The sequence below is a fragment of the Streptomyces sp. bgisy159 genome (assembly GCF_965341775.1).
Lineage (GTDB): Bacteria > Actinomycetota > Actinomycetes > Streptomycetales > Streptomycetaceae > Streptomyces.
In genome coordinates this window covers 57,672-114,246 of the sequence record NZ_CBDQZH010000010.1, presented here as the reverse complement: position 1 = coordinate 114,246, position 56,575 = coordinate 57,672, and the positions used below count along the sequence as shown (strand labels likewise).

The following is a 56,575-nucleotide window of genomic DNA, read 5'->3' as shown; positions in this document are numbered from 1 at the left end:
TCCACGCCGAACCAGCCGAGCACGGTGTTGGCGAGGCCGAAGCGGACCCCGTTGAAGAGGGACATCTTCCAGATCAGCGAGGCCGCGACGTAGCTGCACGCCGTCGGCAGGAAGAACACCGACCGGAAGAACGCCCGCATGAACCGCAGCCGGTTCACCAGCAGTGCCAGTCCCAGCGACAGCGCCCAGGTGGTGGGCACGATGATCGCGGCGAAGACGGTGAAGGTGACCAGCGAGCCCATGAAGTCCTCGTTGCCCAGCATCTGCCGGTAGTTGTCGAAACCGACGAACTCGCTGGGCGTGACGGTGAACCGGGCCTCGAAGAAGCTCAGCCAGAGGCTCCAGCCGATGGGCACGTAGACGAAGATCAGCAGGCCGGCGAGGAACGGGCCGGTGAAGAGCCAGAAGTTGAAGGTGCTGCTGCCCCGCAGCCCCCGCCGCGGCCGGGCCCGGGGGGCCTGGGCCGGGGCGGGGAGCGCCGGGTCGAGCTTGGTGGTGGTCGACATCGCGTCAGTCCGTCCGGTGCCCTATCCGAAGAGCTTCTTCAGCTCGGCGTCGACCTTCGCGTCGCACTTGTCGAGTTCGGCCTCCGGGTCACCGCCCTTGCGGACGCAGTTGGCGAAGACGTCCTCGGTCGCGGTGATCATCGCCTGGGTCCAGCCGATCCGGTCGAAGTGGCCGAACTCGTTGAAGAGCCGCACGCCCTCGGCCGGCAGGCCCGACTTCAGCTTCTCGGCGCTCTGCGCGATGGAGGTGCGTGGCGGGATGTGGAAGCCGTAGGACAGGGCCCAGTCCTCCTGGTACTGCTTCTGGTCGATCCACAGCCACTTCACGTACTCCTTGGCCGCGTCGACGTTCTTGCTCTTGGCGTTGACGAACATCGACCAGCCGCCGTTGTAGACGGCCGGCTTGCCCGCGTCGGAGACCTTCGGGAACGGCATGATGCCGAGGTCGTCGCCGAGCGCCTGCTGGAACTGCGGCATCGCCCACATGCCGCACCACTGGATGGCGCACAGGCCCTGGTTGAGCGCGGAGGGGTCCCAGAAGTCGGCCGGGGCGTCCAGCAGCAGGTTGCCGCTGGTGAAGATCTTGCGCAGTGTCTTCAGGCCCTGGACGACACCGTCCGTGTGGTAGGCGATCTCGTTCTTGTCGTTCAGGGTGTCGGCGCCGGCCGCGTAGATCAGCGGCTGGATGACGGCGTGCAGGTCGTTGCCCAGGAACAGGCCCTTGACCTTGCTGGTGGTGAGCTTGTCGGCGGCCTCCATCAGCTCCTCCAGGGTCTGTGGGGGCTGTATGCCGGCCTTCTCCAGCATCGACTTGCGGTAGAAGAAGAACTGCGGGTCGTCGATCATGCGGACGCCGTAGATCTTGCCGTCCACCGTGTGCGAGGCGATGTCCGCCTGGTTGAAGTCGTCCTTGACCGGCGTGACGAGGTCGGTCAGGTCCGCCACCTGCCCGCTCTTGATGAGCTGGATCTGCGGGTGGAACTCGAACAGGTCCGGCGCCTGGTCGGTCAGCAGGGACGCGAACAGCTTGCTCTCGAAGTTGGAACCGGTGATCCACTGCGTCGTCACGTCGGCGCCCTGGTAGGCCTTGGCGTACTTCTTGATCGCCTGCTCGGTGCCGGCCTCTCCGTAGGCGTGGAAGTACTGGGTCAGGCCCGTGCCCGAACCCGACCCGCCGCGGCCGTTGTTGCCGCCGCAGGCGGCCAGCGTGCCGGCGGCTGCCATGCCCGCGGCGGCCCGGAACAGTGATCGGCGGGACCAGTTGCTGTTGCTCATTGCCGACATGCTGACGTCCTTGTCTCGATTACGGCTGCGGCTCCACGGCTTGACCGCCGGGTGGCTCGAACGGGGCTTGCGGTGCGGGACGTTAACCTTCGGCTAAGGCTTCGGCAAGGGGTTGGACGAAGGCGGGTCGAAACGTTGCGTCCGGTTCGGGATGACGAACACCCGCGAGGCCGGGCGGGGAGAGGGCCGCCGGGTCAGGGAGGGGCCGGCGGCCCCCGGCTCAGGAGGCCGTCACTCGCGTGACCAGGCCTGATTGTCCCCACCCGTGCAGCTGTAGACGATCACCCGGGCTCCGTCGGCGGTGGACCGCCCGCTGACGTCGAGACACTTGCCCGACGCCTCGCTGACGATCTGCCCGTTGCCGTTGAGCAGCCATCGCTGCCCGGCGGCCCCGGTGAACGAGGCGGTCGCCGTCAACCCGCCGCTCCCGGCCGTCAGATAGCCCTGCGAGCCCTTCAGGGCACCTCGCGCGTCGTACGACCAGGACTGGGCCGCGTCGCCCGTACAGCCCGCCAGGGCGGCCCCGGAGGCGTCAGCGGTGAGGCACTTGCCGGACTGCGCGCCGACCAGCGCGCCGGTCAACGCCGTCGGAGCGCTGTGCCGTTTCTGGTCCAGGACGAACGTGGTGACCGAGCGGGCCGCGAGCGTCGTCGACAGAGTGCCCCGCGCGAGCGACGGTTCGGCCACCCGCGCCCAGTTCTCCTCGGCGGACGTCCGCACCGCCCGGACCGCGGCCCGGGGCGTCTTGCTGTTGAAGTGCAGGTTCAGCGCCGTGTCGGTCGAGTTGTGGTTGTTGACCACGGCCACCCACTGCCCGCCGCGGTCGTACGCCGAGACCTCGACACCGGCCGGCAGCCCCGTCACGTCGTGGGCGACCGAGCCCGGCCGGACGAACCGGCTGTACTGGCCGAGCGCGTAGTAGCGCTTGGTGAAGTACAGCGTCTGGTTGCCGTTGGCCGCGTAGTCCGGGTCGTAGTAGATCAGGCCGTCGTTCCAGCCCTGGTCGTTGCGCGAGTGGGGGTCGCTGCCGATCATCTCCGACAGCGCCACCCACCACTGGAACGCCGAGTCATGGGCGATCGCGAAGTCCTTGTAGATGATCCGGGACAGGTTCAGCCCGCCGTCGATCGTCGGGTCGTACTCCTGCGCCCAGCCGGTGCCGCCCTTGCCGAAGCAGCAGATCTCCGTGGACCAGGAGGCGATGCCGGCCGCCCTGGCGGTCTCGTGGACCTTCGCCCGGTCGGCGTCACCCGGGTTGTCGTACGTGTGGTGCGCCAGCCGGTCGACGTACTGTGCGGTGCCCGGCTGGTCGATCCACCGCGGGACCTCGTCGTTGAACTTCACCGTGCTGGTCGACTCATCGGCGATGATGCCGGTGCGCTGTCCGCGCCGTTCCTGCTCGGCGCCCAACGCCCTGACGATGTCGTCGCGTTGCTCGACCGGCACCAGCATGCCCTCCTGACCGCAGCCGTCGAAGCTGTTGGTCGGCTCGTTGAAGGGGCTGATGTGGTCCAGCCGGACGCCCTGCCGGGCGAAGTGGTCGGTGATGTCGGCGACGTACCGGGCGAAGTCCTGTTCGTTCTCCGCCTTCAGGTAGCCCCCGCAGCTCTTGCCGTTGGTCTTCCACGCGGCGGGCGCGCTGTTGACGAAGCCGATCAGGTCCCGCACGCCGTACCGCGCGGCGTAGTACAGGAAGGTCCGGCCGGCCTTGTCCCGGCTCCAGTCGTACGTCCCGTCCTCGGCGAGGAAGTCCTCGGGCGCGCGGGGCGCGTAGGTCACGCCGGTGCCCCCGCCGCCGATGTTGTAGCGGTACGAGCTCAGGTGCAACCCCTGCCTGGAGAAGAGGAGCCGCGCGACCCGGGCCCGGACCTTCGGGTCGAAGCGGGCGAGGTCGTTGACCCACCAGGCGCCGGAGGCCCCGATGTTGTCGATGGTCTGGGCGGCGTGGGGGGAGACCTCCGCCGCGGGCGCGGAGGCGTGCGTGGTGGTCGTGGTCGTCGCGGTGGCGGACGGGGCCGTCATCAGGGTTGCGGTGACGGCCAGTGCGGCGGCCGTCGCGAGCGTGGCTCCGGTGGTGCGCGTCAAGTCTGCGTCCCTTCCCTGTCATGAAGGCGGTGCGGTGCGGCTCCTCGTGGGGGTGGTGCGCTGCGCTGCCCTCTGCCCGACCGCCTGCAGAGCCCCTTCGAGCGCGAACGTCGCCGCGCCCAGGCACACCGGGTCGCTGGGGATCGGGGAGAGGACGATCTCGGTGGCGGCCAGCGGCCGCTTCAGCGCGTGCCGGGCGACGGCCTCGCGCACTTCGGTGAGCAGGGGTTCGCCCAGGGCGGTGGCGACCCAGCTGCTGAGGACGATCACCTCGGGGTTGAACAGGTTGACCAGGTTGGCGATGCCCGCGCCCAGGTAGCGCACGGTGTCGCGGACGACCTTGCGCGCCACCGGGTCGTGCTCGCGCAGAGCGCGCGCCAGCGCGGCGATGGTGGCCGTCTGGTCCTCGGGGCACAGCAGCGCGCTGTCCGGGCTCAGCTCGCGCAGGCTCAGCATGATGCCGGACGCGCCGACGTACGCCTCCACACAGCCGTGCTTGCCGCACCGGCACAGCCGGCCGTCCAGCACGATCGTGGTGTGGCCCCACTCGCCGGCGCTGTTGCTGACGCCCCGGTGCAGCCCGCCGCCGAGGATCAGCCCGGCGCCCACCCCGGTCCCGAGGTTGACCACCACGGCGTCACCGCGACCCCGGGCGGCCCCGAACCACAGCTCGGCCACCGCGCTGGCGCGCAGCGGATTGTCCAGGTACAGCGGATAGGCGAGGTGCTCGGTCAGCAGGTCGAGCAGCGGCACGTCGTGCCAGTCCCAGTTGGGCGCGTACTCCGCGCGTCCCGTCGCCCGGTCCACCTGGCCCGGCACGCTCACGCCGACGCCCAGCACCCGGGCACCCTCGACCCCGGCCTGCGCCACCACCGAGCCGACGGCCGCGGCGACATGGCCGACCACCTGCCCGGGCAGGTTCTCGCCCGGGCTGACGTCCTCCTCGGCGCGGGCCAGGACGTTCAGTGCCAGGTCGAACAGCTCGACATGGACGTACGTCTCCGCGATGTCGACGCCGATGAGCGCGCCGCCCGCCGCGTTGACCGCGACCAGGCCCCGCGGGCGGCCCCCGGCCGAGTCCTCGAACCCGACCTCGGTGATCATCCGCAGGTCGAGCAGCTCCCCGACGAGGGTGGCGACCGTGGCCAGCGAGAGACCGGTGGCGGCCGCCAGCTCCTGCCGGGAGGTGGGTGACCGGGCGATGATCTGGCGCAGCACCTCGTAGCGGTTCGCGGTGCGGATGTCGCGTGATGTGCGCTTCACCGGGCTGCCCCATCCCTTCCCATGCCGAGCCGGGCGGCATCGCTCCGGCGCCGCGCCAGGCTATGGTGTGCGGCAGCTTTCTACAAGGGGTTAGGAAAGGGGCTTTATAAAGTCAGTCACCCAGCAGACCGCCCACGAACGCGTTGGTGAACTTGCCGGCCGGATCCAGCTCACGGACGACCGCCGCGTAATCGTCGCATCGTGCATACAGCCCGCGGACGACCGCGGCCGGCATCTCGAACACCTTCCCCCAGTGCGGCCGCGCCCCGAACGGCGCCAGCACCGCCTCCAGCTCCCGCACGACCGGCAGCACGGCCTCCGTGTCAGCGACCCAGGTGAAGTGCACGGCGACCGAGTCCCGCCCGTGGGCCGGGCTCAGCCACTGCTCGTCGGCGGCGACGGTACGCACCTCGCAGGTCTGCAGCACGGGGGCGACCGTCTCCCGGATCCCGCCGATCGCATCCAGCATGTCGACGGCCGTCGACCGCGCCATCAGGTACTCGCTCTGCAGCTCCCGCCCGTTGCTCGGCGTGAAGTCCGCCCGGAAGTGCGGCAGCCGCTCGTGCCACGGCCCCGCCACCCCGAACTGCTCCGTGCAGTTCCGCGCCGGCATCCCCGGCACCGGGTGCAGCCGCTCCGTGGCGGGCACCGCCCACGGGAAGTCCCGCAGCGGCTGGTCGGTGCGCCGCTTCAGCCACACCTGCCGGAACCCCGGCTCCCGCCAGTCGGTGAACAGGCTCACGCTGTAAGCCGCCCCCGCGACCGCCTCGAAGTCCAGCCCCGCCGCCGGAAGCTCCGTGAACACATGCTGCTCCACCTCGTAGGCGGGCTCCAGATCCAGGGTGAGCGCGGTCACCACGCCCAGCGCGCCCAGCGAGGTCACCGCCGCGCCGAACCGCTCCTCTCCCCGCCCGACCGCCACCACCTCCCCCTCGGCCGTGACGATCTCCACCTCCCGTACGGCGGCCGCGAGCGGAGCGTTGCCGACCCCCGAACCGTGCGTCCCGGTCGCCACCGAGCCGGCCACCGAGATGTGCGGCAGCGACGCCATGTTCGCCAGCGCCAGCCCGTGGGCGTGCACCCGGCGCGCCAGCTCGGCGTACCGCACCCCGCCGCCCACCCGCACCGTACGGGCCGCGCCGTCGACGTCGATCTGCGCCGGCAGCTCGTCCAGCGCCACCAGCACGCCCCCCGGCCCCGGCTCGGCGATCCGGTTGAAGGAGTGCCCGCTGCCCAGCACCCGCACCCGGTCGGCGCCCGCCACCACGGCGCGCAGGGCGGCCTCCGAGCGCGGACGGTGCAGCTCCTTGGCGGCGTAGGTGATGTTGCCGGCCCAGTTGGACACGCTCCCGGCCATGGGTCGCCCCTCCCGTAGACATGTGACGCACGAGTGTTCCCGCGAGGAACGTACCTCGACACCGGGCCCCCCCTCGCCGGTCCCCCGGCCCGGGGGCATACCGTGATGAGTCGTACGCCTGAGCCGGGAGGAGAGTCGGATGGGCAGCCGTACCGCGCTGGTCGAGGATCTGATGGAGCGGTTTCCGCATGTGCCGCGGGAGGCCGTCTTCAAGGAGGACCTGCTGCGCGGCGGGGTGGCCTTCGACGCCTCCGCGCTGAGCGACAACGAGAGCGGCGAGGTCAAGCCGAAGTCGTACTTCATCTTCTCCTTCGACCACGGCACCCTGCCCGAGCTGGGCGAGGCCGCGCTGCGCCGCCCGCCGGAGGAGATCATCCTCACCGGCGGCCCGTACGACCTGCGCCGCACCGTGGTCTCCGTGCGGGTGAACCCGGCCTCCCCCTACCGGGTGGCCGCCGACGACGCGGGACTGCTCGGCCTCTATCTCGACGGGCGGCGCATCGCCGACGTCGGCGTGCCCCCGATGCCCGAGTACTACCGGCACACGCTGTCCAACGGGAAGTCCGTCATGGAGGTCGCCCCCACCATCCAGTGGGGCTACCTCATCTATCTGACCGTCTTCCGGGTCTGCCAGTACTTCGGCGCCAAGGAGGAGTGCCAGTACTGCGACATCAACCACAACTGGCGACAGCACAAGGCCGCCGGCCGGCCCTACACCGGGGTCAAGGACGTCGAGGAGGTGCTGGAGGCGCTGGAGATCATCGACCGCTACGACACCCAGAAGACCTCCACCGCCTACACCCTCACCGGCGGCGCCATCACCAGGACGGTCGCCGGCCGTGACGAGGCCGACTTCTACGGCCACTACGCCAAGGCCATCGAGGAGCGCTTCCCCGGCCGCTGGATCGGCAAGGTCGTCGCCCAGGCCCTGCCGCGCGACGACGTACAGCGGTTCAAGGACTACGGCGTGCAGATCTACCACCCCAACTACGAGGTGTGGGACCGCCGCCTGTTCGAGCTGTACTGCCCCGGCAAGGAGCGCTACGTCGGCCGCGACGAATGGCACCGGCGGATCCTGGACTCGGCCGAGGTCTTCGGCGCGCGCAACGTCATCCCCAACTTCGTCGCGGGCGTCGAGATGGCCGAGCCGTTCGGCTTCACCTCCGTCGACGAGGCCATCGCCTCCACCACGGAGGGCCTGCGCTTCTTCATGTCGCACGGCATCACCCCGCGCTTCACCACCTGGTGCCCCGAGCCCACCACCCCGCTCGGCAAGGCCAACCCGCAGGGTGCGCCGCTGGAGTACCACATCCGGCTGCTGGAGGCCTACCGCGCCACGATGGACGACTTCGGCCTCTCCTCGCCCCCCGGCTACGGCCCGCCCGGTCCCGGTCACGCCGTGTTCTCCGTCAGCTCCTTCATGGACAGCCTGCCCGCCCTGGAGCCCACGCCGACGGTGTGACCCCGGGGAACACCGAGACAAACGGCGTCCGCGTCCGTACCGTGAGCCGGAACCGGAACCCGGTGCGCGTACGGGCGCGGACCCTTCGCCGGCACGGCAACCGCCGTCCCGGCCGTGGATGCTGACATCCGAACAGGCCGCTTGTCAGTTGTGCAGAGAACGTGAAAAGCTCTGCCCCTGCCGCGAGGTTCCCCCCAACTCCATCGCCGACATGGTGAGTTGACCTCGCATTCAAATGCAGGAGACCCATGCCCGACCTGCCGACCCCCAGGGACGACGCCGAGGCCGCGCTGTTCACCGAGTGCTGGGACGCCGTTCTGTCCTACGCGGACCTGTGCACCTCCGGCTCGACCGCGGCCCACCAACTGGCCCGCGAGGCCTTCGCGCTCGGGATACGCGAGGCACGCGCCGCCGAGGACGGGGCCCGGCGCGGTACCGGCCGCCGCTCACCCCGCCTGCCCCGCATCCCCCTGCTGCTGACCGCCGTACGCACCACCGCGGCCGACTGGGAGGCCGCCGGACAGGGCCACAAACTCGACCCCGAGCTGCGGCTGTGGCTCAACTCCCCGCACGCCGCCCGCTACACGGGCCCGCCGCCGACCCGCCCCATCGCCCTGCGCGGCCTGCGCGACATGCAGGAACCCGACGCGGCGCTGCTGTGGCTCGCCGAGGTGGAAGCGCTGCCGCTGCGCGCGGTGGCCCGCCGGCTCGGACTGGACCCGGCCGCCGCGGCCGAGGAACTCAACCAGGTACGCGGCCTGTTCCGGGACCGCTGCCACCGCAACCACCTCGACGCGCCGATGGGCGCCGAGTGCCGCAGCTACATCAGGCTGCTGGACGCCGTCACCCGCTCACCGGCCGCCGAGACGCCCGAGGACCTCTCCCGCCACCTCGCCACCTGCCAGGAGTGCGCGGAGGCCGCCGCCTGCCTGCGGCTGCACGGCGGCGGCCTGCCCGCCGCGCTCGCCCAGGGCGTCATCGGCTGGGGCGGCCTCGCCTACCTGGAACGCCGCCGCCGGGCCGCCGAGGTCCGTCTCGGCGCCGGCCGCACCGACACACCCGACCCCGACGCGGAGGCCGCCCGGGAGGACGCCGGCCGGGCGCGGGTACTGCGCCACGGGCTGCTCGCGGCCGCCGTCCTGGTGTCGCTGCTGGCGCTCGCCGCGTCCCTGATACCGTTCGGCTCCGCCGACGACACCGCCGCCGCCGGCGTCCCCGCCGACACCACCCCCGTGGTCGGCCCCGGCCCCGCCCTGACCGGTCCCGCGACGGACGGGCCCACCGCGCAGGACCCCACGGCCACCCGCACCCCGGGGTGGTCGACCCCCGCCACCACCACGCCGTCCACCGCCGCCGCGCCCGGCCGGCCCGACCCCGAACCCCAGGGCACCTCCTCGCCCACGGCCGCCGGCGGGACCGGCGACACCGTCGCGGACCCGGTCTGCTCGGCCCGCTACCACCTCGTCAACCAGTGGCCCGAGGGGTTCCAGGCCACCGTCACCGTCACCACCGAGGACGCCCTCGACTCCTGGCGGGTCGCCTGGACCTTCCGCGACGGCCAGCGCGTCACGCAGATGTGGGACGCGGGCTTCTTCCAGAACGGCACCCGGGTCACCGCGTCGGCCGCCGACTACAACAGGTCCGTCGCCGCCGGCGGCTCCTTCTCCTTCGGCTTCCTCGCCTCCTGGCAGGACAGCAACTCCGAGCCGTTCGCGTTCAGCCTCAACGGACAGCCCTGCGCGGCGTCCTGAATCAGCGACCGGCCGCGTCGGTCACCGCGAACGTGGTGAGCACCGCGGCGTGGTCCGACGGCCAGTCGTTCCCGCAGACGTCGGGCCAGGGGCGCGGGGTGCCGGTGACGACCGTACGGGCGTCGACGACCCGCAGGCCCCGGCCGTCGTGCAGGACGAAGTCGATACGGTCGTGCGGCTCGGGGCGCCCGCCGCCGTCCATGTGCCGGGGGTGCACCGGCGACCACGTGCGGCCGGGCTCGGCGACCGAGTCCGGGTGGGCCTGCCGGTAGGAGTCCCGCAGCCCCGCCTCCTCGGCCGCCAGGGTCACCGGCCACGCGATGCCGGAGCCGTCCAGATGCGAGGGGCAGTTGAAGTCGCCGACCAGGACGACCGGGACGGACTCCCGGCGCACCTCGGCGATCCGGCGCAGCGTGTCGCGCATCATCGTCAGCCGTTCGCCCTCCCGGGCTAGTACCTCGTCCTCCGGCAGCCCGTCGAAGGCCCGCAGGTAGGGGCCGTACGGCCAGGCGGGCAGGTGGACCGTCCAGACGTCGGCCGCCCGGTCCGGGCCGAGGGCGATCCGGGCGCCCGCCGCACCGTAGAAGCCGACGTCCGGGTCGCCGAAGCGGGCGATGATCGGACGGCGGCTGAGGATGCCGAGGTTCTCGCCGGCCCGGTGATGGTGCCAGCCGAGGGCCTCGGCCAGTTCCTCGGCGGCCGTGCCGCCCGTCTCCTGCAGCCCCACCACGTCGGCGCCGCTCTCCGTGATCGCCTTGAGCTGCTTGGCGCGGTGCTCGTCCACCGGGCTGCCGCCGAGCCACAGGTTCCAGCTCAGCACCCGCAGTTCCGTCGGCAGCAGCGATCTGAGATCCGCCACGGTGACCCCGGCGAGGCTGTCGCGCACGACCCGCCCCGGCGCCGCCCCGATCGGGGCCAGAGACGGCACGGCGAGGACCGCGCAGCCGGCCGCCTCCGCCGAACCGACACCGGTCGGGGAGTCCTCGACGGCCACACACGCGCCCGGATCCGCCCCGAGGGCCCGGCAGGCCGCCAGATAGGGGTCCGGGGCGGGCTTGGTGCGGCCGGTGTCGTCGGCGGTGACGCACACGGCGAAGCGGTCCCGGCCCAAGGTGTCCAGCACGAGGTCGGCGACGGCCCGCGGGGAGGCGGTCACCAGCGCGGTGGGCACACCGTCCCGGACCAGGGCGTCGAGCAGCTCCAGGGCGCCCGGCCGGGGCACGACGCCCTCGCGCACGCGCTCCGCGAACGCCTGGTGCAGCCGTTCGGCGACCGGGTCGGCCGCCGTGCCGCTGGCTGCGCCGAGCCATCGCGCCGTGTGCTCGACCGCACGGCCGAACACCTCCGGCCGCTCCGCCTCGGTCAGTGGCCGGCCGGCCACCTGCTCGACCGCCTCCCACCACAGCCGCTCGGTGTCGACGAGCGTGCCGTCCATGTCGAACAGGACTGCCTGGAGCGGGACGCGGGGCGGGAGGGGCACCTCGCTCCCAAGGCCCGTGTCGCTCTCGGGAGTCACATCATCGGTGGGGGTCACGTCGTTCTCTTTCCTCAACGGGTCACGCGGTCGGCCACCAGCACGGGCCGCTCGGGCAGGGACACCTCGACCGCGGTCCCGGCCCCCAGCCCCGCGGCCTCGTGCGCGGCCAGGTCGGCCTTCACCCCGGTGCCGTCGGCGAGCCGCGCGGTGACCCGGACGACGGCGCCGAGGAACGCGGTGGCCACGACACATGCCGTGCCGTCCGGGTCGGCCCGCACCCGCACGTTCTCCGGTCGCACCAGCACGTCCACCTCGCGTCCGGCCGGTGCCGCGCCGTCGACCGGCAGCCGCTGCCCCAGCACCTCCACCACGCCCCCCGCCTGCCGACCCGGGATCCGGCTCATCGTGCCGACGAACTCCGCGACGAAAGCGGTGGCCGGACGACCGTACAACTCGGCCGGTTCGGCGCACTGTTCGAGCCGCCCGGCACGCATCACCGCGACCCGGTCAGCCGTCGACAGGGCCTCCTCCTGGTCGTGGGTCACGAACAGGGTGGTGATGTCCAACTGCCGCTGGAGCCGGCGGATCTCCTCGCGCAGCGACAGGCGCACCTTGGCGTCCAGCGCCGACAGCGGCTCGTCCAGCAGCAGCACCCGGGGCCGCAGCGCGAGCGCCCGGGCGAGCGCGACGCGCTGCTGCTGCCCGCCGGACAACTGGTGCGGAAACCGCTCACCCTTGTCGCCCAGCCCGACCAGGTCGAGCAGCTCGGCCGCCCGAGCCCGTCGTTCGGTGGTGCGGACCTTGCGCATCCGCAGTCCGAAGGCGACGTTGTCGACCACGCTGAGGTGCGGGAAGAGGCTGTACGACTGGAAGACCATCCCGGCGTCGCGACGGTGGGCCGGGACCCGGGTGACGTCCTGGCCGTCGACCAGCACCGAGCCGGAGTCGGGGTGCTCGAACCCGGCCAGCATCCGCAGGGCGGTGGTCTTGCCGCAGCCGGACGGGCCGAGCAGGGCGAGCAGCTCGCCCGGCCGTACGGTCAGGTCCAGACCGTCCAGCGCGACGGTCGTGCCGAACGCGCGGCGCAGCCCTCGGAATTCGACGGTCGCCGCCTGTTCGGCGGTGGCCTGCTGTTCAACAACGGTGACGGTCATGCTTCATCCCCGGGAGGTGGTACGGGAGCGTCCGCCGACGGCGGCGAGCGCGAGGAGGAGTGCCCAGGTGACGAGCAGGCTGAGCACGGAGACGGCGACGGACATCTGGGCCTGGGAGCCGGAGACGGTGACGATCCACACCGCGAACGGCTGGTAACCGAGCAACTGGGCGACCGTGAACTCGCCCAGCACCAGTGCCAGCGTGAGGAAGGAGGCGTTCAGCAGCGCGCCGCGCAGGTTGGGCAGCACCGCCCGCACCAGCGCGGCCGACCGGTTCGCCCCGCAACTGCGGGCGGCTTCCACCAGGACGCGCACGTCGATCGCGCGCAGCCCGGCGTCCAGCGCCCGATACACGAACGGCAGTGCCATCACGACGTACGCCATGACCAGCACGAACGGGAACTTCGGGTTCTGGATCGCCACGAACGTCCGGAACAGCGGCGTGCGGGAGAGGTGTTCGGGACCCCACCGCAGCACGGTCACCCACCCCGCGACGAACGCGATCGGCGGCACCACCAGGGGCAGCGAGCACACCACCTCCACGACCGGCCGCAGCCGGGGAGCACCGAGCCGCAGCGCGACCATGGCGGGCACCACCAGCACCAGGACCAACGCGATGGTGGCGGCGGCCAGCTCCAGCGACAGCGTCAGGCCGGCGGCGAAACCGTCGGCGCCGAGGATGCGCGTGTAGGCGTCGAAGGTGATGCCCTGACCGGGCACGTCGACCGTGAAGACGGCCGACGCGGCCAGCGGCAGCAGGAAGTACAGGGCGGCCGGGCCGAACACGGCCCAGCGCCACGGGGTCAGGCGAGCCATCGGGCACTCCGGCGTTGCAGGGGCAGGTACACGGCCATGACCAGGCAGGCGACCAGGACCATGTCGAGGCTGAGGGCGAGCGCCATGTTCTCCTGTCCCACCTGGACGTTGCCGGAGATGGCGTCGGCGATCTGCAGCGTGACCAGCGGCACCGAACTGCCCACCATCGCGGCCGCGGTGGCGTAGGCGGCGAAGGCACTGCCGAAGAGCAGCACGAATCCGCCGAGCAGTGTCGGCGCGAGCACCGGCAGGGCGACATGCCTCCAGTACTGCGCGGTGGTCGCCCCGTTGTTGTGGGCCGCCTCCCGCCACTGCGCGCGCAGGCCCTCCAGAGCGGGTGTGACGGTGAGCACCATCAGCGGGATCAGGAAGTAGAGGTAGACGACCACCAGACCCCAGAAGCTGTACAGGTCCCAGCCCTTGTCCGACAGGCCGAGGTGTGTGGTCAGCACCCCCGCGTTGCCGAGCGTGGCGACGAACGCGAACGCCAGCGGCACACCGCCGAAGTTGGCGAGCACCCCGGACGCGGTGAGCACACCCTCGCGCAGCGTCCTGGAACGCGAGGTGACGACCGCCTGCGCCAGCGGCAGCCCGAGCACGACGGCGACGGCGGCGGACACGGCGGACAGTTCCACGCTGCCGAGCAGGGCCGTCAGATAGGCGTCGTGCAGCGAGGCGGTCAGATTGCCCGTGGTGTACGACGTGACACCCGTGGCCTGGTCCTCGACGGTGAAGGCGCCGTCGACCATCGCGGCGGCCGGCACACCGAACGAGAGCGCGGTGAACGCGAGGAGCGGGACGACGGCGAGCCAGCCGGGGGCGCGGCGCCGCCGCTTCGGGGGAGCGGCGGCAGGCGCACCGGCCTTCGGGAGGGTGGCGGTCATCCGGAGACGGCCTTCCCCCAGCCCTGCGCGAGCACGTCCTTGGCCTTCTGCTGCTGGGCCTCGGTCGGGAAGGCGGGCGTTCCGGACACCTTCGGCAGCCTGGCGGCGGCGGCCGCGTCGATGGTGCCGGCCTTCTCCATCGCCGCCATCAGCGCGGGCCGGGCGTACCCCTTCAGCCACAGGTTCTGGCCCTCGGCGCTGTACAGGTACTCCTCCCACAGCCGGGCGGCAGCCGGGTGCGGGGCGTCCTTGTTGATCGCCTGGGAGTAGTACTGGGAGAACCGGCCGTCGCTCGGCACCGCCACGCGCCAGTCCAGCCCCTTGGACCCGAACTCGTCGGCGTATCCGGCGTTCAGGTAGTCCCAGTCGATGCTGATCGGCGTCTCACCCTTCTCGACGGTCGCCGGAGTCGACTCCACCGGCGTGTAGTTGCCGTTCTTCTTCAGCTGTGAGAAGAAGTCCAGGCCCGGCTGGATGTCGTCGAAGGAGCCGCCGTTCGCCAGGGCTGCCGCGAACACGCCCGCGTACGCCGAGCCCGACTTGGTCGGGTTGCCGTTGAGCGCCACCTGGCCCTTGTACCGCGGCTTCAGCAGGTCCTCGAAGGTGGTCGGGCACTCCTTGACGCGCCCCGCGTCGCAGCCGATCGATACGTACCCGCCGTAGTCGTTGTACCAGCGCCCCTGCGCGTCCTTCTGCGCCTCGGGAATGTCGGCGAAGCCGGCCACCCGGTACGGCGCGAGCAGGTTCTGCCGCGCGGCGCTGAGCGCGAAGGAGGAGCCGACGTCGAGGACGTCCGGGGCGCGGCCCTGGCCCTTGCGGGAGGTGACGGCGTTGATCTCGTCCTGGCTGGAGCCGTCCGGGTTCTCCACCTCGACCTTGATGCCGTACTTCTTCTCGAACCCGTCGATCAGGGCGCCGTAGTTCGCCCAGTCGCGGGGGAGGGCCATGGCGTGCAGCGTGCCCTCCTTCTTCGCCGCCGCGACCAGCGCGTCCATGCCGCCGAAGTCGGCGGCGGAGGTCGCGGTGGCGGCGTTCTTGCCGCCGGCGGTGGGGGACGCGTTGTCGGGGGCGGCGCCGCAGGCGCTCAGGGCGAGTGCGGCGACGACGGCGAGGGAGCCGCCCAGGACGGCTGTTCTCGGCAGGGACACGGTCACGGCTTCTCCAGGGGACGCAGGAGGGTCGGGGAGGCTTGTCAGCAGAACTTGTCTGAACAAGTCGGCCTCAGTACGCCGGGTGAGGATGTCCGGTCGGTGAACGACGGCGGAACCCTGACCGCTGATTCTCTGCACAATCACGGAGGTGCGCGCCGCCCCGGCAACTGGTCTACGCTGCTCACGTTGTGCACACCGACCGACTCAGAGGGGAAGCATGGCGGCGCGACACGAGGAGATCGCCGGCGAACTGCGGCGCGCCATCGACCGCGAGGAGTACGCCGTCGGCAGCCGGCTGCCGTCCGAGACCGACCTCGCCGCGCACTACGGAGTGTCCCGGGGCACCGTCCGCCAGGCTGTCGCCGCCCTCACCGCCGAGGGCATCATCGGCTCCCGCCAGGGCGCCCGCCGGGTGGTGCTCGCCAGTCGCCGCAGCCAGAGCTTCGCCGAGTTGCGCAGCTTCGCCCAGTGGGCCCGCGCGATGGGCCGCGAGGCCACCGGGCGGGTGGTCGCCCAGGAGTACCGCCCGGCGACCACCGAGGACGCCGTACGCCTGCAACTGCCCGCCCAAGCAAGGGTGTTGCACGTGCTGAGGGTGCGCGGCCTGGACGGTGAGCCGGTGCTGCTGGAGCGCACCGTGTACGCCGGCTGGATCGCGGACGCCGTGGCCGCCCTCGAACCCGACTGCCCCTCCGTCACCCAACGCCTCTACGACGAGACGGGGTTGGTCTTCGCCTACGGCGAGCACGTCATCGACGCGGTCGCGGCCGGCGCCCAGGACGCCGAACTCCTCGGCGTGCGCCGCACCAGCCCGCTGCTGCGCGTGCGCCGCGTGACCACCACACACGAGGGCCGCCCGGTGGAGTGGTCCGAGGACCGCTACCGCTCGGACGCGGTCAGCTTCAGCGTGCACAACTCCACGGCGAACAACGCGCTCGCGCGCAAGACGGCGGAGTGAGCGGCGGGGCCCCGGAAAAACGGTGGTGGACGGGCGCCGGCCTCCTCTAGGCTGACGCCGACCTCGACCGAGACGAGAAGCGAGAAACAGGAGGTGTGACCGATGGCCGTCGCTGCGAAGGGCGCTGCCCGCGTCCAGAAGTCCGTCCACTCCACCTCCACGGTCTCCGGCTGACCACTCACACCTTCGCGCGCCCGTCGGCGCGCCGCCGGGGGCCGCCCATGTGAAGGGTCTCCCCTTGTCCTCCTCTTCTTCTCGTTCTCTTCCGGCCTCCTCCCACCCGCTGTCCCCGTACGGCTGGGACGAGGGCTGGGCCGCCGCGTTCGCCCCGTACGCCGAGCAGGGGCTGGTCCCCGGCCGCGTCGTCCGCGTCGACCGCGGGCAGTGCGACGTGGTCACCCCGGACGGCACCGTGCGGGCCGACACCGAGTTCGTCGTACCGCGCGACCCCATGAAGGTCGTGTGCACCGGCGACTGGGCCGCCCTCGACCCCGAGGGCGGCGACCCGCGCTACGTGCGCACCCTGCTGCCCCGCCGCACCGCCTTCGTCCGCTCCACCTCCTCCAAACGGTCCGAGGGGCAGATCCTCGCGGCCAACGTCGACCACGCCGTCGTCGCCGTCTCGCTCGCCGTCGAGCTCGACCTCGGCCGGATCGAACGGTTCCTCGCGCTGGCCTGGGAGTCCGGGGCCCAGCCCGTCGTCGTGCTGACCAAGGCCGACCTGGTGCCCGACCCGGTCGGGCTGTCGTATCTCGTCCAGGACGTCGAGGCCAGTGCGCCCGGGGTGCCCGTGCTCACCGTCAGCGCGCTGCACGGCGACGGCGTCGACGAGCTGACCGCGCTGCTCGGCGGGGGCACCACCGTCCTGCTCGGCACCTCCGGCGCGGGCAAGTCCACCCTCGCCAACACCCTGGCCGGGGACGACGTCATGGACGTGCGGGCCACCCGCGACATGGACGGCAAGGGCCGGCACACCACCACCACCCGCAACCTGCTCGCGCTGCCCGGCGGCGGCGTCCTCATCGACACCCCCGGACTGCGCGGCGTCGGCCTCTGGGACGCCGGGGACGGGGTCGGGCAGGTGTTCGCCGAGATCGAGGAGCTGGCCCGGCGGTGCCGGTTCCACGACTGCGGGCACGACGCGGAGCCCGGCTGCGCGGTCCGCTCCGCCATCGACGCGGGCGAGCTGCCGGCCCGGCGCCTGGAGAGCTACCGCAAGCTCCTGCGGGAGAACCAGTGGATCACCGCCAAGACCGACGCGCGGCTCCGCTCGGAACTCCGCCGGGACTGGAAGCGCAAGGGCGCCGCCGGACGGGCCGCCGCCGAGGCCAAGCGGGGCCGGTGGGCCTGACGGCGAGCCACCGGCCGGCGGGCACCCGATGTCCGATTTCCGCTGGCCGGTTCCCCGCCACCTGGCGAACACTGGAACCCGTGATGGACGAGGACACCAGGTACGAGGCCGTCCGCAGCAGGGACGCCCGGTTCGACGGGGAGTTCTTCTTCGCCGTGCGGACGACCGGCATCTACTGCCGGCCGAGCTGCCCCGCCGTGACGCCCCTGCGGCGCAACGTGCGGTTCTTCGCGACGGCCGCCGCCGCGCAGGGCTCCGGGTTCCGGGCCTGCCGGCGGTGCCGTCCCGACGCGGTGCCCGGCTCCGCCGAGTGGAACGTACGGGCGGACGTCGTGGGGCGCGCCATGCGGCTCATCGCCGACGGCGTCGTCGACCGGGAGGGCGTCGCCGGCCTCGCCGACCGGCTCGGCTACAGCGCCCGCCAGGTCCAGCGGCAGCTGACCGCCGAACTGGGCGCCGGGCCGGTCGCCCTGGCCCGGGCCCAGCGGGCGCACACCGCGCGGGTGCTGCTGCAGACCACCGACCTGCCGATCACCGAGATCGCGTTCGCGTCCGGGTTCGCCAGCGTGCGCCAGTTCAACGACACCGTCCGCGCGGTGTACGCGGCCACCCCGACCCGCGTACGGGCCGCCGCACCCCGCTCCGGCCGCCCCGCCCCGCGCACGGCGACCCCGGCCGCCGGCCTCCCGCTGCGGCTCGCCCACCGCGGGCCCTACCACACGGCCGCCGTCTTCGACCTGCTGGCGGACGAGGCCGTCGCCGGCGTCGAGGAGGTCACCGGGGCACCGGGTGAGCGCCTCTACCGGCGCACGCTGCGGCTGCCCTACGGCTCCGGCATCGTCGCCGTCACCGAGCGCCCGGACGGCACACCCGCCGGGTCCGCCACCCACCAAGGCGGCTGGCTCGACGCCCGGCTGCACCTCACCGACCACCGTGACCTCACCACCGCCGTCCAGCGGCTGCGCCGGCTCCTCGACCTGGACGCCGACCCGTACGCCGTCGACGAACGGCTCGCCGCCGACCCCCGGCTCGCCCCGCTCGTCGCCGCCCGGCCCGGCCTGCGCGCGCCCGGCGCCGCCGACGCCGAGGAGTACGCCGTACGCGCCCTGGTGGGACGGGTCCGTGCCGAGCGGTTGGTGCGCACCTGCGGCAAGTCGCTCGACGCGCCCAGCGGCAGCCTCACCCATCTCTTCCCCGAGCCCGCCGCCCTCACCGAGGCCGAGCCCGACGGCCCCCTGCGCGCCCTCACGACCGCGCTCGCCGACGGCACGCTGCGCCTGGACCCGGGCGCCGACCGCGACGACGCCGCCCGGGCGCTGCTCGCCCTGCCCGGCCTGGACGGCCGTACGGTCGCGGCGATCCGGGCCCGCGCGCTGGGCGACCCGGACGTGGCCCCGCCCGGCACGGACGTCCCCGACAGCTGGCGTCCGTGGCGCACCTACGCCCTGCACCACCTGCGGGCCGCGGCCACGGGGCGGTGACGGGCACGGTGCCGGGGCGTCGACTCGGCGCGGGGCCGGGGCCGGGCGGTGACCCGGCGCACGGCCGGGGCGGGGCGGTGTTCAGCCACCCAGTACCGCGCCGACCCACGCGCCCGCGATCAGCAGACAGGTGAACAGCTCGGTCAGGATGCTCCAGCCGCCCGAGCGCATCACCGAGCGCAGCGCCGCCCGGGCCTCGCCGTGCCGGCCGAGGCGCAGCCGCTCGCACAGGTAGACCCCGGCCAGGCAGCCGGGGATCGCACCGACCACGGGCAGCACCACGAATCCGAGGAGCGCGCCGGTGCCGGCGTACGCCGCCATGCGGAAGTCGGCGCCGCTCGCCCGCATCTCACGCAACCGGCGCGGCGGCAGCGCCCACCGCACCACCTGGGAGAGCAGCAGCGCGCCCGTGGCGCCCACCAGCACCGTCCAGGCGATCGGCTCCGGGTCCTTCAGCGCCCACCACAGGACCGCCGACCACACCAGCCAGGAGCCCGGCACGCCGGGTACCAGGACACCGCCCAGACCGAGGAGGATCACGGAGCCGACGAGCAGGAGTTCCCACGCTCCCATCTGTTCAGGGTGCCGGAGCCGGGCCGCCCCCGCAGTCCGTGGCGGGGGTCGGTCGGTGGCGGGGGCGTCCGCGGTACGCGCCGGGCTGGGGATCGCGGGTCACCCAGCCGCGTTCGTACGCCTGCCAGCCGAGCTGCATCCGGGTCGTCACACCGGCCAGCTCCATCAGCCGCCTCACCCGGCGCCGCACCGTGCGCAGTCCCACGTCGAGCTGCTTGGCGACGCTCGCGTCGGTGAGCCCGGCCAGCAGCAGCGACAGGATCTCCAGGTCGGCGGCGTCCGGGCCGTCCGGGTACCGCCCGGCGACGTCGTGCGGCCCCGGCCGCAGTGGCAGCGCCTGCCGCCACACCGACTCGAACAGGCCCGACAGCAGCTCCAGCAGCCCGACGGCGTGCACCACCAGCGCGGCCGGCTCCGCCGAGCGGCCGGTCAGCGGCACGAGAGCGAGGGTGCCGTCGGCGACGACCGGTTTCGTCGGCACCTCGTCCACCACCCGTACCTCCTCCTGGCGGGCCAGCGCGGCGGTCAGCTCGGTGACGCCCTCCGGCCGGTCCAGCACCGACCGCTCGATCACCACCCGGTAGCGCACTCCGCGCTCGGCGGCCCGCTCCTCGGCGTGGTTGTCCGTGCCGGACACCGCGACCGGCGTGCCGGTGACCAGCGCGCACACCTCCTCGCTCGCGCCGAGCTGGATCTGCTGGAAGCGCTGGGCGACCGCCGCGGCTCCGGTGACCACCTCCACCAGATCGTGCGCCGCCGGCTCGACGGCCGCCGCCCGGTACTCCTGTGCGAGCAGCGCGGCGGCCAGTTCCGCCCGTTCCAGATCGTGGCGCTGCTGGGTGAGCAGGGCACCCAGCCCCACACCCGGGGGAGCGGCGACCCAGTGGCCGGGCCGGCCCGGCGACCGCGCGGCCAGGCCCTGCCGCTCCAGCCGCCGCAGCACGCTTCCCGTGTCCCGCTCGCCGAGCGCCAGCCGGCGGGCCAGCGCGGGCACGTCCGGCGCGCCCGCCGACACCAGCGCCCGGTACGCCGCCTCCTGCGCCTCGTCGAGCCCTATCGCTCCCAGCATCCGGGTGTTCCTCCTGCACTCGCACGGCCGGCGGGGGCCAGGGTGGCGGGAAACGGCCACGGCGCGAACCCGCCACGGCCCATCATCGCCGTACCGCCGGTCACTCTGCCAAGGTGAGCCACGGCGGTGACCGTGATCACCGTCTTCCGATGACGTGATCCGGGGTCCGACGCGCAGGGGCGCACAGGGGTTCGGGCCCGGGTCACCCGTGTCGCCGGGTGGCTCTCCCGTGGGGGGTGGAGCCGTTCGGCGGCCGTTCACGTACGCGTGTTCGGAGGGGCGTCATTTTCCCGATGTCCCGTTTTCCGGTGGCCCGCGCGGTGGACAATTACCGCATGAGCCAGCAGGGGGGCAGGTCCACCGGTCACGACGACGACTGGTGGGGGCAGTTGTACGACGACTCCGCCCAGGACGCGGGCCCCACGGCCGCCGCCGATTCCCTGGACGACCGCTTCGCCTCGGCGGCGGGGGCGGTCGGGAGACCCGGGGCGTCCGGGGCGGCCGGTCGCGCGGAGGGCGGACGAGGCGGAGAGCGGGGCGACGACGAGCGGACCGGCGACGGGCGTGCGGCGAGGTCGCGGAGCGCCGTCGGCGCCGAGTGGTCGGCGACCTGGGACCTCTGGGATCCGGAGGACGAGACCCCGCCCACCCCGCCGGCGCAGGTGCCCGGGCCGAGGAAGCGCACCGAACGAGGGGCTCCGGGGCCCGCGCCGGAGGTGTCGGGGCCGGCGTCGGGCGCGTCCGGGGCGGCGTCGGGCGAGCCCCGATCGGCGTCGGGGTCTTCGGAGCCGAGGCCGGAGCCGTCCGGGTCGGCCGAGGGAGCGGCGCCCACGAAAGCCGAAGCGCCGGGCCGGGATTCCGGCCGGCTACCGGCGGACCCGCCCGGCCCGGCCCCTGCCCCCTCGCCGCCGGGGCGTCCGTCGGACCGGTCCTCGGGGCAGCAGGCCGTACAGCCCGCACACCGGTCGTCCCCGCCCGGGAAAGCGTCGGCGGAGCCGCCGCCCGGCCCCGTCAGCTTCCCGCCGGGACCGCTGCCACCGGGGTTCGCCGAGCGGCCGCCGGGCGGCCCCGAAGGGCCCACGGCGGCGACCACCGGGGCGAGTCCGGGGACGGAGCGGCCGTCCCCCGACCCGCGGAGCGGTGCGGCGGCGCACAGCCCGCCCGCCGCTTCCGAAGACACCCCCGCTGTGGACCCCCGGACCGCCGTCGCCGCCCCCGGGGCGAGCCGACCACCCGGCCCCTCCGTCCCCGGCGGCGCCGAGACCCCCGACCGCCCCGCACCCACCGCATCCGACGGGACGCCCGGGCGATCCCGCCACACCGCGCCCGACGGGACGCCCCCGCGCTCCGGCCACGCCCCCGACGGGCCGCCGTCCGCGACCGCGGAAGCGGACGCCGAGGGCCCGCTCGCCTCGTCGGCGGCCGAGGGCCCGCTCGCCTCGTCCAAGGCCGAGGACCCGCTCGCCGACGCCATCCGGGAACCCGCCTCCGCCGTGCGGCGCGGCCAGGCCGCCGACGAGTGGCCGGTCGACGGGCCGTCGCGGGTACCGGTGCTCAGGGACTACGTCGGTTCCGGGCCGCCCACCTACGAGCCCGAGCCCACGGCACTGCCGCCCGCGGAGCCGGACGGGCTCGACGACCTGGTGCCCGACACCGTGCTGGACGGGGCCCGCTACGGGACCTGCACCCTGCGGGCGGTGTCCCTGCGCGGGGACTCCGCCCGCTACCGGGGCGAGCCGCGCCGCGACGCCCTGCTCACCGCGCGCTTCGGCACCGGAGACCAGGCGCTCGTCCTCGTCGCGATGGCCACCGGCGCCCGCGCCGCCCCCGGAGCGCACCGGGCGGCCGCCGACGTCTGCGGGTGGATCGCCCGTGCCGTCGGCCGCAGCCACGCCCGTCTCGTCGCCGATCTGCGCGCGGCCCGGCGCGGCGACCTGAAGTCGGGGCTGCACCGCCTCACCGACCGCAGCCTGGGCCGCCTGCGCGCCGGCGCCGTGGAACAGGGCCTCGAGCCCGAGGAGTACTCCGCCACCCTGCGCTGTCTGCTCCTGCCCGCCGACCCGCACTGCCGTACCCGCGTGTTCTTCGGCGTCGGCGCCGGCGGACTGTTCCGGCTGCGGGACGGCGGCTGGCAGGACATCGAACCGGGCACCGCGCAGAGCGCGGGCGAACCGGCCGCCGGAGCCGGTGGACAGCCGCACGGGCCGGCCCACGAAACCTTCCGGTTCCGCGCCTCCGTGGCCCGCCCAGGGGACACGCTGCTGCTGTGCAGCGGCGGTCTGGCCGACCCGCTGCGCGGCGAGCCCGCACTGTCCGAGTACCTCGCGGGCCGCTGGTCCGGCCGCACCCCGCCAGGCCTCGCCGCCTTCCTCGCGGACAGCCAGGTGCGGGTCAAGGGGTACTCCGACGACCGTACGGTGGCCGCCGTGTGGGAGGCGTGAGCGAGTCCGGTGTTCCCGACGCCTGGGCAGGGCCCGGGGCCCAGGGCCACGCGCCACGGCCACGCACCCGCACAAGGGCTGCCCTCAGGCCACGGGGGTCGGGAGGGCGGCCCCGCTCACCGGCGCCACCCTCCCGTCCGGGCGTCGCTTTCCGGCCAACTTCGGGCCCGGCGTACAACCCTGGCCGTCCGGCGCTCGGAGTGGCCCGCGGCCCGGTTGCCGCCTCCGCCGGGAGAAGTTCCGGATCAGTCCAGGACCAGCCGCCCCATCTCTCGCGCCGGCGGAACCCGTACGCCGCCCGGACGCGCCGCCCGGCCCCGTGCGATTGGCCGAACACCTGGTCGTCCTCGACTCGACATGACTGGCCGTGGGTCCAACGGGCAAGCATCCCCGTGAACGTGTTCGAGCTGGAGGGGAATCCACATCGGCGCGCGGGCGGGGGTCATGAAGAGGCAGGCACGAGGCAGCGGTTCCGTGACGATCGGGGGAACCTCGGCGCAGACGGGAACGGCAGGGGCCGCGACGGCCGAGGAGGAGCCCGACGGGGCTGCGGGGACGCCGCAGCCGTACCGGCTGCGGCGCAGACTGGGCCGGGCGGATCTCCGGGCGGTCTGCGAGGCCCGGCACGCCGTCCGAGAGCTGCTGCGGCACTGGGGGAGGCCGGACGAGACCGAGACGGCGGAACTGCTCACCAGCGAGCTGGTCACCAACGCGCTCGTCCACACCGGCCACGAGGCGGTGCTGACCGCCACGCTGGGGCCGAGCGGCCTGCGGGTGGAGGTCCGGGACTTCGTGGCCCGCAGGCCCCGGCTGCGGATGCCGGACCGCGACGACGGTACGCACGGCCGGGGCCTGGTGCTCGTCGACTCCCTCGCGGACGCGTGGGGGGTGTGCCCGCACGCGGTGGGCAAGGCGGTCTGGTTCGAACTGGGCGGCGCCGACGCCGCGTGAGGACCGGGCCGGGCGGCACGCGGTACGACGACGGGAGGGCGTGGCCGTCGAGGCCACGCCCTCCCGTCATGTCGCGCCCGGTCCGGTCGTCCGGTCCTAGCCGAACTGCTGCTCCAGGTCCTTCAGCTTGCGCTCAAGGGAGTCGAGCCGCGGCAGCGCCATTGTGTCGTCCTCCGCGGTGAGGTCGACGGGGGCGGACTCAGAACCGCTGCGGACGGGCTGCAACGAGGGACGCGCGCGTACGGGCAGCTGTTCCGCCGCGGATATGGCAGGCTCCGCGGACACCCGGTCGGCGTCGGCCCGCTCCACGGTGGTGGCCATCTCCACCTGGCGGCCGCCCCGGCCGACGAATCCGCGGTGGCCGCGGCTGAGCGCCTTGAGCTGGGCGCGCTCCACGCGCTGCTGGTCCCGGCGGCGCAGCCGGTTCTCCTCCTTCTGGCGCCTGTCCTCGCGCACCTCCTCGACCGCCTCGTCCAGGCTGCGTACGCCCTCCAGGAGCATGAGCGACCAGGCCCTGTAGGTCTCGCGGGGGGCCCGCAGCCAGCGCACGATCCGGATCTGCGGCAGCGGGCGCGGCACCAGGCCCTGCTCGCGCAGCGCGGCCCGGCGGGTCTGCTTCAGCGCCCGGTCGAACAGGACGGCGGCCGACAGCGACATGCCGGCGAAGAAGTGCGGGGCGCCGTCGTGGCCCAGGCCGCGGGGCGCGTGCACCCAGTTGAACCAGGCGGCGGCGGCCGCGAAGGTCCACACGAGTATGCGGGAGCCGAGCGCCGCGTCACCGTGGCTGGCCTCACGGACGGCGAGCACGGAACAGAACATGGCCGCCCCGTCCAGGCCGAACGGCACCAGGTACTGCCAGCCGTTGGTGAGGCCCAGGTTCTGTTCGCCGAAGCCGACCAGGCCGTGGAAGGAGAGCGCGGCGGCGACCGCCGCGCAGCAGAACAGCAGCACGTAGGAGGCGGTGCCGTATATCGCTTCCTTGCGCCTGCGGCGCTCCTCGCTGCGCTCCCACGAGTCCTCGGTCTTGGCGTGCTCCCCGGACCGCTTGCTGCGCGCGAGCACCGCCACCGCCGCCAGCATGCCCAGGAGCAGCACGGCGCCCGGAAGCAGCCAGTTCAGCGATATGTCGGTCAGTCTCATCTGGGGTCCCTTGCATTGGGATAGGGCGTAACGCCCGCCATAGTGGCCCAATCCCATCAGCCCTCAGAGGGTTTCGGGGCAAGAGGCCGCCAAGGAGGTGCAAGGGGATGCCCAGGGCGACGTTCTGCTCGAACTACCGCTTGAGGGGCGGGAGTTGAGTTCGAATAAGACTACCCGTACGGATGGTTCCTCGGAAAGTTCCTGCGACAAGTGAGGAAGTTGTGAATCACCCGTAACCTCGGGGAGGTCCCGTCCGGCGCAGATCTTACGGGACGCCAGGTCGTGCCCCGTGCCGGGGGTGCCCGGCCGGGACCTCAACTCGCTGCGGCAGCGGTCGGCTTGGTGACCCGCGGGGAGTCACAGGTGCGCGGACAGGTCGCGCACGTCTCCTCGGGGCGCACGGTGTAGAACATGCAACAGCTCACCCGGTTCCGGGTGGTCACCCGCTCTCCGCCGGGGCCGGTGAGGTCGCGGAAGGCCGGTGTGCCGACGTAGGGGTGTGCGGTGCCGGGCAGCAGCAGTTCCGGTTCCCGGCGGGCGCGGTCCTCCTCGCCCCGCTGTGCGGCGACGTACCACAGGCCGTCGACGACCTCGTCCGTCACCATGCCCCACAGCGCCCTCCCGCGGCGCCTGGCGCGCGGGCCGAGGCCGCTGAGGAGGGGCGCGTGGTGCTCGGCGACCGCCGCGCGCAGCCGCGCCCGCAGTGCCTCCTCGTCCGGGGCGATCCGCGCGCCGGGCAGTGTCGCCGCGGGGCATGACGGGACCGTTTCGCAGGGATCGTTCGCGGCTCTTGAAGGTAAGCCTTACCTTACCGATTTCTGTTCGGATTTGAACTGGCGCTCGGTGGCCCTAAGGTGCTTGACGGACGAGTAACAACCGGCCGTAATGACCCCAAGTACCGACAAGCCCGGAGCCTGAGGAGGATCCCGTGAAACAGGGCACGCACGGCTCCGCCGAGTCGGGGACCGCCGCCCGGGGCCACCGGCACGGCGAGGCGCGGGTACCGGCCCAGCCCGGCGCCGCCGACCCGCCGCGCGAAGACCCGCCGCGCGAAGGTGCGGCGCGCGAAGGTGCGGCGCGCGAACGCCCGGCTCCGCAGGGCGGGCCCGCGGCCGCCCGCGGCGAGCACACGCACTGCGAGACGCCCCTCCCGGCGCCCCGGCCCGTCGTCCAGCGCTCCTCGGTACGAGGTCAGATCCTCGACGCGCTGCGCACCGCCCTGGTGGCCGGCGAACTGGCGCCCGGCGAGGTGTACTCGGCGCCGGCCCTCGGCGACCGCTTCGGCGTCTCCGCGACGCCCGTCCGGGAGGCCATGCAGCAGCTCGCGCTGGAAGGCGCCGTCGAGGTGGTCCCCAACCGCGGCTTCCGGGTGGTCGAGCGCGGGGCGCGCGAGCTGGCCGAGCTGGCGGAGGTGCGGGCGCTGATCGAGGTCCCGGTGATGCTGCGGCTGGCCCGGACGGTGCCCACCGAGCGGTGGGCCGAACTGCGGCCGCTCGCGGAGGCGACGGTACGGGCGGCGGCCTCCGGCTGCCGGGCCACCTACGCAGAGGCCGACCGGTCCTTCCACCGGGCGGTGCTGGCGCTCACCGGCAACGAGCAACTGGTGCGGATCGCTGAGGACCTGCACCGGCGGGCCCAGTGGCCGCCGGTCGGCGGGCCGGTGGCGCCGGTCGCCGACGCGGCCGAGCACACGGCGCTGCTGGAGGCGCTGGTCCTGCGGGATCTGGACGCGGTGCGGGCGCTGGTGGCGGGGCACTGGGGGGCCGCGGGCTGAGACCCCGCCCCCGCTTCGTGCCGCCGGGTGGCCCTGCCTGCCTCCTCCGCCGGTGGCCCTGCCTGCCTCACTCTGCCGGTCGCGCCCCCGCCTCGGACTGCCCTCCGCTCGCCGCCGCGGGCTGTCGCCCGGCCCGCCGCCTCAGGCCTCCTCACGCGGCCGGTCCCGCCTTCGCCCCGGGCTGGCTCCCCGGTTCGACGCCTCAGGTCTCCCGGGGCTTCCTGCGGCTCGTCTCTTCGGGCTGGCTCCCCGGTTCGACGCCTCAGGCCTCCCGGGGCTTCCTGCGGCTCGTCTCTTCGGGCTGGCTCCCCGGTTCGACGCCTCAGGCCTCCCAGGGCTTCCTCCGGCTCGCCTCCTCGGGCTGGCTCCCCGGCTCACCGCCTCGGATTGCCTCCCCGGCTCACCGCCTCAGGTTTCCCCGCCTCACCGCATCAGGCTTCCTCGGGCTGCCGCCGGCCCCCGCTTCACGCCGCCTCCGGCCCCGCCAACTGCCCCGCCAGCCACGTCGGAACGCCGCCCAGCAGCCGGAACAGCCGCCTCGCCTCCTCGCGCAGCCGGGACGCCTCCGGCTCGGTCTCGGTGTCGGCCAGGGACACCAGCGCCGGGGCCGTGCCCACCAGGTAGCCCAGTTCCTCGCGGATCCGGAGCGATTCGGCGAAGCCGTGCCGGGCCTCGGTGACCTCGCCGTCCCGCAGGGCCAGGCCGGCGAGATGGCGCCAGGTACAGGACAGCAGCAGCAGGTCCCCGTGGGCGGTGGCGCCGGCGTGGGCGCGGTGGAAGGCGGCCCGCGCGGCCTGCGGGGCCTCGGCGAGGTTCTGGGCCACCAGCCCCCGCCGGAAGTCCAGCAGCGCCCGGCCCGCCCCGCCCGGCGGGATCAACGCCGCCGCGCGGCCCAGCGCGGCCCGCGCCTCGTCGGCCCGGTCGCGTACCCCGAGCAGGGTGGCCGCGTACGCCAGGTAGCCGCGTTCGCAGGCGGCCGCGCCGCGTTCCTCGTCGGTGTGCGCCAGCGCCTCCGCCGTGCGCAGCGCGTCCTCCGCCTCCTGCCAGCCCTGTTCGGCGTACAGGCAGCGCTCGGCCAGCAGCGCCGCACGTTGCAGGGCGGCCGGCGCGGTGTCGCCCGGGAGGAGGGCGGCGGCGTCGGCCCAGCAGGCCCGCGAGCGCAGCCGCCACACCGCGGTCTGGAGGGGATCGTCACCAGGGTTCGTTCCGGTACCAGACATGGCGGACTGCGCCACATTGCCCTCCCCATAGCGCGCCATCGAGCTCTTGAGTGGTGGCGGCATCTCAGCACGAATCGGCGGTCGCGGCCAAGGGGATGGGTGAAATTTTTCACAAAGTCGGGGGACTTGCGCGCTCCGCCGGTTCGCGAACCACGGCCCCGGCGGGTCAGCTCATCCGCAGTGCCAGGAAGAAGTCCAGCTTGTCCTCCAGGCGCGACAGGTCACGGCTCGTCAACTGCTCGATTCTGCCGACCCGGTAGCGCAGCGTGTTGACGTGCAGGTGGAGCCGGGCCGCGCAGCGCGTCCAGGAGCCGTCGCAGTCGAGGAACGCCTCCAGGGTGGGAATGAGTTCGGCGCGATGACGACGGTCGTAGTCCCGCAGGGGGTCCAGCAGGCGGGCCGTGAAGGCGCGGCGGACGTCGTCGGGGACGAACGGCAGCAGCAGCACGTGCGAGGCCAGCTCCTGGTGGCCGGCCGCGCACACCCGGCCCTGCCGGGCCGCCGCCACCCGGCGGGCGTGCCGGGCCTCCTCCAGCGCCCCGCGCAGGCCCTCCGCCGAGTGCACCGCCGCGCTCACGCCGAGCGTGACCCGGCCGTCGTCGTCCAGGCCCGCCGACAGCGGTTCCCGGACGGCCGTCAGCAGCGCGTCGGCCAGGACGCCCGCCTGGGAGCCGTCGTGCTCACCGGACACCGCGGGCAACGGGACCAGGGCGACGGCCTCCTCACCGGTGTGCGCCACGGCGATCCGGTCGGACGGGTCGGGCCCGGCCGTGCCCGGGTCGACCAGGATCTCCTCCAGCAGCGACTGGGCGACCGGGCCGCCGTCGGGCTCCCCGGGCTCCCGACGCACGCCGCCCTCTGCAAAGGCGCCCCCCGTCCCCTCCCACTCGACGCGCGCCACGACCACCTGCCAGTGCGGGGCCGCGCCCAGGCCGGGCAGCAGCACCGGCGCCGCCACCCGCAGCCGTGCGGCGATCTCGGCGGGGGCCGCGCCGGTCTGCACCAGCTCCAGGACCTCCTGCGCGAGGCGCCGTCGGACCGTGCGGGCCGCGTCCCGGCGGTCACGCTCCACCGCGATCAGCTGGGTGACGCCCTGCAGCAGGTCCAGGCGCTCCTCGGCCCAGTCCCCGGCGTCCGCCTCGACGGCCAGCAGCCAGTCCGACAGGACGGTCTCGCGGACGTCGCGGGCGGTCTGCGGGGAACGGCCGCCGCCGCGGACCGGGAAGAGCGAGTACGTCACGGGCCCCACCGTCACCCGGTGCGGGCCCCGGCGGCCCGAACGCATCCCCGCCAGGTGCTCTGCCGCGAGCCGGGCGCGCACCTCGCCGGGCAGGGCGGCACCGGCCGCCTTGGAGCCCGCGATCAGCCGGCCGGTGGGGGAGAGCACCCAGGCGCGCAGGTCCAGGTCGGAGCCGAGCAGGTCGAGGACCACGTCCGGACCGCCGCCCGCCGGGCCCGACGTCATCATCCGCCGGTGCCGGTCGACGACCGCCGCCAGGTCCCCGGCGCGCTCGCCGCTGACCTGCCGGACGACGTGTTCGGTGATGGTCGCGAACGCCACCGACTCGTGCACCGCGAACAGCGGCAGCCGGTGCCGGGCGCAGGCCACCACCAGGTCCTCGGGGACGTCCCCGAGCTCCGCCTCGCCGGCCGCCAGCGCGGCCACCCCGGCCTGCGTCAGGATCCGCACGAACGGCTCCGAGTCGTCGGCGTCCCGCCGCCAGGCCAGGCCGGTGAGGACCAGCTCGCCGCCGGACAGATAGCGGCTGGGGTCCCGCAGGTCCGTGGTCATCACCCCGCGCACGGTGCGGTCCAGCTCGTCCTCGCCGCCGAGCAGCCGCAGGCCCAGCGCGTCGGTGTCCAGCAGTGCGCGCAGCCGCATTCTCGTCGCCGCCGTTCTTTGTCTCGAAATCTACGATGAACCCTGAGGGGATCTCCTGGGCCGGCACCCGGTGACGGGGGTCCTGGCCGCCGGACGGGAGGCCTGTGAGCAGCGCCCCGGGCCCTGCCTGGCCGTTTCCCACGTTTCCACGGGAGAACAGGGAGGTTTCCGATGGCCTCCGTTCATACGAATCTACAAGATGACCTCGCTGGCCAGCCAACTCCTTCATGGTTTCCGTGACTGACCCCGTCGGAGTACGGCGCTGTGTACTGAGCCCACTCCACGTGAACACCACATGAACGAGCCGGGCCCGCCGCACCAGATCTGGCTCGATCCGGACGACCCACGAGACGAAGAAGAGAGCCGGTCATGGACTTCCTTCGCCCCGCCAGCTGGGAGGAGGCGCTCGCAGCGAAAGCCGAGCACCCCACCGCTGTGCCGATTGCGGGTGGCACCGACGTGATGGTCGAGATCAACTTCGACCACCGGCGGCCCGAGTACCTGCTCGACCTGAACCGCGTCGGTGACCTCTACGAATGGGAGGTCGGCGAGGACAGCGTGCGGCTCGGTGCCTCCGTCCCTTACACGAAGATCATGGAGAACCTGCGCGCCGAACTGCCCGGCCTGGCGCTCGCCTCCCACACCGTGGCCTCCCCGCAGATCCGCAACCGCGGCGGCGTCGGCGGCAACCTCGGCACCGCCTCCCCGGCGGGCGACGCCCACCCCGCCCTCCTGGCGGCCGGCGCGGAGGTCGAGGTCGAGTCGGTGCGCGGCAGCCGCCGCATCCCCATCGACGCCTTCTACACGGGCGTCAAGCGCAACGCCCTCGCCCCCGACGAGCTGATCCGCGCCGTGCACGTCGACAAGGCCGACGGACCGCAGCAGTACTCCAAGGTGGGCACCCGCAACGCCATGGTCATCGCCGTGTGCGCCTTCGGCCTCGCACTGCACCCCGAGACGCGCACGGTCCGCACCGGCATCGGTTCGGCCGCCCCGACCCCCGTGCGGGCGAAGGCCGCCGAGGAGTTCCTGAACGCCGCGCTGGACGAGGGCGGCTTCTGGGACAACGGAAAGATCGTCACGCCGTCGGTCGCCAAGCAGTTCGCCGACCTGTGCGCGGCCGCCTGCAACCCGATCGACGACGTGCGGGGCACCGCGAGCTACCGCCGCCACGCGGTGGGCGTCATGGCCCGCCGCACGCTGACCTGGACCTGGGAGTCGTACCGCGGCACCCGCCGCACCGCGAAGGGAGCCGCGTGATGCGCGTCAACTTCACCGTCAACGGACGCCCGCAGGAAGCCGACGACGTCTGGGAGGGCGAGTCCCTGCTGTACGTGCTGCGCGAGCGCCTCGGCCTGCCCGGCTCCAAGAACGCCTGCGAGCAGGGCGAGTGCGGGTCGTGCACGGTCCGGCTCGACGGCGTCCCGGTGTGCTCCTGCCTGGTCGCCGCCGGCCAGGCGGAGGGCCGTGAGGTCGTCACCGTGGAGGGCCTGGCGGAGTACGCCAAGGAGCGCTCCTGCGGCACCGGCGCGTGCGGGACCCCGCTCGACGAGGCCCAGCGGTGGCAGGCCGAGGGCACCGACTCGCAGACCGGCGAGGGCACCGAACTGTCCCCGGTGCAGCAGGCGTTCATCGACGCCGGCGCCGTCCAGTGCGGCTTCTGCACCCCGGGTCTGCTGGTCGCGGCCGACGAGATGCTGGAGCGCAACCCCAACCCGACCGACGCGGACATCCGCGAGGCGCTGTCGGGCAACCTGTGCCGCTGCACGGGCTACGAGAAGATCATGGACGCGGTCCGCCTGGCGGCCGCCCGGCAGGGAGAGGCGGTCTGACGATGGCTTCCCCGAACGGCACCCCCACCAAGATCACCCAGGGTTCGCAGACCAAGGGCGGCATCGGCGAGTCCACGCTCCGCCCCGACGGCACCCTGAAGGTCACCGGCGAGTTCGCGTACTCGTCCGACATGTGGCACGAGGACATGCTCTGGGGCCAGATCCTGCGCTCCACCGTCGCCCACGCCGAGATCGTGTCCATCGACACCGCCGAGGCCCTCGCCACGCCGGGCGTGTACGCCGTGATGACGTACGACGACCTGCCGACCGAGGTGAAGAACTACGGCCTGGAGATCCAGGACACCCCGGTCCTCGCCCACGGCAAGGTCCGCCACCACGGCGAGCCGGTCGCGATCGTCGCCGCCGACCACCCGGAGACCGCCCGCCGCGCCGCCGCCAAGATCAAGGTGGAGTACCGCGAGCTGCCGGTCGTCACCGACGAGGCGTCCGCGACGGCCCCGGACGCGATCCTGGTCCACGAGCACCGCGACGACCACCACAGCGGGCACGTCCCGCACCCCAACATCGTCCACCGCCAGCCGATCGTCCGCGGCGACGCCGGCGCGGCCGCCGAGCGGGCCGACGTGATCGTCCGGGGCGAGTACACCTTCGGCATGCAGGACCAGGCCTTCCTCGGCCCCGAGTCCGGCCTCGCCGTGCCCGAGGAGGACGGCGGCGTCCACCTCTACATCGCCACCCAGTGGCTGCACAGCGACCTGCGCCAGATCGCCCCCGTCCTCGGCCTGCCCGAGGACAAGGTGCGGATGACGCTGGCCGGCGTCGGCGGCGCGTTCGGCGGCCGCGAGGACCTGTCGATGCAGATCCACGCCTGCCTGCTCGCCCTGCGCACCGGCAAGCCCGTCAAGATCGTCTACAACCGCTTCGAGTCCTTCTTCGGGCACGTCCACCGCCACCCCGCCAAGCTCTTCTACGAGCACGGCGCCACGAAGGACGGAAAGCTCACCCACGTCAGGTGCCGCATCGTGCTGGACGGCGGCGCCTACGCCTCCGCCTCCCCGGCGGTCGTCGGCAACGCGGCGTCGCTGAGCGTCGGCCCGTACGTCGTCGACGACGTCGACATCGAGGCGCTCGCCCTCTACACCAACAACCCGCCCTGCGGTGCGATGCGCGGCTTCGGCGCCGTCCAGGCGTGCTTCGCCTACGAGGCGCAGATGGACAAGGTCGCGAAGGAACTGGGCATGGACCCGGTGGAGTTCCGGCAGCGCAACGCCATGGAGCAGGGCACGGTCATGCCGACCGGGCAGCCCGTCGACTCGCCCGCCCCGGTCGCCGAACTCCTGCGCCGCGTCAAGGCGATGCCGATGCCGCCGGAGCGCCAGTGGGAGTCCAGCGAGGGCGCCGACGTGCGCCAGCTGCCCGGCGGCCTGTCCAACACCACGCACGGCGAGGGCGTCGTCCGCGGCGTGGGCTACGCGGTCGGCATCAAGAACGTCGGCTTCTCCGAGGGCTTCGACGACTACTCCACCGCCCGCGTCCGTATGGAGGTCGTCGGCGGCGAGCCCGTCGCCACCGTGCACACCGCGATGGCGGAGGTCGGCCAGGGCGGTGTCACCGTCCACGCGCAGATCGCCCGCACCGAGCTGGGCGTCACCCAGGTGACCATCCACCCGGCGGACACCCAGGTCGGCAGCGCCGGCTCCACCTCCGCCTCCCGGCAGACCTACGTCACCGGCGGCGCCGTCAGGAACGCCTGCGAGCTGGTGCGCGAGAAGGTCCTGGAGATCGGGCGCCGCCGGTTCGGCTCCTACCACCCGGCCTGGGCCACCGCCGAACTCCTGCTGGAGGGCGGCAAGGTCGTCACGGACGCCGGCGAGGTCCTGGCCGGCCTGGCCGACGTGCTGGAGGGCGAGGCCGTCGAGGTCGAGGAGGAGTGGCGGCACCGCCCGACCGAACCCTTCGACCTGCGCACCGGCCAGGGCAACGGCCACGTGCAGTACTCCTTCGCCGCCCACCGCGCGGTCGTCGAGGTCGACACCGAGCTGGGCCTGGTCAAGGTGATCGAACTGGCCTGCGCCCAGGACGTCGGCAAGGCGCTCAACCCGCTGTCCGTCATCGGCCAGATCCAGGGCGGCACCACCCAGGGACTGGGCGTGGCCGTCATGGAGGAGATCGTCGTCGACCCCAGGACGGCCAAGGTCAGGAACCCCTCCTTCACGGACTACCTGATCCCCACCATCCTCGACACGCCGACCATCCCCGTCGACGTGCTCGAACTCGCCGACGACCACGCCCCGTACGGGCTGCGCGGCATCGGCGAGGCCCCCACCCTGTCGTCCACCCCGGCCGTCCTCGCGGCGATCCGGAACGCGACCGGGCTGGAGCTCAACCGCACGCCGGTACGACCGGAACACCTCACCGGAACCGCGTGACAGACCCTCCGGGCGGCGCACGGAACGTCACACACTCCGCGCCGCCCGGAGCAACAGCGATCGTTCGCCTCGGGCCGTCCCCCGGGTCGTGCGGCCGAAGCACCTTCCCAAATCCCGCGACCGCGCAAGCGGTCGGCGCGGGTGCCCCTTTGAACCTTGGGAGTAGGCCCACATGACCCAGCAGTCACTTGAGCCGAGGACCACAGCCGACGACGCGGGCGACGGCACGCGCGTCCCGGCCGGCAGGTCCTGGCTCGACCGGTACTTCCACATCTCCCGGCGTGGATCCACGGTCGCGCGCGAAGTGCGCGGCGGCATCACCACCTTCATGGCGATGGCGTACATCCTCCTGCTCAACCCGCTGATCCTGTCCGGCCAGGACGTGGCGGGTGCCACGCTCGGCCCGCAGGCCCTGATCACCGCGACCGCGTTCGCGGCCGCCCTGGCCACCCTGCTGATGGGCTTCTTCGGCAAGGTGCCGCTCGCCCTCGCCGCCGGCCTCTCCGTGTCCGGCGTGCTCGCCTCCCAGGTCGTCCCGCAGATGACCTGGCCGCAGGCCATGGGCATGTGCGTGATGTACGGCGCGGTCATCATGCTGCTGGTCGTCACCGGCCTGCGTGAAATGATCATGAACGCGATCCCGCTGGCGCTCAAGCACGGGATCACCATGGGCATCGGCCTGTTCATCGCCCTCATAGGTTTCTACAAGGCCGGCTTCGTGCACCAGGGCAAGGCCACCCCCGTCACCCTGGGCCCGGCCGGCGAACTCGCGGGCTGGCCGGTGCTGCTCTTCGCGGCCACCCTGCTCGCCATCTTCATGCTCCAGGCGCGCGGCGTGCCCGGCGCGATCCTGATCGGCATCGTCGGCGGCACCGTCCTCGCCGTCCTGCTCAACGCGCTGGACGTCATCGACCCCCGGCAGTGGGCCGGCGGCGCCCCCGAGCTGCACGGCAGCGCGGTGTCCATGCCGGACTTCTCGCTCTTCGGCGACGTGGAGTTCGGGGGCTGGGGCGAGGTCGGTGCGATGACCGTCGGCATGATCGTGTTCACCCTGGTGCTCGCCGGGTTCTTCGACGCGATGGCCACCATCATCGGCGTCGGCACCGAGGCGAAGCTCGCCGACGACAAGGGCCGCATGCCGGGCCTGTCCAAGGCGCTGTTCATCGACGGCGCGGGCGGCGCGATCGGCGGCGTGGCCGGCGCCTCCGGGCAGACCGTGTTCGTCGAGTCGGCCACCGGCGTCGGCGAGGGTGCCCGCACCGGCCTGTCCTCGGTCGTCACCGGCCTGTTCTTCGCGGCCTGCCTGTTCTTCACCCCGCTCACGGCCATCGTGCCCGGCGAGGTCGCGGCGGCCGCGCTGGTGGTCATCGGCGCCATGATGATGATGAACGCCCGGCACGTCGACTGGGCGGACCGGGGCACCGCGATCCCGGTGTTCCTCACGGTCGTGATCATGCCGTTCACCTACTCGATCACGGCGGGCGTCGCCGCGGGCGTCATCTCCTACGTCGCCATCCGCACCGCCCAGGGCAAGGCACGCGAGATCGGGGCGTTCATGTGGGCCCTGACCGCCGTCTTCCTGCTCTTCTTCGCCCTCAACCCGGTCGAGAGCTGGATGGGCGTGCACTGACCGCCCGACTCCGTCGTACGCAACCGCTGTTAAGGAGACCGAGAGATGCTGGACATCGCCGAGGAACTCAACCGGTGGGTCGAGCAGGGCCGTGACTTCGCCGTCGCCACCGTGGTGGCCGTCCGCGGCAGCGCGCCCCGTCAGCCCGGCGCCGCGCTCGCGGTCGACGCCGACGGCACGGCGGTCGGCTCGGTCTCCGGCGGCTGTGTGGAAGGAGCGGTCTACGACCTGTGCCGGCAAGCGCTCCAGGACGGCGACACCGTCCTGGAACGCTTCGGCTACAGCGACGACGACGCCTTCGCCGTAGGGCTCACCTGCGGCGGCGTCATCGACGTCCTCGTCACCCCGGTCCGGGCGGGCGACCCCGCCCGGCCGGTGGTCGCGACGGCGCTCGAAACCGCCGCGCGCGGCGGGGCGGCCGCCGTGGCCCGGGTCGTGACCGGGCCCGCCGCGCTGCTCGGCCGCGCCCTGCTGGTCCGCCCGGACGGTTCCCGCGACGGCGGCTTTGGCGCCCACCCCGAACTGGACCGCACGGTCGCCGCCGAGGCCGCCGCGTTCCTCGACGCCGGCCGCACCGGCACCCTGGAGATCGGCGAGCAGGGCTCCCGCTGCGGCGCCCCGCTGACCGTCCTCGTCGAGTCCTCCGTCCCGCCGCCCAGGATGATCGTCTTCGGCGCGATCGACTTCGCCTCCGCGCTGGTGCGGGCCGGCAAGTTCCTCGGCTACCACGTCACCGTGTGCGACGCCCGGCCCGTCTTCGCCACGCGGGCCCGCTTCCCCGAGGCCGACGAGATCGTCGTCGAGTGGCCGCACCGGTACCTGGAGCGCACCGGCGTCGACGCCCGCACGGTGCTCTGCGTCCTGACCCACGACGCCAAGTTCGACGTCCCCCTGCTCCGGCTCGCCCTGCGCCTCCCGGTCGCCTACGTCGGCGCGATGGGCTCGCGCCGCACCCACCTCGACCGCGCCGCCCGCCTGCGCGACGTCGGCGTCACTGACCTCGAACTGGCCCGCCTGCGCTCCCCGATCGGCCTCGACCTCGGCGCCCGCACCCCCGAGGAGACGGCCCTGTCCATCGCCGCCGAGATCGTCGCCGACCGCCGCGGCGGCACCGGCGTCTCCCTGACCGGTGCCCACACCCCGATCCACCACGACCCGGGGGCGGGGCCGGCGGGGCGGATCGGGTCGGTGGCCTGAGGCCGTTTGCGACCACGAGCAGCCCGTGGCAGGCTCACGCCGCATGATCGATGCGTTCGCGAAGGACAACCTGCACGGGAGACTGCGGCGGGACCGCGAGGCGCTGCTCTGGAAACTCGACGGCTTGTCCGAATACGACTCCCGCCGACCTCTGACAGCGACCGGGACCAACCTCCTCGGCCTGGTCAAGCACGTGGCCACCGTCGAGGCCAGGTACTTCGGTGAGGTCTTCGGCCGCCCCTCCCCGGAGCCGCTGCCCCGATGGCAGGACTCCGACGGCAGCGATCTGTGGGCGGCCGAGGACGAGACCCGCGATCAGATCATCGGCTTCTACCGGCGGACGTGGGAACACTCGGACGCGACGATCAACGCCCTTCCCCTCGACGCCCCCGGCCACGTGCCGTGGTGGCCCGAACCTCATGCCCACACGAACCTGTTCGCCGTCATGGTCCACGTCCTCGGCGAGTCCGTCCGGCACACCGGGCACGCCGACATCCTGCGCGAGGGCCTCGACGGCCGGACCGGGCTGCGGGCCGAACACGAGCAGCAGATCGACGAGGAAGCCCGCGCGGCCCACCGCGCGAGGATCGAGCAGGCCGCCGGATCGGCCGCACCGATTCAGGCCTCAGAGGCCGTCCCGGGGGACGCGACAGTCGTGCGGCACGACGCCGGTCGCGGGCGCTGATCTGCCGAAGCGCCCGGTTCCTGGTGAACTCCGGCAGCAGGCCGCCCCGTTGTCGCCGGCATTCGCTGATCGTCCGCGAGGCGGGGGCCCGCTCCGCGTGACGAGCGGGTCGCGGTCACGGCAGTGGTGGACGCGCTGACCGGTGGCCGCGTCCGGCGGCATCCGCCATGCCGCGGTACAGGGGACCGGCGCGGGCCACCCCCGGTTCACGGTCGCCGCAACAGCGCGTTCACCGCCCTGCCGTACAGCGTCCGGGCCGTCACCCGCAGCGCGGGGTCGAAGAGCGACGGCAGCAGGCGTACCCGCAGGTCCTCGCGCCACAGGACGCTGCTGCGGCCGCCGGGGCCGGGGGCGACCTCGATCTCCGCCCAGCCGCGCATCAGCCAGCCGCGCTTCTCCAGCCGGCAGCGGCCCGGCGCGTCCTTGGTCGGCGGGGACCACACGGTGACCTCCATGCGGTCGTCGAAGCCGAGCGGGCCGACGCCCGTGCGGGCCACGAACTCGGTGCCCTCGTGCGTGGGCGGGGGAGTGAGCACCCGGACCCGGGTGAGCGGTGCGACGTCCCCGTGCCGGTGCCACTCGGTGAGCCGGCGCCAGGTCTCGTCGAGGGGGAGCGGTGCGGTGCGTTCGAGATGGAAGATGACCACGGAGTGATCGTAGGGAACATCCGTCAGCGATAGACCTCGCCGGGCTCCGCCGCGCCGGGCGCCAGCAGTTGGGGCACCGTCACGAACACGAAACCGCGCGCCTTGAGCGCGTCGATGATGCCGGGCACCGCGGGCACGGTCCCGTCGTAGAGGTCGTGCAGCAGGATGATGCCGTCCCGGTCGGCCTGTTCCAGGACGCGGCGCTGGATGAGGGCGGAGTCGTCGGTCTGGTAGTCCTTGGCGGTCACCGTCCACAGCACCTCCGCCAGGCCCAGCTCACGGCTTATCTCGTGCACGGTGTCGTTCGTCCGGCCCTGCGGCGGGCGCATCAGCGTGGGGCGCCGGCCGGTGAGGCGCTCTATCTCCTCGTTGGGACGGCGCAGCTCCTCGCGTATCTGGTCCGGTTCCAGCTGGGTCAGGATCCGGTGCGTCCAGGTGTGGCTGGCCACCTCGTGCCCCTCGGCCGCCATCCGCCTGACCAGCTCCGGGTAGGTGTCGATGTGCCGCTTGCCCAGCAGGAAGAAGGTCGCCGGGACCTGCTTCTCCTTCAGGATGTCCAGCAGCCGCGCCGAGTGCTCGCTCGGCCCGGCGTCGAAGGTGAGCGCTATGCACTTGGCGTGGCGGCAGTCGACCGTCCCGAAGCGGGCCTGCGCGGTGGGCGCGGAACCGGCGCGGACGGAACTCGGGGCGGTGGTGTCCAGTCCGGCGCATCCCGCGACGGCCAGCGCCAGGGACGCGGCGACGGCGGCGGTGCGCACCGCGCGGAACCCGCGGCCCGACTTCCGCGTCTTCCTGGTCGGCTCGGTCGGCTCGGTCGGCTCGGTCGGCTCGGTCGGCTCGGTCGGCTCGGTCGGCTCGGTCGGCTCGGTCGGCTCGGTCGGCTCGGTCGGGGAAGCGCTGGTCGATGAAGGCATGCCCGGACTATACATAGCGGCTATAGACGCGGTTTATACCGGGTTCATGACAGTCCGCCGGGCTGGGAACCCCCCCACCTCGCGGCTCTGGCCTGCGGGCCGCTGCCGATGGCATGCGACGGTCGAGCCGGGTTACTCGCGCCCACACGCAAGTGATGGCGCAAGCGAGGAGGCCCCCATGAGCGCACGCACCTGGCGCCGCGCACTGGTGACCGGCGGCGCCGGATTCATCGGCTCCCACCTGTGCGGACGGCTGCTCGACGCCGGCGTCGAGGTCGTCTGCCTGGACAACCTGGTCACCGGTACCCGCGCCGGCCTCGCCCTACCCCGACAGCGCGGTCCTCGTCCTCGACGGCCGCGGCGAGTGCGCCAGCCATCTCGCCGGCCGCTACCGGGACGGCAAGCTGGACACCCTCGCCACCCAGCGGCTGCCGCACTCCCTCGGCCTCCTGTACGAGGAGCTCACGCAGCACCTCGGCTTCCTGCGCAGCAGCTGACGAGTACAAGGTGATGGCCCTCGCCTCCTACGGCACCCCCCGCTTCCTGCCCGAACTGCGCCGGCACGTCCACGCCACCGGCGACGGCGGATTCCGCGTATCCCGGCTCCCTGCTCGACGTCCGCCACCACCGCGCCCCGCACGCCCATGAGGTGGAGGCCGCCCTCGACCTCGCCGAGGCGGCCGGGTTCCCCCGGTCGACGACGGCCGGCCCCGGATCCTGCTGCCGCCCGACACCACCGCACTGACCGGCCCCCCGCCCTACGTGGTGCTGCACCCCGGCGCCAGCGTCCCCGCCCGGGCCTGGAGCCTCGCCCGGTGCGCCCAGGTGGTCCGCGAACTCGGCGCCGCCGGACACCGGGTGGTCTTCACCGGCGGCCCGGGCGAGCGGGAGCTGACCGCCTACGTCAGCGGCGCCGACGGCCTCGACCTCGGCGGCCGCACCGGCGCCCCCGAACTGGCCGGCGTGCTCGCCGGGGCCACCGCCGTGGCCCCCGGCAACAGCCTCGGCCGCGCCCGCACCTGGGACTGGCCCGACAGCGTCGTCGAACTCCCCCCGGAGCGCCTGCGCGACGCGGACATCGACCTCGTGATCCTCCAGCGCCCCCACGAACTCGCCCTCGTCGACCAGTGGCTGGGCCGCCGCCCGCCCCTGGTCTACCTGGAGCACAACGCCCCGCACGGCGACGTGCCCGACACCCGCCACCCGGCCGCCGACCTGCCCGGCGTCACCCTCGTCCACGTCACCCACTTCAACCGGCTGATGTGGGACAACGGCACCGCCGAGACCGCCGTCGTCGAACACGGCATCGTCGACCCCGGACCGCGCTGGACCGGAGAGCTGCGCCACGCCGCCGCCGTCGTCAACGAACCGGAAACCGGGGCTCCAGGCGACGTCGTAGGGCAGCCCGGAGCGGTCCGCCACCTCCCGCACGCGGTCCAGGGCGAGCACGTCACCGGCCGTCGCCTCCCCGTCCGGGAAGCTGAACCAGCCGGTCAGCAGGATCCGTCGTACCTCGTCCATCGGGCCGACGGGTGCCCCGGCCGGGCTGCGGCAATCACGCCCCCGGGTCACTCCGGACGCGGATCCCAGCGGAACCGCCGCACGGCCACCACCGCGCCCGCCGCCCCCCACAGGAGCAGCACCCCGTACTCCCGCCAGGGCAGGCCCGGGTGGTCCGTGGTGAGCGCGGTGAGCAGGCCGTCGTTGAACGGCTTCACCGGCAGGGAGCCCGCGATCGCGTTCAGCGGACCGGAGTGGACGGGCAGGTAGGTGCCCGAGACGAACACGAGCGGGAACAGCACCAGCTGCACCACCGACGGCGCGGCCTCCGCGTTGCGGATCAGCGACGCCACCGCCACGCCCAGGGCGCAGAAGGCGGCGGCACCCAGCACCAGCGTCACCGCCAGCGACGGCAGTTGCGCGGCGGAGGGCAGCGGGACGCCGTAGAACCGGCCGACCACGGTGATCAGCAGCACGTCGGCGACGCTCACCAGGACGCAGTGCGCCAGCAGCCCCGCGAAGTACACCGAGGCCGGCAGGGGCGTCGCCCGGACCCGCTTGAGGATGCCGTTCTGCCGCCGCCCCGCCAGCACGATCGCCAGCTGGCTGTAGCAGGCGCCCAGGACGGACACCGCGGCGATCGTGGACACGTAGTACTGAAGGGCGGACCGCCCGTAGTAGAACTCGCTCCGGCCGATCCCGCCGAACAGCCAGCCGAAGACGGTGACGACCACGACGGGGAAGACGAACGTGAAGAACGCGTTCTGCGGATTGCGCCAGAACGTCAGTTGCTCGTAGCGGACCTGGTGCCACAGCAGTCCGGCGTTCACGAGGTGCTCCTTCGCGGGGTGCGGCCGGTGGCGCGGTCGGTCAGCCGCAGGTACACGTCCTCCAGGGTCGGCCGCTCCACCGTCAGCCCGGTGAGCACGGTGCCGCGCCCCAGCGCCCACCGCGTCAGCCGGTGCAGCACACCGGTCGCCTCCTCGGCCTCCACGGTGACCCGGCCGTCCGCCTCCGGTACGGCGGCCACCGGCAGGTCGGCCACCGAGGTGCCGGGCGGCAGCGTGAAGCGGATGCGGGCCCGCGCGGTGTCACGGCCGCCGAGCGTCGCCGGGGTGCCCTCGGCGACGATCCGGCCGTCGGAGACCACCGCGACCCGGTCGGCGAGTTCCTGCGCCTCCTCCATGGAGTGCGTGGTCAGCAGGACGGTGGTGCCCGCGTCGCGCAGGTCCCGCACCAACCGCCAGGCCGCGCGGCGGGCGTTCGGGTCGAAGCCGGTGGTCGGCTCGTCAAGGAACAGCAGACACGGGTCGCCGATCAGACCCAGCGCCAGGTCCAGCCGGCGCTTCTGCCCGCCGGACAGCGTGCGCGCCTTCTGCCCGCCCTTGCCCGTGAGTCCGACCAGGCCCATCACCTCGTCGACATCGCGGGGCGCCGGGTAGTACCCCGCGTTGCGGGCGATCGTCTCACGCACCGTCAGATACGGTTCCACGGCGATGTCCTGGAGCACCAGCCCGATCCGCTCGCGCAGCGCACGCTCGGTGGCCCGCTCGCCCGGATCGAGACCGAGCACGTCGACCCGCCCGGAGTCCCGGCCGCGGAAGCCCTCCAGGATCTCCATGGTGGTGGTCTTGCCGGCGCCGTTGCGGCCGAGCAGCGCGAAGATCTCCCCGTGCTCCACGGCGAAGCCCACCCCGCGCACGGCCCGCACCGCGCCGTAGCTCTTGTGCAGGTCCTCGACCACGACAACGCTAGCCATGACGGCCTCCCCCGGGGGCCGTCGCCGTCAGCGGCGCACACATGCGACCTCCAGCGTCAGATCCCAGAACCGTCCGGCCATCGCGCGGGCCGCCGTCACCCCGAACCCGGTGCGGTCGACCCGGGCCGTGGCACGCACCGCGAACGACTCCGGCAGCACCCGCACGGCCACGACCGTCAGAAGCGCCGGCCGGGCCGTCCCGCGCACCGTGAGCGTGCCGGACACCGACGAGGTGTCCACCGCCTCCGACTCGAACGTGATCACCGGGTGCCGGCCGGTGTCGAGGAACCGAGCGGAACGGACAGCGCCGTCCCGCCGCGCGTCGCCCGTGCGGAAACTCGCCGCGTCGATCTCGGCCCGTACCACCGACTCGGCGAGCGGCTCCGCGACGTCGACGGTGCCACCGCGCAACGCGAGGGTGCCGCGCACCGGCAGCAGACCGAGGAAGTGCCGGCCGGAGAACGAGACGGTGGACGAGCTGGTGTCGATCGAGTAGCGCCCGAGCCGGGGAATCGCCCGGGCGGCGTCGCCTGTCGCATCCATGACCCCATTGCACGCCGCGGCACCGCCCGGGCGGCAGGGCGGGCGGTCGGGTCCCCCGCCTACGAACGGACTGCCGCGGTGGTGCCCCGTGCGACGTTCGCAGGACCGGCCCGCGACGTTCGTAGGGTCTGTCGGCGACGATCGCGGGGTCCGCCCGCGCCGTAGGTCGGCCGTACCGGCCGCACCCGGCCGGAACGCCGTCGGCATGCCCTACGGTGAGGCCATGACTGACGGACCGTGGCACCGCCGGCACCCGGTGGCCGTGGACGTGACCATCGCGCTCGCCTTCGTGGTGATCGACACCGCCGCGACGCTCCTGCGGGCGTCCTGGTGGCCCGCGGACCCCGGCGCGCTCGCCTGGACCCTGCTGGGCGTGCAGGCCCTCGCCTGCGCCTCGCTGGCCCTGCGGCGGACCGCGCCGCTCACCGTCGTCGCGGTGCTCGGCGCGTTCACCCTCGCGGTGACCCTGCTGATCTCCCCACTGCACGCGCTCACCCCGGCCGACGGCGGCAACGTGTGGGCGCCGGCCGCCACGATGGTGGCCGCCTACGGCCCGCTGTTCCACCAGTGCGACCGCCGCACGGCGTTCCTGTCTCTCGCCGCGTTCACGCTCATCATCATGCGGCCCTGGGAGGCGTCGCTCACGGTGATGACGCTCGGACTGCTGCGCACCGCCGTCGGCCCGCTGCTGGCCCTGTACGTCGACGCCCGCCGCCGCCTGGTGCGGGCCCTGGTCGAGCGCGCCGAGCGCGCCGAACGGGAACGGCACCTGCTGGCCGAGCGGGCCCGCGCCGAGGAACGCGCGCGGCTCGCCGGCGAGATGCACGACGTGGTCACCCACCGGGTCAGCCTCATGGTGCTCCAGGCGGGCGCGCTGCGGGTCACCGCCTCCGACGCGCCCACCCGGAAGGCCGCCGAGGAACTGCGCGCCGCGGGCTGCCAGGCCCTGGAGGAACTGCGCGACCTGGTCGGCATCCTGCGCACCGCCCCCGAGGACGACGGCACGCCCTCGGTGGCGGGCTTCGCCGGCCTGGTCGCCGAATCGGCTGCCGTGGGCGTGCCGACCGAACTCGTCGAGGAGGGCGACCCGGCGCTGGCCTCGCCGGTGGTCGGGCGCACCGCCTACCGGGTGCTGCGCGAGGCGCTGACCAACGTGCGCAAGCACGCGCCCGGCGCGCGGGTCACCGTACGGGTGGAGTACGGCGAGGCGCGGGTGCGGCTCACCGTCCGCAACACCGCCCCCACCGGCCGCCCGAGCAGCGCCCTGGCCGGCACCGGCTCCGGCCTGGGCATCGACCGGCTGCGCCGGCGCATCGAGCTGGTGCACGGCACCCTGCGGGCCGGACCGGGCCCGGACGGAGGGTTCAGCGTCGAGGCGACGCTGCCCTCCTACGTCCCGACGGCGGAACCGGTGGTGTGAGCGTGGCCCGCGTGGTGGTGGTGGACGACGAGCCCATGGTGTGCGGGTTCCTGCGCACCATCCTCGGCTCGGCCGACGACATCGAGGTCGTCGACGAGGCGCACGACGGCGCGGCCGGCCTGGCGGCGGTCCGCCGCAGCCGCCCCGACGTCGTCCTGATGGACCTGCGGATGCCCGGCATGGACGGCCTGACCGCGATCGAGCACATCAACCGGCTGGCGGACCCGCCGCACGTCGTGGTGCTGACCACGTTCGACGCCGACCAGTACGTGCTGCGGGCGCTGCGGGCCGGCGCCACCGGCTTCCTGGTCAAGTCGACCCCGCCGGAGGAGCTGATCGGGCTGGTCCGCACCGCCGCGCGGGGGCACACGGTGCTCTCCCCGTCCGCGGCGCGCCGGCTGATCGCCGCGTCCACCGACGCCCTCTCGGCCCGGGACCGTGCCCGGGAACTGGTCGCCACCCTCACCGAACGCGAGGCCCAGGTCCTGGCGGGCCTCGGCGAGGGCCTGTCCAACGCCCGGATCGCGGCCCGCCTCCACCTCTCCGAGGCCACCGTCAAGGGCTACGTGTCCCGCATGCTCGACAAGCTCGACTGCGTCAACCGCACCCAGGCCGGGCTGCTCGCCCATGACGCGGGCCTCGTCGACGGCTGACCCCCGCCGCCGGCCCGGTGGGTCGCCCCGCTGCCCTGGGACGGGAGCGCTTACGCGGACGGCTCCGGCCCGTTCGCACTCCGTCCGCCCGGCGGCCGACGGGCACGGCGGGGCGCGTGCCGCGCCTAGACTGGTCCACGGGATCGAGGGCGGAACAGGAGAGGCCGTGGCGGAGCACGTCGGTGGATTCCAGGACCCGTCCGCCGAGGTCCTGACGGAGGCGGCCGCCGTCTTCTCACTGCTCGCCTCGCCGGCCCGGCTGCACATCATGTGGGCGCTGTCCCAGGGCGAGAGCGACGTCAGCCACCTCGCCGACCTGGTCGGCGGCGCGCTGCCCGCGGTCAGCCAGCACCTGGCCAAGCTCAAGCTCGCCGGGCTGGTGCGCGCCCGGCGGGAGGGGCGGCGCCAGGTGTACTACGTCGACGACCCCGACATCGTGACCGTGGTCCGCGTGATGGTCGGACAGCTCGCCGCGCGCTCCGGGCAGCCGACCGCGCCGGTGGACCGACTGCGGGGCACCGGGGGCTGAGCCGCCGCCCGCCCCCCGGTGCGCCGTACGCCGGGCCGGGGCCGCCGACCGGACCCGTCCGCGCCCCCGCCGCGCGGCGCCGGCCTGCCGGATCCGGCCCGCGTGAGCCGCCGCGCCGGAGTGGGCCGCCACGGCATGGCGGGGGAGCGGGGCGGCGACGGCGGCTCAGCCGTACGAGAGGTTCGAGCACAGGTCGTCGTCGGCGGAGCGCGCCTGGCCGGCCACCGAGGACGGCACGGAGGTCGGGACCGGCGACGCGGCGGGCGACTCCGCCGGGTAGTTGCGGCCGACGACGAGGGTCACGCCGGAGCCCCCGACGGCCTGCAGCTCGGCGCCGGGGAACAGTTCGGCGACCCGTTCGGCCTCGGCCCGCCGGCCGGACCCGTACTGGACCAGGGTCGTGGCGTGGTTCTGGCTGTGGGCGTTCCCGGTGCCGGTGACCGTGAAGCCGTGCGAGGTGAGGGCCGTCGCGGCGGTCGAGGCCAGCCCCCGGGTGGTGGTGCCGTTGTAGACGGCGACCGCGATGCCGTCCCCCGACACCGGCTCGCCGGCGGCCGGCGACGGGGAGGCCGGCGCGGCCTTCCTGCCGCCGCTGGCGTCCTTGCCGTCGAGCGTGCGGTCCGCCTTCAGCGCGGCCCACAACTGGGAGGCGTCGGGCTCCACGACGGCCACCCGAGTCCCCTCGTACCGCCAGGGGATGGTGAGGAACTTGGTGTTGTGCAGGTCGATGTCCTTCAGCGACATGGCGAAGGAGATCAGCTTCTTCGCCGAGCCCAGCCCCGGGTCGACGGTCATCGAGCCGGTGGCCGCTTCGGCGAGCGGCAGCAGCTTGGTCGGGGTGAGGCCGTTGTCCTTGATCTCCTTGAGGAGGCTGGAGACGAAGGCCTGCTGGCGCTTGATACGGCCTATGTCGGAGCCGTCGCCGATGCCGTGCCGCAGGCGGACGTAGTCCAGGGCCTTCTGCCCGGACACGGTCTGCTCGCCCCGGGGGAAGAGGAGGCCGCCCCGGGTGGCGCGCTTGGGGTTGAGATCCTTCTGGTAGATCTCGTTCGGCAGGCACACCGGCACCCCGCCCACCACGTCGGTCAGCGCCGCGAACCCCTTGAAGTCGACGACGACCGTGTGGTCCACCCGCAGCCCGGTGAGCTGCTCGACGGTGTTCTGGGTGCAGGCCGGGTTGCCCTTCTGCGTCTGCCCGACGGAGAAGGCCGCGTTGAACATGGTGTCCGGCCGGGTCTTCGTCCAGCTGCCGTCGGGGAGTCTGCACGGCGGGATGGTGACCAGGGTGTCGCGGGGGATGGAGACGGCTATGGCGTGCTGGTGGTCGGCGTAGACGTGCAGCAGGAAGGCGGTGTCGGAGCGGCCGATGTCGTCCTTCTCGCCGCCGCCGAGGGCGTCGTTGCCGTCGGTGCGCGCGTCCGAGCCGATGACGAGGACGTTCTCCCCCTCCGACGAGCCGGCCTCCGGGCGGTTCCTGGACAGTCCGTCGCCGTCGAAGGTGTCGATGCTGCCGTTCAGCTTGAGGTAGATCCATCCCGCGCCAGCCGCGCCGAGCACCGCCACCGCCAGCGCGACGAGCAGCGCGGTCCGCAGGGGGCGACGGCCGCGTGGACGCGCCCGCCGCGGGCGGGAACGGGCGGCGCGATCGCTGGTCGTGGTCATCCCTGCCCCCTGACTGATCGTACGATTGTACGGTTGCGCAATGTAGCAAGAATGGCCGCATGGACGATCAGCGGGTGAACCCCGCGGATCGCCGCCCCCGGCATCACCGCGGGCCCGGCTCGGCGGGACGGCCCGGGGCCGATGTCCCGGCCGGCGCCGGGATCGTAGGATCGGTGATCTCTTGGGGGAGGTGGCATGGGCAGACAGCGCCCGGGCACGCCGACGCTGGAGGAGGTCGCCGCCCTGGCCGGGGTGGGCCGGGGCACGGTCTCCCGCGTCATCAACAACGCGACCGGCGTCAAGGAGTCGACGCGCCGCGCCGTGCAGCGGGCCATCGCGGAGCTGGGATACGTGCCCAACCTCGCGGCCCGCTCGCTGGCCGGACGGCGGGCCGACGCCGTCGCCCTGGTGATGACCGAGCCGGACTGGCGGCTGTTCGCGGAGCCCTTCTTCTCCGAGATCGTCCGCTCGCTCGGCGACGCGCTGACCGGCACCGGTCTGCAACTGCTGCTGACCCTGGTCCGCTCGGACGCCGAGCGGCAGCGGTTCCTGGAGTACGCGCGCGGCGGCCGGGTCGACGGGGTGCTGCTGATGTCGGTGCACGCCGACGACCCGCTGCCCGACATGCTCGCCGACGCCCGGCTGCCGACCGTCATGCTGGGCCGCCGCTCCGGTGACGAGCACGTCAGCTACGTCGACGCGGACAACGCCGGCGGGGCCCGCGACGCGGTCGCCCACCTCGTGCGACGGGGCCGTACGAGGATCGCCACGATCACCGGCCCGCCCGACATGCACGTCGCCCGGTGCCGGCTGCGCGGCTACCGCGAGGGCCTGGCGCTGGCCGGGCTGGCCGACGGGCCCTCCCGGGTCGCCGAGGGCGACTTCACCGAGGACAGCGGGCGCCGGGCCATGGCCGAGCTGATCGACCGGCACCCCGACATCGATGGCGTCGTCGCCGCCTCGGACACCACGGCCGCCGGCGCCCTGCACGCGCTGCGCGCCGCCGGACGCCGGGTGCCCGAGGACGTCGCCGTGATCGGCTTCGACGACTTCCCGCTGGCCCAGCGGACCGAGCCCCGGCTCACCACCGTGCGCCAGCCGCTGGAGGAGATCGGGCGGGCCATGGTCCGGCTGCTCCTGGAGGAGCTGGAGGAGCCCGCCCTGGCCTGGCGCCACGTCATCCTGCGCACGGCGCTGGTGGTGCGCGAGTCCGCCTGAGCCCGCCCGCACCGCCTGGTTCCGACCGCCGTTGCGGCACGTTCGGGAGCGCTCCCAGCTCGGGCGCGCCGCTCGGTCGTCGACAGCCGCACTTGCCCCGCACCCGGCTGACCGGCCACGTCGGAATCCGTTCGACGGATTCCGGTCCGTGGCCTTGTCAGGTGCACGCCTTCGTCCCTACAGTCCGTGGCTGAACCAGTGGATGGGAGCGCTCCCATCAAACTAGTCGTGGGAGCGTTCCCGCACCACCCCTCGCGCGTACTCCTCCGTCCCTCCCCGAGAGGACCCGCATGCGACCGTCACAGCACCACGCCCGCCGGGCACGCGGCCTGTTCGGCGCGCTGCTCACCACCCTGGCCGTGGCCGCGGCCCTGCTGACCGCCGCACCGGCGGCACGGGCCGACACCACCATCTGCGAGGAATTCGGCTCGACCACGATCCAGGGCCGCTACGTCGTCCAGAACAACCGCTGGGGCACCGGCGACCCCCAGTGCATCTCCGTCAACGACTCGGGCTTCCGCATCACCAGGGCCGACGGCTCCGTCCCGACGAACGGCGCCCCGAAGTCGTACCCGTCCGTCTTCAACGGCTGCCACTACACCAACTGCTCACCGGGCACCGCCCTCCCCACGCGGCTGAACACCATCACGGGCGCACCCACCAGCATCTCCTACGGCTACGTGAGCGACGCGGTGTACGACGCCGCGTACGACATCTGGCTCGATCCGACCCCCCGCACCGACGGCGTGAACCGCACCGAGATCATGATCTGGTTCCACAAGGTCGGCCCGGTCCAGCCGGTCGGCTCGCAGGTCGGCACCGCGACCGTGGCCGGCCGCCAGTGGCAGGTGTGGTCCGGGAACAACGGCTCCAACGACGTGCTGTCCTTCGTCGCGCCCTCCGCCATCGCGAGCTGGAGCTTCGACGTCATGGACTTCGTCCGGCAGGCCGTGGCCCGCGGAATGGCAGGCGGCGACTGGTACCTGACGAGCATTCAGGCCGGGTTCGAGCCCTGGCAGAACGGCACCGGCCTCGCGGTGACCTCCTTCTCCTCCGCCGTCACCACCGGCAGCGGCGGCGACCCGGGTGACCCCGGCGACCCCGGTGACCCGGCGGCCTGCCGGGTGACCTACGCGACGAACGTCTGGCAGGGCGGCTTCACCGCCGAGGTCACCGTCGCCAACACCGGCTCCTCGCCCGTCAACGGCTGGCGGCTGGCGTTCGCCCTGCCCTCCGGCCAGCGGATCACCAGCAGCTGGAACGCGAACCTGTCCTCGTCCTCCGGCGCGGTGACCGCGAGCAACCTGCCGTACAACGCCGCCATCGCGCCCGGCGGCCAGGTGGCCTTCGGCTTCCAGGGCACCTACGGCGGCTCCTTCTCCCCGCCCGGCGGGTTCAGCCTGAACGGCACGGCCTGCGCCACCGGCTGACCGGCGTCCGAGCCCCGGGGCCCGCCCGCATCCTCCTCCCATGCCGGCCGGGCGGGCCCCGGTACCGCCCCGGTGCCGCCCCGCTCCAGGAACGACTCCCGGAAAGGCCCACCCGCATGCGCCTCCTGACCGCCCGCCGCCGGCCGGCCGCCGCCCTCGCCCTGTGTGCCGCCGCCCTCGCCCTCACCGGGTCCGCCGTGGCCGCCCCGGGACCCTCCGCGCCCGCGGCGTCCGCCGCCGGGGCGCCCTACCGGGACCCCTCCGTCGCGGTGGCCGACCGGGTCGAGGACCTGCTCGCCCGCATGACGCTCGACGACAAGCTCGGCCAGATGACGCAGGTCGAGAAGGACGCCCTGGTCCCGCAGTCCGACCTCGCCGCCTACCGCATCGGCTCGGTGCTCTCCGGCGGCGACTCGACGGTCAGCCCCAACAACGCCCGGACCTGGGCCGACACCTACGACGGCCTCCAGCGCACCGCGCTGACCACCCCGCTCGGCATTCCGATGATCTACGGCATCGACGCCGTGCACGGCCACAACGCGGTCCGCGGAGCCACCCTCTTCCCGCACAACATCGGCCTGGGCGCCACCCGCGACCCCGCGCTCGTCGAACGCGTCGGCCGGGCGGTCGCCGAGGAGGTCTCGGGCACCGGCATCGACTGGGACTTCGCGCCGTGCCTGTGCGTGGCCCGCGACGACCGCTGGGGCCGCACCTACGAGTCGTACGGCGAGACCCCCGAACTGCCCTCCGCCATGACGACGTTCGTCACCGGCCTGCAGGGCGAGACCCTGGGCGCCGGCCCCGGCTCCGTGCTCGCCACCGCCAAGCACTACCTCGGCGACGGGGGTACCACCGGCGGCGTCGACCAGGGGAACACCGAACTGTCCGAGGCGCGGCTGCGGGCGATCCACCTGCCGCCCTTCCAGGAGGCCGTGCGACGCGGCGTCGGCTCGGTCATGCTGTCGTACAGCAGCTGGAACGGGGTGAAGTCGCACGCCAACAAGTACCTGGTGACCGACGTCCTCAAGGGCGAACTGGGCTTCACCGGGTTCGTGGTCTCCGACTGGGCGGCCGTCGACCAGCTCGACGGACAGACCGGCTTCACCGGTGCCGAGATCACCACGGCCGTCAACGCCGGCGTCGACATGGTCATGGTCCCGCACGACTACCGGAAGTTCCTCACCCTGCTGCGCGGCGAGGTCACCGCGGGCCGTGTCCCGCTCTCCCGGATCGACGACGCGAACCGCCGCATCCTCACCAAGAAGTTCCAGCTCGGCCTGTTCGAACAGCCGTTGACCGACCGGTCGTACACCGGCACGGTCGGCTCGGCCGCGCACCGGCAGCTGGCCCGGCAAGCGGTCCGCCAGTCGCAGGTGCTGCTGAAGAACAGCGGCGGGATCCTGCCTCTGCCGAAGTCGGCGAAGCTGTTCGTGGCAGGGAAGTCGGCCGACGACATCGGCAACCAGAGCGGCGGCTGGACGGTCGGCTGGCAGGGCGGCAGTGGCCCCGTGACCGAGGGCACCACCATCCTGCGGGGCATCCGCGACGCGGTCACCGACTCCTCCCGGGTCACCTACGACCGGTACGGCTACGGCATCGACGGCAGTTACACGGCCGCCGTCGCCGTGGTGGGTGAGACGCCCTACGCCGAGGGCCGCGGCGACCGGCCGAACGGCCTGGGCCTGGACCAGGAGGACCTGGGGACCCTGGCCCGGCTGCGGGCGAGCGGTGTGCCGGTCGTCGTCGTCCTGGTCTCCGGCCGCCCCCTGGACATCGCCGCCCAGCTGCCCGACTGGCGGGCCCTGCTGGCGGCCTGGCTGCCCGGCACCGAGGGCGCCGGCGTCTCCGACGTGCTGTTCGGCGACCACGCGCCGACCGGCAGGCTGCCGATGTCCTGGATGAACAGCTCGGCGCAGCAGCCCGTCAACGACGGCGACGGCAAGACGCCGCTCTTCCCCTACGGGTACGGGCTGACCTACGACGGCACCGACCCGGACCCGGACCCGACCCCGTCGCCGGCCGCCTGCACGGCGTCGCTGCGGGTGGCCTCCGCCTGGCAGGGCGGCTACCAGGCCGAGGTCACCGTCGAGAACACCGGCTCCGCCGCGCTCACCGGCTGGTCGGTGACTTGGGACCTGGCCGGCTCCGGCATCACCAACCTCTGGAACGGCTCCCTGACCACCGACGACGGCCGGGCCACCGTGCGCAACGCCGCTCACAACGGCGCGCTGCTCCCCGGCGCCCGCACCTCGTTCGGCTTCATCGCGACCGGCAGCGCCGGCGCACCCACCCCGGCCTGTACGAGCGGCTGACCGCCCGCGGGCCTCGGAAACCGCACCGCCTCGGACGCCCCCCCCGGCACCACGCACGCCGGCGCACCCAGGGGCACCGTCCTGCTGGGCACCACCACCTGGCGTACCCCGCCGGCCCGAACCACCCCCTGTTGCCTCCGCTGAACCACCCGCTGAACCACGCGTGACGAGGACACCCGCACCTCCCCGCCCGCCCGGCCGGCTTCCCCCCGGGCGGGCGGGGGATCCACCACGGAAGGAGAGAACATGGCTCGACGCAGCAGACTGCTGTCCCTGGCGGCGGTCTTGTCGACGTTGGTCGCGGCGCTCGGACTGGCCCTCCTGGGGCAGGGCAGCGCTCAGGCCCACGGGGTGGCGATGCTGCCCGGCTCCCGCACCTACCTCTGCTATCTCGACGGTCTCACCGGCTCCGGCGGGATGGACCCCTCCAACCCGGCCTGCCAGGACGCGCTGGCGGAGAGCGGCGCGACCTCGCTCTACAACTGGTTCGCCGTCCTGGACTCCAACGCCGGGGGCCGGGGCGCCGGATACGTGCCGGACGGCACGCTGTGCAGCGCCGGCGACCGGTCGCCGTACGACTTCTCCGCCTACAACGCGGCCCGCTCCGACTGGCCGCGCACCCATCTGACCAGCGGGGCGACCATCCAGGCGCAGTACAGCAACTGGGCGGCGCACCCGGGTGAGTTCCGGGTCTACGTCACCAAGCCCGGCTGGTCACCGACCTCGACACTGCGCTGGGCCGACCTGGACCTGGTCCAGACGGTCGGCGACCCGCCGCAGTCCGGCTCGCCGGGCACCGACGGCGGTCACTACTACTGGGACCTGACGCTGCCCTCCGGCCGTTCCGGAGACGCGGTGATCTTCATCCAGTGGGTGCGCTCCGACAGCCAGGAGAACTTCTTCTCCTGCTCCGACGTCGTCTTCGACGGCGGCCACGGAGAGGTGACCGGCATCGGAGACTCGGGCGGCACTCCGACCCCGACCCCCACGACCACCTCGTCCCCCACGCCCAGCCCGAGCCCCACCACGGGTGATCCGTCCGCCGGGTGCATGGCCTCGTACTCCGTGGTCAACTCCTGGAGCGGCGGCTTCCAGGCGTCCGTCGAGGTCATGAACCACGGCACGGCGCCGCTCGACGGCTGGGCCGTGAGCTGGAAGCCGGGCACGGGGACCCGGATCAGCAGCGTGTGGAGCGGCGCGCTGTCCACCGCCGCGGACGGCACCGTCACCGTGCGCAACGTGGACTACGACCGGGTGGTCCCGGCCGGCGGCAGCGTCACCTTCGGCTTCACCGCCACCTCGACCGGCGACGACCTGCCGGCCGGTTCGATCGGCTGCGTCACACCGTGACCCGGCCCTGAGGCGGGGACACGGACAGACGGCCGGACAGGGCGCGCGGGAGGCCCCGGCGAAGACCACTCCCCGCGCCCTCGTCCGGCCGGCAGGCGGTGCACCGCCTGCCCGGCGAGCGGCGCGCCGGCGGCGGGACGCCGCCGGCACACCCCGACCCCCGCCGGGGCAACGAGGAAGGCGCAGGTCGTCGAGTACGCCGTAGACCATGTACGGGACAGCCCTCAGCCGGACCACCGGACGTGGCCCGAAGCCCCCCGGGAGTGTGCGGACCACGATCTGAACGCCGGAGTGGGGAGACACCGCACCGGGCCCTACGCCAGGGACAGGAACAGCTTCTCCAGCCGGGCGCGCACGGCGACCGGGTCCTCGCCGTTCGCGCTGCCGGAGCCGAGGTCGGTCACGCACTGCTGCAGACCGGTGGCGATGATCGCGAAGCCGGCCCGGTCCAGGGCGCGGGAGGCGGCGGCGAGCTGCGTGACGACCTCCTCGCAGTCGCGTCCTTCCTCGATCATCCGGATCACTCCGGAGATCTGGCCCTGCGCACGGCGCAGCCGGTTCAGCACGGCCTTCAGATCCGCGCCCTCAAGCTCCAGTTGCACGACCACTCCTCGCAGACACACCGCTGCGGGTACTGTACGCGCCGGTCCGCGGCGGCGGCGGGGGTGCCTCGGGGCGTCAGGGTTCCAGCGCGATCTCGACGGCGGGCGGCTGACGCAGGGTGTTGTGGACCGTGCAGTGCGAGGCCACGGCGAGCAGGGCCTCCCGGCGCCGCTCGGGCAGCTCCGGTGGCGGGACGACCACGATGCGCAGCGCGGTGACGCGGGCCGGGCGGTCGGCGGCCATGGTGAACTCCGTACGGACCCGCAGCCCGGCGCGGGGCAGGCCGTGGCGGTCGAGGTAGCGGCCCGCGTAGAAGGCCACACAGGTGGCCAGCGACGCGGCGAACAGTTCGGTGGGGGTGGGCGCGGTGTCCGTACCGCCCGCGTCGACGGGTTGGTCGACCTGGAAGCGGTGGCCGCGGATGTCCACGGTGTAGGCGTCCCCGTCGAGACGGGTGACCTCCAGGCGGTGGGTCTGCGGGGTCGGCCCCTCGTGCGGGTCCAGGGTCTGCGGTGCGCTGCCGGTCATGGCCGGGCCCTTCCTCGTCGGTCCTGATCGGTGTCGGCCGGTGGTGCCGGTCGGTGTGGGGGACGTCCCCCGGTCCGGCCGCCGCCGGTTTCCCGGCCGCCGCCACCTCCAGTCGACCGCGGCCCGCGCCGCGGGGCGAGGGGCGGACGGGGTGCGGCGCGGGCCGTTCGGCCCTCGGGCGAACGGCCCTGTCCGGAATACCCCGCCCTGTATGCGGGCTGGGAGCTTTCGCCGCGGAGCCGGGCCGCAATGGTCCGGAAGGCGGGACGTGGGCATACCCCGGTGGGTACCGGGAGGGGGACTTGCGGCCCCTGCCTCACGGCGTTCCCCGGCGCCACTGTGAAGGCATGGGCACACACATCGTGATACTCGGCGGCGGAACCGCCGGCACCCTCACCGCCAACCGCCTGCGTCGTCTGTACGACGAGGGCGAGTGCCGGATCACGGTCGTCGACCAGGACGACGACCACCTGTACCAGCCCGGCCTGCTCTTCCTGCCGTTCGGCGCGGCGGAGCCCCGGCACCTGGTCCGCCCCCGCCCGGACCAGCTGCGGGGCGTCGACTACAAACAGGCGCCGGTCGAACGGGTCGACGCCGCCGCGCGCACGGTCCACCTCGGCGGCGGCATCACGCTCACCTACGACGTCCTGGTGGTCGCCACGGGCGCCCGGCTGCTGCCGGAGGAGACCGAGGGGCTGACCGGGCCCGGCTGGGACGAGAAGGTGTTCACCTTCTACGACCTGCCCGGCGCCACGGGCCTGCGCCGGGCGCTGGAGCGCTTCGAGGGTGGCCGGCTGGTGATCGACGTGGCCGACCTGCCGGTCAAGTGCCCGGTGGCGCCCCTGGAGTTCGCCTTCCTGGCCGACTGGTACTTCCAGCGCCGCGGCATCCGCGACAAGGTCCGTCTGACCTACGCCACCCCGCTGGACTCCGCGTTCACCAAGCCGGTCGCCGCCCGGGCGCTGGCCGGGCTGCTGGAGCGCAAGGGCATCGAGCTGGTCACCGAGTTCACCCTCGGCGAGGTCGACGGCACGGGCGGCCGGCTGGTGTCGTACGACGACCGCGAGGTGCCCTTCGACCTCGCCGTGGTGGTGCCGCTGCACGGCGGCGCCGCGTACGTGGGCCGGTCCGAGGGGCTCGGTGACGAACTGGACTTCGTCCCGGTCGACCCGCGCACCCTCCAGCACCCCGAGTACCCGGAGGTGTTCGCGATCGGCGACGCGGCCGGCCTGCCGGTTTCCAAGGCCGGCTCGGTGGCGCACTTCGAGGGCGAGACGCTGGTGCGCAACATCGCCGACCTCCTGGCCGGGCGGCCGCTGTCCGCCGCCTTCGACGGGCACACCAACTGCTTCGTCGAGACCGGCCACCACCAGGCCCTGCTCATCGACTTCAGCTACGACACCGAGCCGCTGCCCGGCCACTACCCGGGCGCCGTCGGACTGCCGCTGCTGAAGGAGTCGCACCTCAACCACCTCGGCAAGCTGGCCTTCGAGTGGCTGTACTGGCACAGCCTGCTGCCCGGCCGCGACCTCCCCGGCATCGGCGCGGAGATGCCCCGGCGCGGCAAGACCCGCATCCCCGCCTGAAACGCCCGCATTCCCGCCTGAGACGAATGGAGCCCACCATGCCCACCGCCGCCTACGACGGCACCTCCGTCCCGGTCGACGACGAGGGGTTCTTCACCGACCCGAGCCGCTGGACCGAGCCGATGGCCGAGCAGATCGCGAAGGAGACCGGCATCGA

Annotated in this window: 46 protein-coding genes and 4 pseudogenes (2 of these 50 only partly in view); 26 read left to right on the top strand and 24 right to left on the bottom strand. The window is 73.6% G+C overall.

Translation table 11 applies throughout. From position 1 onward, the window contains the following. The 5 genes from ACSLTV_RS12845 to ACSLTV_RS12825 form a co-directional block, all read right to left on the bottom strand. Window positions 1-506, bottom strand: the 5' portion of a protein-coding gene (locus ACSLTV_RS12845) for a carbohydrate ABC transporter permease (protein WP_432136966.1). It extends 460 nt beyond the left edge of the window; 506 of the gene's 966 nt are visible here — the first part of the coding sequence; its start codon is at window positions 504-506; the stop codon falls past the left edge of the window. A gap of 21 nt (window positions 507-527) precedes the next feature. Beyond that, window positions 528-1,790 (bottom strand): ABC transporter substrate-binding protein, encoded by a 1,263-nt coding sequence (locus tag ACSLTV_RS12840; RefSeq protein WP_435612141.1) that lies wholly within the window; start codon window positions 1,788-1,790, stop codon window positions 528-530. Between the two features lie 231 nt (window positions 1,791-2,021). Further along, window positions 2,022-3,875, bottom strand: a complete 1,854-nt coding sequence (locus tag ACSLTV_RS12835) for a glycoside hydrolase (RefSeq protein ID WP_435612140.1) — start codon at window positions 3,873-3,875, stop codon at window positions 2,022-2,024. A gap of 18 nt (window positions 3,876-3,893) precedes the next feature. Further along, window positions 3,894-5,138, bottom strand: coding sequence for an ROK family protein (locus ACSLTV_RS12830; RefSeq protein ID WP_432136969.1), 1,245 nt, complete (start codon window positions 5,136-5,138; stop codon window positions 3,894-3,896). A 112-nt stretch (window positions 5,139-5,250) separates the two neighbouring features. Next, window positions 5,251-6,495, bottom strand: a complete 1,245-nt coding sequence (locus ACSLTV_RS12825) for an FAD-binding protein (RefSeq protein WP_432136970.1) — start codon at window positions 6,493-6,495, stop codon at window positions 5,251-5,253. A gap of 139 nt (window positions 6,496-6,634) precedes the next feature. Here ACSLTV_RS12825 and ACSLTV_RS12820 point away from each other — a divergent pair, with 139 nt between their 5' ends. Together ACSLTV_RS12820 and ACSLTV_RS12815 are read left to right on the top strand one after the other, a co-directional pair. Then, window positions 6,635-7,957, top strand: a complete 1,323-nt coding sequence (locus tag ACSLTV_RS12820) for a radical SAM protein (RefSeq protein WP_435612139.1) — start codon at window positions 6,635-6,637, stop codon at window positions 7,955-7,957. A gap of 248 nt (window positions 7,958-8,205) precedes the next feature. Continuing rightward, window positions 8,206-9,708, top strand: a complete 1,503-nt coding sequence (locus ACSLTV_RS12815; RefSeq protein ID WP_435612138.1) for a cellulose binding domain-containing protein — start codon at window positions 8,206-8,208, stop codon at window positions 9,706-9,708. A 1-nt stretch (window position 9,709) separates the two neighbouring features. Here the strand turns inward: ACSLTV_RS12815 and ACSLTV_RS12810 are convergent, their stop codons facing one another. Genes ACSLTV_RS12810 through ACSLTV_RS12790 form a run of 5 tightly spaced genes read right to left on the bottom strand, consistent with a single transcriptional unit; the run spans window position 9,710 to window position 15,193 of the window. After that, the gene (locus ACSLTV_RS12810) at window positions 9,710-11,224 is read right to left on the bottom strand and encodes an HAD-IA family hydrolase (protein ID WP_435612176.1); all 1,515 of its coding nucleotides are present in this window, start codon (window positions 11,222-11,224) and stop codon (window positions 9,710-9,712) included. 32 nt (window positions 11,225-11,256) lie between these two features. Next, on the bottom strand, window positions 11,257-12,339 hold the full coding sequence (locus ACSLTV_RS12805) for an ABC transporter ATP-binding protein (RefSeq protein ID WP_432136973.1): 1,083 nt from the start codon (window positions 12,337-12,339) through the stop codon (window positions 11,257-11,259). Between the two features lie 3 nt (window positions 12,340-12,342). Further along, window positions 12,343-13,155 carry an ABC transporter permease gene (locus ACSLTV_RS12800; RefSeq protein ID WP_432136974.1) on the bottom strand — a complete coding sequence of 271 codons (813 nt, stop codon included), beginning with the start codon at window positions 13,153-13,155 and terminating at the stop codon, window positions 12,343-12,345. Continuing rightward, on the bottom strand, window positions 13,143-14,039 hold the full coding sequence (locus ACSLTV_RS12795) for an ABC transporter permease (RefSeq protein ID WP_435612137.1): 897 nt from the start codon (window positions 14,037-14,039) through the stop codon (window positions 13,143-13,145). The genes ACSLTV_RS12800 and ACSLTV_RS12795 overlap by 13 nt, the downstream gene beginning before the upstream one ends. Further along, window positions 14,036-15,193: an ABC transporter substrate-binding protein gene (locus tag ACSLTV_RS12790; RefSeq protein ID WP_432156255.1), complete on the bottom strand. Its 1,158-nt coding sequence runs from the start codon at window positions 15,191-15,193 to the stop codon at window positions 14,036-14,038. Before ACSLTV_RS12790 ends, ACSLTV_RS12795 begins: the two co-directional genes overlap by 4 nt. 214 nt (window positions 15,194-15,407) lie before the next feature. Between ACSLTV_RS12790 and ACSLTV_RS12785 the strand changes: the two genes are divergently transcribed. The 3 genes from ACSLTV_RS12785 to ACSLTV_RS12775 all read left to right on the top strand — a co-directional run bounded on the left by ACSLTV_RS12785 (window position 15,408) and on the right by ACSLTV_RS12775 (window position 18,980). Next, window positions 15,408-16,148, top strand: a complete 741-nt coding sequence (locus ACSLTV_RS12785) for a GntR family transcriptional regulator (protein WP_435612136.1) — start codon at window positions 15,408-15,410, stop codon at window positions 16,146-16,148. 238 nt (window positions 16,149-16,386) lie between these two features. Further along, on the top strand, window positions 16,387-17,499 hold the full coding sequence (rsgA, locus tag ACSLTV_RS12780) for a ribosome small subunit-dependent GTPase A (RefSeq protein ID WP_432136978.1): 1,113 nt from the start codon (window positions 16,387-16,389) through the stop codon (window positions 17,497-17,499). A gap of 83 nt (window positions 17,500-17,582) precedes the next feature. Continuing rightward, window positions 17,583-18,980, top strand: coding sequence for a bifunctional transcriptional activator/DNA repair enzyme AdaA (locus tag ACSLTV_RS12775; RefSeq protein WP_435612175.1), 1,398 nt, complete (start codon window positions 17,583-17,585; stop codon window positions 18,978-18,980). An 81-nt stretch (window positions 18,981-19,061) separates the two neighbouring features. On the opposite strand, the gene ACSLTV_RS12770 is transcribed toward ACSLTV_RS12775, so the two are convergent. Both ACSLTV_RS12770 and ACSLTV_RS12765 read right to left on the bottom strand, forming a co-directional pair. Then, complete coding sequence (locus ACSLTV_RS12770) at window positions 19,062-19,553, bottom strand: DUF456 domain-containing protein (RefSeq protein ID WP_435612135.1); 492 nt, start codon at window positions 19,551-19,553, stop codon at window positions 19,062-19,064. 4 nt (window positions 19,554-19,557) lie between these two features. Continuing rightward, on the bottom strand, window positions 19,558-20,622 hold the full coding sequence (locus ACSLTV_RS12765) for a TrmB family transcriptional regulator (RefSeq protein WP_435612134.1): 1,065 nt from the start codon (window positions 20,620-20,622) through the stop codon (window positions 19,558-19,560). 1,187 nt (window positions 20,623-21,809) lie between these two features. Between ACSLTV_RS12765 and ACSLTV_RS12760 the strand changes: the two genes are divergently transcribed. Beyond that, complete coding sequence (locus ACSLTV_RS12760; protein ID WP_435612133.1) at window positions 21,810-23,063, top strand: protein phosphatase 2C domain-containing protein; 1,254 nt, start codon at window positions 21,810-21,812, stop codon at window positions 23,061-23,063. 474 nt (window positions 23,064-23,537) lie between these two features. Then, entirely contained in the window at window positions 23,538-24,014 is a 477-nt protein-coding gene (locus ACSLTV_RS12755) for an ATP-binding protein (RefSeq protein WP_432136983.1), read from the top strand. Window positions 24,015-24,110: 96 nt separating this feature from the next. On the opposite strand, the gene ACSLTV_RS12750 is transcribed toward ACSLTV_RS12755, so the two are convergent. Next, window positions 24,111-25,154: a DUF2637 domain-containing protein gene (locus tag ACSLTV_RS12750; protein WP_432136984.1), complete on the bottom strand. Its 1,044-nt coding sequence runs from the start codon at window positions 25,152-25,154 to the stop codon at window positions 24,111-24,113. A 314-nt stretch (window positions 25,155-25,468) separates the two neighbouring features. Further along, window positions 25,469-25,918: pseudogene (locus tag ACSLTV_RS12745) on the bottom strand ((2Fe-2S)-binding protein); the annotation flags it as partial. Between the two features lie 164 nt (window positions 25,919-26,082). On the opposite strand from ACSLTV_RS12745, the gene ACSLTV_RS12740 reads away from it, so the two are divergent. Continuing rightward, entirely contained in the window at window positions 26,083-26,928 is an 846-nt protein-coding gene (locus tag ACSLTV_RS12740; protein WP_435612132.1) for a GntR family transcriptional regulator, read from the top strand. Between the two features lie 464 nt (window positions 26,929-27,392). Here ACSLTV_RS12740 and ACSLTV_RS12735 read toward each other — a convergent pair whose 3' ends face one another. Then, on the bottom strand, window positions 27,393-28,148 hold the full coding sequence (locus tag ACSLTV_RS12735) for a hypothetical protein (RefSeq protein WP_432136986.1): 756 nt from the start codon (window positions 28,146-28,148) through the stop codon (window positions 27,393-27,395). Window positions 28,149-28,314: 166 nt separating this feature from the next. After that, the gene (locus tag ACSLTV_RS12730) at window positions 28,315-30,030 is read right to left on the bottom strand and encodes a PucR family transcriptional regulator (protein WP_432136987.1); all 1,716 of its coding nucleotides are present in this window, start codon (window positions 30,028-30,030) and stop codon (window positions 28,315-28,317) included. A 369-nt stretch (window positions 30,031-30,399) separates the two neighbouring features. Here ACSLTV_RS12730 and ACSLTV_RS12725 point away from each other — a divergent pair, with 369 nt between their 5' ends. The 6 genes from ACSLTV_RS12725 (at window position 30,400) to ACSLTV_RS12700 (ending at window position 37,764) form a co-directional block, all read left to right on the top strand. Further along, complete coding sequence (locus ACSLTV_RS12725; protein ID WP_432136988.1) at window positions 30,400-31,290, top strand: FAD binding domain-containing protein; 891 nt, start codon at window positions 30,400-30,402, stop codon at window positions 31,288-31,290. Beyond that, window positions 31,290-31,862: a (2Fe-2S)-binding protein gene (locus ACSLTV_RS12720; protein ID WP_432136989.1), complete on the top strand. Its 573-nt coding sequence runs from the start codon at window positions 31,290-31,292 to the stop codon at window positions 31,860-31,862. The genes ACSLTV_RS12725 and ACSLTV_RS12720 overlap by 1 nt, the downstream gene beginning before the upstream one ends. 2 nt (window positions 31,863-31,864) lie before the next feature. Beyond that, window positions 31,865-34,252, top strand: coding sequence for a xanthine dehydrogenase family protein molybdopterin-binding subunit (locus tag ACSLTV_RS12715; RefSeq protein ID WP_432136990.1), 2,388 nt, complete (start codon window positions 31,865-31,867; stop codon window positions 34,250-34,252). 172 nt (window positions 34,253-34,424) lie between these two features. Then, complete coding sequence (locus ACSLTV_RS12710) at window positions 34,425-35,882, top strand: NCS2 family permease (RefSeq protein WP_432136991.1); 1,458 nt, start codon at window positions 34,425-34,427, stop codon at window positions 35,880-35,882. 45 nt (window positions 35,883-35,927) lie between these two features. Beyond that, the gene (locus ACSLTV_RS12705) at window positions 35,928-37,079 is read left to right on the top strand and encodes an XdhC family protein (RefSeq protein ID WP_432136992.1); all 1,152 of its coding nucleotides are present in this window, start codon (window positions 35,928-35,930) and stop codon (window positions 37,077-37,079) included. 43 nt (window positions 37,080-37,122) lie between these two features. Beyond that, window positions 37,123-37,764: a DinB family protein gene (locus ACSLTV_RS12700; protein ID WP_435612131.1), complete on the top strand. Its 642-nt coding sequence runs from the start codon at window positions 37,123-37,125 to the stop codon at window positions 37,762-37,764. A gap of 206 nt (window positions 37,765-37,970) precedes the next feature. On the opposite strand, the gene ACSLTV_RS12695 is transcribed toward ACSLTV_RS12700, so the two are convergent. Then, complete coding sequence (locus ACSLTV_RS12695; protein WP_432136994.1) at window positions 37,971-38,411, bottom strand: SRPBCC family protein; 441 nt, start codon at window positions 38,409-38,411, stop codon at window positions 37,971-37,973. A gap of 23 nt (window positions 38,412-38,434) precedes the next feature. Beyond that, on the bottom strand, window positions 38,435-39,325 hold the full coding sequence (locus tag ACSLTV_RS12690) for a polysaccharide deacetylase family protein (RefSeq protein WP_435612130.1): 891 nt from the start codon (window positions 39,323-39,325) through the stop codon (window positions 38,435-38,437). 178 nt (window positions 39,326-39,503) lie between these two features. On the opposite strand from ACSLTV_RS12690, the pseudogene ACSLTV_RS12685 reads away from it, so the two are divergent. From ACSLTV_RS12685 to ACSLTV_RS12675, 3 genes and pseudogenes are all read left to right on the top strand, one after another. Then, window positions 39,504-39,647 (top strand): annotated as a pseudogene (locus ACSLTV_RS12685) (NAD-dependent epimerase/dehydratase family protein); the annotation flags it as partial. Next, window positions 39,637-39,958, top strand: a pseudogene (locus tag ACSLTV_RS12680) (carbamoyltransferase N-terminal domain-containing protein); the annotation flags it as partial. The pseudogenes ACSLTV_RS12685 and ACSLTV_RS12680, both read left to right, overlap by 11 nt. A gap of 129 nt (window positions 39,959-40,087) precedes the next feature. Further along, window positions 40,088-41,095 carry a glycosyltransferase family 9 protein gene (locus ACSLTV_RS12675; protein ID WP_435612129.1) on the top strand — a complete coding sequence of 336 codons (1,008 nt, stop codon included), beginning with the start codon at window positions 40,088-40,090 and terminating at the stop codon, window positions 41,093-41,095. On the opposite strand, the pseudogene ACSLTV_RS12670 reads toward ACSLTV_RS12675, so the two are convergent. From ACSLTV_RS12670 to ACSLTV_RS12660, 3 genes and pseudogenes are all read right to left on the bottom strand, one after another. Next, window positions 40,990-41,655, bottom strand: a pseudogene (locus tag ACSLTV_RS12670) (ABC transporter permease); the annotation flags it as partial. The gene ACSLTV_RS12675 and the pseudogene ACSLTV_RS12670 sit on opposite strands and share 106 nt — an antisense overlap. Next, window positions 41,652-42,584: an ABC transporter ATP-binding protein gene (locus tag ACSLTV_RS12665; RefSeq protein ID WP_435612128.1), complete on the bottom strand. Its 933-nt coding sequence runs from the start codon at window positions 42,582-42,584 to the stop codon at window positions 41,652-41,654. The pseudogene ACSLTV_RS12670 and the gene ACSLTV_RS12665, both read right to left, overlap by 4 nt. Window positions 42,585-42,611: 27 nt before the next feature. After that, entirely contained in the window at window positions 42,612-43,127 is a 516-nt protein-coding gene (locus tag ACSLTV_RS12660) for a YceI family protein (protein WP_432136998.1), read from the bottom strand. A gap of 223 nt (window positions 43,128-43,350) precedes the next feature. Between ACSLTV_RS12660 and ACSLTV_RS12655 the strand changes: the two genes are divergently transcribed. The 3 genes from ACSLTV_RS12655 (at window position 43,351) to ACSLTV_RS12645 (ending at window position 45,729) form a co-directional block, all read left to right on the top strand. Continuing rightward, a complete protein-coding gene (locus ACSLTV_RS12655) occupies window positions 43,351-44,547 on the top strand; it encodes a sensor histidine kinase (protein ID WP_435612127.1) in 1,197 nt (398 codons plus the stop codon). After that, entirely contained in the window at window positions 44,544-45,200 is a 657-nt protein-coding gene (locus ACSLTV_RS12650) for a response regulator transcription factor (protein ID WP_435612126.1), read from the top strand. Before ACSLTV_RS12655 ends, ACSLTV_RS12650 begins: the two co-directional genes overlap by 4 nt. Window positions 45,201-45,366: 166 nt before the next feature. Further along, complete coding sequence (locus ACSLTV_RS12645; RefSeq protein WP_432137001.1) at window positions 45,367-45,729, top strand: ArsR/SmtB family transcription factor; 363 nt, start codon at window positions 45,367-45,369, stop codon at window positions 45,727-45,729. Window positions 45,730-45,894: 165 nt separating this feature from the next. Here the strand turns inward: ACSLTV_RS12645 and ACSLTV_RS12640 are convergent, their stop codons facing one another. Continuing rightward, window positions 45,895-47,391, bottom strand: coding sequence for an LCP family protein (locus ACSLTV_RS12640; RefSeq protein WP_435612125.1), 1,497 nt, complete (start codon window positions 47,389-47,391; stop codon window positions 45,895-45,897). Between the two features lie 195 nt (window positions 47,392-47,586). On the opposite strand from ACSLTV_RS12640, the gene ACSLTV_RS12635 reads away from it, so the two are divergent. From ACSLTV_RS12635 to ACSLTV_RS12620, 4 genes are all read left to right on the top strand, one after another. Beyond that, window positions 47,587-48,609: a LacI family DNA-binding transcriptional regulator gene (locus tag ACSLTV_RS12635; RefSeq protein ID WP_432137003.1), complete on the top strand. Its 1,023-nt coding sequence runs from the start codon at window positions 47,587-47,589 to the stop codon at window positions 48,607-48,609. Window positions 48,610-48,899: 290 nt separating this feature from the next. Further along, window positions 48,900-50,039: a GH12 family glycosyl hydrolase domain-containing protein gene (locus ACSLTV_RS12630; RefSeq protein WP_435612124.1), complete on the top strand. Its 1,140-nt coding sequence runs from the start codon at window positions 48,900-48,902 to the stop codon at window positions 50,037-50,039. 116 nt (window positions 50,040-50,155) lie between these two features. Continuing rightward, window positions 50,156-52,351 carry a glycoside hydrolase family 3 N-terminal domain-containing protein gene (locus ACSLTV_RS12625; RefSeq protein ID WP_435612123.1) on the top strand — a complete coding sequence of 732 codons (2,196 nt, stop codon included), beginning with the start codon at window positions 50,156-50,158 and terminating at the stop codon, window positions 52,349-52,351. 246 nt (window positions 52,352-52,597) lie between these two features. Beyond that, complete coding sequence (locus ACSLTV_RS12620) at window positions 52,598-53,701, top strand: lytic polysaccharide monooxygenase auxiliary activity family 9 protein (RefSeq protein ID WP_435612122.1); 1,104 nt, start codon at window positions 52,598-52,600, stop codon at window positions 53,699-53,701. 314 nt (window positions 53,702-54,015) lie between these two features. On the opposite strand, the gene ACSLTV_RS12615 is transcribed toward ACSLTV_RS12620, so the two are convergent. Together ACSLTV_RS12615 and ACSLTV_RS12610 are read right to left on the bottom strand one after the other, a co-directional pair. Beyond that, complete coding sequence (locus ACSLTV_RS12615) at window positions 54,016-54,303, bottom strand: metal-sensitive transcriptional regulator (protein ID WP_432137007.1); 288 nt, start codon at window positions 54,301-54,303, stop codon at window positions 54,016-54,018. 76 nt (window positions 54,304-54,379) lie between these two features. Continuing rightward, complete coding sequence (locus ACSLTV_RS12610; protein ID WP_432137008.1) at window positions 54,380-54,832, bottom strand: OsmC family protein; 453 nt, start codon at window positions 54,830-54,832, stop codon at window positions 54,380-54,382. A gap of 347 nt (window positions 54,833-55,179) precedes the next feature. Between ACSLTV_RS12610 and sqr the strand changes: the two genes are divergently transcribed. Then, the gene (sqr, locus tag ACSLTV_RS12605; protein WP_432137009.1) at window positions 55,180-56,418 is read left to right on the top strand and encodes a type III sulfide quinone reductase, selenoprotein subtype; all 1,239 of its coding nucleotides are present in this window, start codon (window positions 55,180-55,182) and stop codon (window positions 56,416-56,418) included. Between the two features lie 38 nt (window positions 56,419-56,456). Continuing rightward, window positions 56,457-56,575, top strand: the beginning of a protein-coding gene (locus tag ACSLTV_RS12600; protein ID WP_432137010.1) for a TusE/DsrC/DsvC family sulfur relay protein. It continues 199 nt past the right edge of the window; the window shows 119 of its 318 coding nt (coding positions 1-119); it begins with the start codon at window positions 56,457-56,459; the stop codon falls past the right edge of the window.

Bases quoted from the DNA above. Each gene is read 5' to 3' on its own strand.
- ACSLTV_RS12815 (WP_435612138.1), top strand. From the start codon at position 8,206: ATGCCCGACCTGCCGACCCCCAGGGACGACGCCGAGGCCGCGCTGTTC.
- ACSLTV_RS12785 (WP_435612136.1), top strand. From the start codon at position 15,408: ATGGCGGCGCGACACGAGGAGATCGCCGGCGAACTGCGGCGCGCCATC.
- ACSLTV_RS12660 (WP_432136998.1), bottom strand. From the start codon at position 43,127: ATGGATGCGACAGGCGACGCCGCCCGGGCGATTCCCCGGCTCGGGCGC.
- sqr (WP_432137009.1), top strand. From the start codon at position 55,180: ATGGGCACACACATCGTGATACTCGGCGGCGGAACCGCCGGCACCCTC.
- ACSLTV_RS12765 (WP_435612134.1), bottom strand. From the start codon at position 20,622: ATGCTGGGAGCGATAGGGCTCGACGAGGCGCAGGAGGCGGCGTACCGG.
- ACSLTV_RS12710 (WP_432136991.1), top strand. From the start codon at position 34,425: ATGACCCAGCAGTCACTTGAGCCGAGGACCACAGCCGACGACGCGGGC.
- ACSLTV_RS12730 (WP_432136987.1), bottom strand. From the start codon at position 30,030: ATGCGGCTGCGCGCACTGCTGGACACCGACGCGCTGGGCCTGCGGCTG.
- ACSLTV_RS12720 (WP_432136989.1), top strand. From the start codon at position 31,290: ATGCGCGTCAACTTCACCGTCAACGGACGCCCGCAGGAAGCCGACGAC.
- ACSLTV_RS12825 (WP_432136970.1), bottom strand. From the start codon at position 6,495: ATGGCCGGGAGCGTGTCCAACTGGGCCGGCAACATCACCTACGCCGCC.
- ACSLTV_RS12610 (WP_432137008.1), bottom strand. From the start codon at position 54,832: ATGACCGGCAGCGCACCGCAGACCCTGGACCCGCACGAGGGGCCGACC.
- ACSLTV_RS12805 (WP_432136973.1), bottom strand. From the start codon at position 12,339: ATGACCGTCACCGTTGTTGAACAGCAGGCCACCGCCGAACAGGCGGCG.
- ACSLTV_RS12770 (WP_435612135.1), bottom strand. From the start codon at position 19,553: ATGGGAGCGTGGGAACTCCTGCTCGTCGGCTCCGTGATCCTCCTCGGT.
- ACSLTV_RS12665 (WP_435612128.1), bottom strand. From the start codon at position 42,584: ATGGCTAGCGTTGTCGTGGTCGAGGACCTGCACAAGAGCTACGGCGCG.
- ACSLTV_RS12705 (WP_432136992.1), top strand. From the start codon at position 35,928: ATGCTGGACATCGCCGAGGAACTCAACCGGTGGGTCGAGCAGGGCCGT.
- ACSLTV_RS12715 (WP_432136990.1), top strand. From the start codon at position 31,865: ATGGCTTCCCCGAACGGCACCCCCACCAAGATCACCCAGGGTTCGCAG.
- ACSLTV_RS12635 (WP_432137003.1), top strand. From the start codon at position 47,587: ATGGGCAGACAGCGCCCGGGCACGCCGACGCTGGAGGAGGTCGCCGCC.
- ACSLTV_RS12750 (WP_432136984.1), bottom strand. From the start codon at position 25,154: ATGAGACTGACCGACATATCGCTGAACTGGCTGCTTCCGGGCGCCGTG.
- ACSLTV_RS12655 (WP_435612127.1), top strand. From the start codon at position 43,351: ATGACTGACGGACCGTGGCACCGCCGGCACCCGGTGGCCGTGGACGTG.
- ACSLTV_RS12840 (WP_435612141.1), bottom strand. From the start codon at position 1,790: ATGTCGGCAATGAGCAACAGCAACTGGTCCCGCCGATCACTGTTCCGG.
- ACSLTV_RS12620 (WP_435612122.1), top strand. From the start codon at position 52,598: ATGGCTCGACGCAGCAGACTGCTGTCCCTGGCGGCGGTCTTGTCGACG.
- ACSLTV_RS12640 (WP_435612125.1), bottom strand. From the start codon at position 47,391: ATGACCACGACCAGCGATCGCGCCGCCCGTTCCCGCCCGCGGCGGGCG.
- ACSLTV_RS12700 (WP_435612131.1), top strand. From the start codon at position 37,123: ATGATCGATGCGTTCGCGAAGGACAACCTGCACGGGAGACTGCGGCGG.
- ACSLTV_RS12820 (WP_435612139.1), top strand. From the start codon at position 6,635: ATGGGCAGCCGTACCGCGCTGGTCGAGGATCTGATGGAGCGGTTTCCG.
- ACSLTV_RS12690 (WP_435612130.1), bottom strand. From the start codon at position 39,325: ATGCCTTCATCGACCAGCGCTTCCCCGACCGAGCCGACCGAGCCGACC.
- ACSLTV_RS12800 (WP_432136974.1), bottom strand. From the start codon at position 13,155: ATGGCTCGCCTGACCCCGTGGCGCTGGGCCGTGTTCGGCCCGGCCGCC.
- ACSLTV_RS12625 (WP_435612123.1), top strand. From the start codon at position 50,156: ATGCGCCTCCTGACCGCCCGCCGCCGGCCGGCCGCCGCCCTCGCCCTG.
- ACSLTV_RS12735 (WP_432136986.1), bottom strand. From the start codon at position 28,148: ATGTCTGGTACCGGAACGAACCCTGGTGACGATCCCCTCCAGACCGCG.
- ACSLTV_RS12630 (WP_435612124.1), top strand. From the start codon at position 48,900: ATGCGACCGTCACAGCACCACGCCCGCCGGGCACGCGGCCTGTTCGGC.
- ACSLTV_RS12775 (WP_435612175.1), top strand. From the start codon at position 17,583: ATGGACGAGGACACCAGGTACGAGGCCGTCCGCAGCAGGGACGCCCGG.
- ACSLTV_RS12725 (WP_432136988.1), top strand. From the start codon at position 30,400: ATGGACTTCCTTCGCCCCGCCAGCTGGGAGGAGGCGCTCGCAGCGAAA.
- ACSLTV_RS12795 (WP_435612137.1), bottom strand. From the start codon at position 14,039: ATGACCGCCACCCTCCCGAAGGCCGGTGCGCCTGCCGCCGCTCCCCCG.